This window comes from Amycolatopsis viridis, from assembly GCF_011758765.1.
Lineage (GTDB): Bacteria > Actinomycetota > Actinomycetes > Mycobacteriales > Pseudonocardiaceae > Amycolatopsis_E > Amycolatopsis_E viridis.
Genome location: NZ_JAANOU010000001.1, coordinates 4,152,966 through 4,207,963 on the forward strand (window position 1 = coordinate 4,152,966; position 54,998 = coordinate 4,207,963).

The following is a 54,998-nucleotide window of genomic DNA, read 5'->3' on the forward strand; positions in this document are numbered from 1 at the left end:
CGGCGCAGCGCGGCGGAGTGCAGCACGCGGGCGCGGTCCCGCGCGAAGGCGCTCCGGCCGTCCGGCCGCGACCCGGGAAGCGCCGCCCGCTTCGGCGCCTCGCCGAGCCACCGTTGTCGATCGTGCTCGCTGTACACCCCGCAACTCTACGGGCGGGAACCGACAGTTCCGGTGCACGCACGCCCGGATCGCACGAGATGCCCGCTCGTGCGGGTACGGCGGCGGCGAAGCGGGCGCGCCGTGGCACGCCGGGAACGAGAGCAAACGGGTGCCCACCTGCGCCGAGAGCGCCTACATCGGCGGCGGCCACGCCCCGGCCCCGGTGCCCGTTGCGGCCCCCGCCTGGCCCGGCGCCGTCTACTCCTACGGCGACTGCGCCGAGGCGCTGAAGACCTTCCAGCTGCGCAGCCGCCGGGCGAGGGTCAGCCGAGCCCGGTGCCGCCGATGTTGTCGGCCGGCGTCTTGGTCAGCCGGTAGAACAACAACGCGCCCGTCTCGCGGTAGATGTAGGCGAACTGGGTCTGCCGGGTCATCACGATGGGACCGCTGTGGGTCGGCGACGTCCAGGTGCTCAGGCCCGCGTCGTCGGCCATCGTGCGCGCCCGCAGCGAGTGCCACGGGTCGCTCACCAGCACCGCCGTCCGCAACCCCCGCGACGTGAGGGCGGCCGCCACCGCGCGCAGGCTGCCGAGCGTGTCGCTGCCCTCGCCGACCGCCAGCGTCGCCGTGCGCGGCACACCGTTCTCGATCAGCCAGTTCGCCCCGGCCGACGCCTCGGTGTAGGCGTCGCCCGCCTTGTTGCCCCCCGCGGTGACGATCCGGTCGGCCACCCCGGCCTTGAACAACTGGATCGCGTGCCTGAGCCGGGCCTGGAAGATCGGCGACGGCTTGCCGTTGTACTGCGCCGCGCCGAGGACCACGATCGCGTCGGCGCGGCTGCGATCGTCGTCCCGCGCTACCTGCCACACCCGGAACGCCGTCCCGCCCATCACCATGGACAGCACCAGCACCGTGCCGAGCACGGCCCGGCGCACCCACCTCACGCGATCACCCATCCCGGTCATCCTCCCAGACGGGCCTCACAGCCAGCCGCGCTCCTCCGCCAACCGGATCGCCTCGGCCCGGGTGCGGGCACCCGTCTTGCCGATCGCGGCCGACAGGTGGTTGCGCACGGTCCCCTCGGACAGCTGGAGCCGCCGCGCCACGTCGGACACCGTGCCGCCGTCGCTGGCCGCGCGCAGCACCTCGTGCTCACGGGGCGTCAGCGGGCTCGCGCCCGTCGCCAGCGACTCGGCCGCCAGCGCCGGATCGACCACCCGCAGTCCGCTGTGGACCCGCCGCACGGCGTCGACCAGCTGTTCCGGTGGCGAGTCCTTCACCACGAACCCGGCGGCACCCGCCGCCATCGCCCGCGCCAGGTACCCGGGCCTGCCGAAGGTCGTGCACACGATGATCCGGCACGACGGCAGCGCCGCGTGCAGCTCGGCCGCCGCGGTCAGACCGTCCTTGCCGGGCATCTGCACGTCGAGCAGCGCCACGTCCGGCGCACTCCGCGTGGCCGCGCCCAGTACCTCGTCCCCCGACCCGACCTGGCCGACCACCTCGATGTCCGGCTCCAGTCCGAGCACGGTCGCCAGTGCCCCCCGCACCATCGCCTGGTCGTCGGCCAGGAACACCCGGATCACGGCACCTCCACCTGCTCGCGCACGGACACTTCGGCCCGCAACCCGAACCCCTCCCCGGGCCGCGCCCGGACCTGCAACGTCCCACCGAGCTCGGCCAGCCGCTCCCGCAGCCCGCGCAACCCGTTGCCCGCCCGGCCCGGTTCTGTCCCCCGGCCGTTGTCGGAGATCTCCATCCAGTTGCGCCCGAGCCGCACCTTGACCCGGGTCGCCCCGGAGTGCCGCAGCACGTTCGTCACCGCCTCCCGCAGCACGTACCCGAAGGCGCTCTGCAGCTCGGGCCGCACGTTGTCGACCGCGCTCGGCAGGTCCGCGTCGATCTCCGCGGCCCGCAGCGCCGCCCGCGCCCCCGCCAGCTCCGCCGACAGCGACACCTCGCGGTACTCCGACACCGTGGCCCGCACGTCGGTCAGCGCGCTGCGCGCCAGGCCCTCCACCTCGCGGATCTCGGCGATCGCCCGGTCCGGGTCCGCGGCGGTCTCGATCAGGCGCCGCGCCAGCCCGGCCTTGACAGTGATGGTGGTGAGGCTGTGGCCGAGGATGTCGTGCAGGTCCCGCGCCAGCCGCTCACGTTCGGCGCTCACCGCGAGCGCGGCGATCTCCTCGTTCGCCCGGCGGAGCCGCCGCACCGTCTGGGCGAGCCGGCCCATGAAGAACATCGCGGTGGTGATGCCGACGACCGTGCCGATGTCCGAGGTGTTCCCGTGCACGTCGTTGTGGACGAGCAGCAGCACACCGCACCCGGCCGTCGCGATGCCGTCGAGCACCAGCACCCAGCCGGGCGGCAGGCTCATCGCGATCGCGATCGTGGCGTAGAGGAGCATGTAGATGGAGGTGCCCTGCAGCAGTACCGCCCAGCCGAGCACCAGCATCACCACCGCGAACGGCAGGCGGACCCGCATCCGTCGGTGCGAGAGCAGGAAGAACGGGAAGGTCACGTAGCACAGGCCGTAGGCGACGAGCAGCACCACGAGCAGCGGGTCCGGGTGCCGGCCGACCGGCACCGCGGTGACGAGGTAGAAGATCGCCCCGAAGAACGGCCAGCGCAGCACGAACGCCGGGCGGGGCCGCCCGGCCGCGTGCTCGTCCCACCACTGCGCCCTGTCGTCGGCGTCGGCCACCGTGCTGCTCCCCATCACACCCGTGCGGAGTCCTTACGGTAACGGCGGATCACCACGGACCCGACCGCGACTGTCCACACCGCGAGCCACAGCACGTCCTGCCCCAGGCCGGCGCTCAGGTCGGCGGTCACCGCACCACGCCCGACCTGCGCCATCCAGAAGCTGGGCAGCACGTGCGACACCTGCAGCAGCCAGTGCGGCATCGCGTCGATGGGGATGAAGATGCCCCCGAGCAGGGCCATCGGCAGCATCACCAGCTGCGTCATCGGCTGCACCGAGTCGGCCGTGGCGACCTGGCCGATGAGCAACCCGATCAGGGCGAACGGGACGGCGGCGAGCCACACCCCCAGCGTGACCCGCAGCCAGCTCCCCGCGCCGAGGGACACGCCCTCGGCGACCGCGCCGACCAGCGGCACGAGGACCACCGGTGCCAGCGCGAGCGTCAGTCCCGTCGCGGCTTTCGCGGTGAGGTAACCGGCGCCGGAGAGCGGGGTCAGGCGCAGCTGGCGCTGCCAGCCGGCTTTCCGGTCCATCGCCACCCGCGCCCCGACGAACAACGCCGACGCCATCGCCCCGAACGACGTCATGCTGACCATGAGCGCGGCGACCGCGCCGTTGTCCCCCTTGGCGAAAATCCCCACGTACAGCAGGAACAGCAGCACCGGGAAGGCCACGGTGAAGATCAGGAACCGCGGCGAGCGCAGCACCCGGCGGATCTCCAGCACCACGTACTTCAGGCTCATCGGTCGTGCTCCTCGTCGGCGGTGAGGGTCAGGAAGGCACCTTCCAGCCCGATTGCGGTGATTTCGATGTCGTGCGCGTCCGGGAACCGGGACAGCAGCGCGCGCAGCGTCGCGTCGGAGTCCGAACTGGACACCGCGATCCGGCCGCCGCGCACCTCGTACTCGGTGACGCCGGGCAGCTCGGCGACGGCCGCGACGGTGGCGCCCGGGACCGCGGCGCGCAGGGTGCGGCCGCTGGCCAGCGCCCGGACCTGGGCGACGGAGCCGTCCGCGACGATCCGCCCGGCGCGCATCAGCACGACCCGGTCGGCGAACTCCTCGGCCTCCTCCAGGTAGTGCGTCGCGAACAGCACGGTGCGGCCGGTGTTGGTGAAGGCGTGCATCGACTTCCAGAACTCGCGGCGGCTGCCGACGTCCATCGCGGCCGTGGGCTCGTCGAGCACGAGCAGGTCCGGGTCGCTCACCAGGGCGATCGCGAACCGCACCCGCTGCTTCTGGCCGCCGGAGAGCTTGGTGCCCCGCCGGTTCGCCAGGTCCTCGATGCCTGCGCGCCGCAGGGCCGCGGTGACCGGCATCGGGTTGCGGTGCAGCGAGGCGACCATGCCGACCATCTCCCCGACGGTCGCGTCGTCCAGCAGCGCCGCGCCCTGGAGCATCGCACCGATCGCACCCCGCGCCACAGCCTCGGCCGGCGTCGCACCGAAGATCGATACCTCACCGGAATCGGGCCTGGTCAGACCGAGCATCATGTCCACCGTGGTGGACTTGCCCGCACCGTTGGGGCCGAGCAGCGCGACCACCTCGCCGGGCGCGATCGCGAGGTCGACGCCGTCGACAGCGCGCACGTCGCCGTAGTGTTTGCGCAACCCGGTCAGCCGCACCGCGGCCCGGGTCATCGTCTCTGTTCCCGCCATGCCTTCAGCGTGCCGCCGCGGGCGCCACCGGCCACAGGCCGAGCGTCACGACCTGACCATGACAAGTGTCAGGGTCAGCTGTCCCGAATATGAGATAGTCTCGCTGATATGAGAGCCATCGAGGAGCGCCTGGCGGCCCGCCTCGCGCAGCTGCGGGCGGACCGGGGCTGGTCGCTGGACGACCTCGCGGACCGGTCCGGCGTGAGCCGGTCGACGCTGTCGCGAGTGGAACGCGGCGAGATCAGCCCCACCGCGTCACTGCTGGGCAAGCTGTGCACCGCCTACGAACGGCCGATGTCCCGGCTGCTGACCGAGGTCGAAGCGGAGGGGCCGCAGCTGGTCCGCGCGCCGGAGCAGACCGTGTGGACGGACGACGACAGCGGGTTCACCCGGCGGTCGGTGTCGCCACCGCACCCGGCATTCCGGGCGGAGGTCGTCGAGGGCACGCTCCGGCCGGGCGCCGACATCCGCTACGACGCACCGTCGGTGCCCGGGCTCGAGCAGCACGTGTGGGTGCTGGCGGGCAGCGTCGAGGTGACGGCCGACGGCGCGACCCACCCGCTCGGGCAGGGCGACTGCCTGCGGTTCCGGCTGTGGGGACCGACGCGGTTCCGCTGCCCGGGGCCGGCGGCGGCGCGGTACCTGCTGGTCCTGGTGATGCCGTGATCACGCGACTGTCCGCGGCCGGGTTCACGGCCGCGGTGCCCGCCCTGGGCGAGGTGCTCGCCGACTGCACGAATGGCGGCGCGTCCGTGGGCTTCCTGGCGCCGCTCGGCACGGCCGAGTCCACCGCCTGGTGGGCGGAGCTGGCCGGCGACGTCGCCGAGGGCCGGGTGCTGGTGTGGGCGGCCTGGGACGGCCCCCGGCTGGTCGGAACGGTCCAGCTCCGGCCCGCGCGGCTGCCCAACGCACCGCACCGGGCCGAACTGGCGAAACTCCTGGTCCACCGGGACGCGCGGGGCCGCGGGCTGGGTCGTGCGCTGCTCGCGGAGGCCGAACGTGCGGCTCGCGCGGCGGGCATCACGCTGCTGGTGCTCGACACCGAAACCGGCAGCCCGGCCGAACGCCTGTACCGGTCGGCGGGCTGGACCGAGGCCGGAACCGTGCCGGGTTACGCCGCCGATCCGGGCGGCACGCTGAAGCCGACGACGTTCTTCTACAAGAACGCCGTGGTCACAGCGGGGTGACCAGGGCGCCTCGAGTGTCGGATCAGCAGCCGGGCAGGCGGGCGGCGAGGTAGGACTCCACCTTGTCGATCGCGACGCGCTCCTGCTGCATGCTGTCGCGCTCCCGCACCGTCACGGCCTGGTCTTCGAGCGTGTCGAAGTCGACCGTGACGCAGAACGGGGTGCCGACCTCTTCCTGGCGGCGGTAGCGCTTGCCGATCGAGCCGGCGTCGTCGAAGTCGACGTTCCAGTTGCGGCGCAGCTGGGCCGCGAGGTCCTTCGCCTTCGGCGTCAGGTCGGCGTTGCGCGACAGCGGCAGCACCGCGGCCTTGAACGGTGCCAGCCGCGGGTCGAGCTTGAGCACGACGCGCTTGTCCACCCCGCCCTTGGCGTTGGGCACCTCGTCCTCGGTGTAGGCGTCCAGCAGGAACGCCATCATCGGGCGCCCGACACCGGCTGCCGGCTCGATGACGAACGGCCGGTAGCGCTGCTTCGTGGTCTGGTCGAAGTAGGCCAGGTCCACCCCGGAGTGGTTGGAGTGCGTGGTGAGGTCGAAGTCGGTGCGGTTCGCGATGCCCTCGAGCTCACCCCACTCCTGGCCGGCGGAGAAACCGAAGCGGTACTCGATGTCGACGGTGCGCTTCGAGTAGTGCGACAGCTTCTCCTTCGGGTGCTCGTAGTGCCGCAGGTTCTCGCGGTCGATGCCGAGGTCGGTGTACCAGTCGGTGCGCAGGTCGATCCAGTACTGGTGCCAGCGCTCGTCCTCACCCGGCTCGACGAAGAACTCCATCTCCATCTGCTCGAACTCGCGGGTGCGGAAGATGAAGTTGCCCGGGGTGATCTCGTTGCGGAACGACTTGCCGATCTGGCCGATGCCGAACGGCGGCTTCTTCCGCGACGTGGTGAGCACGTTGAGGAAGTTCACGAAGATGCCCTGCGCGGTCTCCGGGCGCAGGTAGTGCAGCCCTTCCTCGGTCTCCACCGGGCCGAGGTGCGTTTTGAGCATCATGTTGAACTCGCGCGGCGCCGTGTACTGCCCCCGCGTGCCGCAGTTCGGGCAGGGGACGTCGGACAGGTCGTCCTCCGAGGTCTCCTTGCCGGTGCGCGCGCTGTACTCCTCGGCCAGCTGGTCGGACCGGAAGCGGCGGTGGCAGGAGGTGCACTCGACCAGCGGGTCGTTGAAGGCGTTGACGTGACCGGAGGCCACCCACACCTGACGCGGCAGGATCACGGAGGAGTCGAGGCCGACGACGTCGTCGCGGCTCTGCACCATCGTGCGCCACCACTGGCGCTTGATGTTCTCCTTGAGCTCGACGCCGAGCGGTCCGTAGTCCCACGCCGACCGGGTTCCGCCGTAGATCTCCCCGCTCGGGAAGACGAAGCCACGACGCTTGCACAGGCTGACGACGGTCTCAATGTTGGCGGGCACTCCACGCTCTCCATCAGATGCGGGGACGGTTAACAGTTGTTGACAAGCGTATCCGGCGGTGCTGCCGGCGCCCGGCGCGGGGCTTGACACGGTCCGGGTGAGGCGATAACGGCAACCACTACCGGAAGAACACTAGGATGGGGGGACACCGACCGACCCGAGGCTGGAGATGGCTATGCCGATGGTTCGCCCGGACGCCGCGTTGCCCGGATTGCCCGACGAGGCCGAGCAGGTGCACGCCGCCGACGAGCTGAACCCGCGCACGCCGCCCCAGCCGGCCGCGACGCTGTCCGAGGCCGGTGAGCTGCTGCGGGCCTTGTCGGCGCCGGTGCGCATCGCGATCGTGCTCCAGCTGCGCGACGCCGACCGGTGCGTGCACGAACTGGTGGATGCGCTGGACGTGGCGCAGCCGTTGATCAGCCAGCACCTGCGGGTGCTCAAGGCGGCCGGGGTGGTGCGGGGTGAGCGCCGGGGCCGCGAAGTGGTGTACCGGCTCGTGGACGATCATCTTGCGCACATCGTGATGGACGCGGTGGCCCACGTCCAGGAGGGTTCATGACGAGTAGCGAGGTCCGCCGGGCGCCGGTGCCCGGTCGCCGGTCCACCAAGCAGCGGGCGGCCGTGGTCGACCTGCTGGCCGAGGTCGACGACTTCCGGTCCGCGCAGGAGCTGCACGACGAGCTGCGCAAGCGCGGTGACGGCATCGGGCTGACCACCGTGTACCGGACGCTGCAATCGCTGTCCGAGGCCGGCGAGATCGACGTGTTGCGCACGGAGTCCGGCGAGGCGGTTTACCGCCGCTGCTCGACGCATCACCATCACCACCTCGTGTGCCGGCACTGCGGGTTCACCGTCGAGGTCGAGGGCCCGGCGGTGGAGCGCTGGGCCGAGAAGGTGGCGACCGGAAACGGGTTCTCCGAGATCCGCCACACCGTGGAGATCGTCGGCACCTGCGCCGACTGCACGCAGCGCCTGGCGAACCGGCTGTCCTGACACCTCCCGTCGCGGGCGGCGTGGGGTTGAGCAGCGACCCACGGCCGGGCTTGTGCCTTTCGGTGTGCGCGCCGAAGGCGAGCGGGTACCCGTCCTGGCTTCCGCGGCGGGACCGGTCGGTGTGCTGGTGACGCCCTCGCCCGGGGAACGGCACCTAGTACTCGTACGGATCGTGGGGCGCGGGGATCGGCCGCAGTGAGCCGACCGTGAGGTCGGGCGTGTAGCCGTTCCCGGCGACGGCAGTGCCGGGCACGACCTGGCCGGTGACCTCGAGCCAGCTGTCGTCGCGGAAGCGGGCCGCGGCGGGACCGGTGAGGCGGACGGTCACCGGTGCGGCGTCGGCCGCGCAGCAGCGGATCACCATCCGGGCCAGCAGTACACCGTCCTTGCCGTGCACGACGAAGCCGGTCAGCTCGACCGTGCGGCCGGTGAGTGAGCCGCGCGCGTCCCAGCCCGCGCGGGTGACGAACTCGGTCAGAGTCAGTGGCACCACGTCCCCGCCCGGCAGCGGCGGGAAGGCGGCCGCGTCCTGCGTGGCGGCGCGGGGCGTGGCCGGGGCCCGCAGGACCGAGTCGGAGCCGAGCGCGGGCGGGGCGACGAGGAACACCGCGAGCACGGGCACGGCCAGCAGCCACGCGGAGCGCCCCGCGTGGTGATGACCGTGCGCGGCCGGGACGGCCGCGCGGGTCTGGCGCGCGGCGAGCACGTCCCGCACGATCGCCACCACACCGAGCAGCAGGATCACCGCTCCCCCCGCGATCACCCACGGGTGCTGCGCCGGCTTGACGTAGCGCAGGTAGTCGCCGTTGATCCCGATCTTGAGCAGCGCCCCGCCCAGGAGCACCAGCAGGACGTTCTGCGTTTCGCGCCGCATCGAGCTCCCCTACCGTTGCCCTGGCACGACGACGAGCCAGTCGGTGGCCGTGACCACGAACGCGACGGCTCCGGCCAGCGCGAGCAACGCGGCGACCGCGCCGAACGTCGCGCCGGCCCGGGCCGGCCCCACCGCGGCGTGCCGGCCGAGGACGCCGAACAGCACGGCCAGCACCGCCATCACCAGGATCAGCACCCACAGCGCGCCGAGCACCAGCGTCAGCACCACGGCCACCGGTGACGGCAGCGCGTCCCCGGCCCGCGGGCGCACGAACGCCCAGGTCACCCACGCCGACACGGCCATCACGACCGCGACGGCACCCAGCGCTGCCGACGACACGGCCAGCCCAGCCCGCGGCTGCTGCACGCTCATCCCGCACCGCCGAGGACGAGGATCCCGCTGATCACCGCACACGCGGTGGCGACGACGAACGTCACCGGCGCGAACCGCAGCGCGAACGACCGGCCGAAGGTGCCGGCCTGGAGGGCGAACAGCTTGACGTCGATGGCCGGGCCGACCACCAGGAACACGAGCCGCGGCAGGAGCGGGAGGCCGGTGAGGGAGGCGGCCACGAACGCGTCGGCCTCGCTGCACAGGGCCAGCACGACCGCCAGCACGGCCATGACCGCGACACCGAGCACGACCTGGTGACCGAGGACCTCGAACCAGGCGGCCGGCACAAGCACGTTCATCACGGCGGCGATGAGCGCGCCGAGCACCAGGAACCCGGCCGACTCGACCAGGTCGGCGCGCGCGGTCTCGGTGAAGGTGCGCCACCGGCCGTCGCCCTCGGGCAGCCGCTCCAGCGCGCGCCGCACGATCCAGTCGAGCTTGCCCCACCTCGCCCAGAGCAGGCCCATCACCACAGCGGTGGCGAAGGAGCCGAGGAACCGGGCGAGCACCATCTCGGGCCGCCCCGGGAACGCGACCGCGGTGGCGACCAGCACCACCGGGTTCACCGCCGGCGCCGCCAGCAGGAAGGTCAGCGCCGCGGCCGGCGCCACCCCCTGCCCGATCAGCCGCCGCGCCACCGGCACCGACGCGCATTCGCAGCCCGGCAGGGCGACCCCGGCGAGCCCCGCGACGCCCACCGCGCCCACCCGGTTGCGCGGGATCACGCGACGCAGCGCCCGCGCCGGGACGAACGCCGCGATCGCACCGCTGATCAGCACGCCGAGCACCAGGAACGGCAGGGCCTGCACGCACACCGCGACGAACACCGTGGAGCCGGTGCGCAGGGCCGGCACGCCGAGCACGTCACGCAACCAGCCCTGCCCGAGCACGGCGACGATCAGCAGCGCGCAGAGCACCTCGAGGGAGGTGATCCGCCCACGCCGCCGCGTGCTCCCGGGCTCGGTCCGGTCCAGTACTTCGCTCACCGGGCCGATACTGCCAGGCAGGACCGACCGGAGTCGCGGAACGGGCCCACGAGTGGACCCCTCGTGCACTTTCCGGCACGAAATGACCATCTCGTGCGCCGGCCAGCGGCACGACGGAGGCAAACTCGCGCGGACCCGCAGCAAGCCGGGGCGGGCCAGCGCCCTACGTCAGCTCCGACCGCAGTTGCGACGCCGTCGACACCACGAGCATCAACAGGGTCCCCAGCGCGGAGATCTCCAGCCCCTGCGCCGGGAACGCGTAGCGCAGCGTCAGGTCCAGCCCGCGCTCCGCGTGCTGCACCCCGAGCGTCCCGAACAGGCCCTGTCCCGCCCGCTCGGCCGCCTTCGCCGCGAAGGCCGGGTCGTCGGGCAGGTCCCACCCCACCACGCAGGTCAGGCTGAGCACCGTCAGCCCCTCCGCGAGCTGCGTCGACTGCACCACGCACGGCACGCCGTTGTGCGAGAACGTGAGCGCACCGTCGTCGTCCACGTGGACCTCGAGGTAGGTCTCCAGCGCCGACCGGGCCCGGTTCAGCAGCTCCGCCGTGTCGGCCGCCTCGGTGTTCACGATGCCCCCTTCGCCGCGTCCACCGCGGCACCGAACCGGCGATCCCGGCGCGCGTACTCCTCGCACGCCGCCCACAGCTGACGCCGGTCGAAGTCCGGGAACAGCGTGTCCTGGAAGACGAACTCCGCGTAGGCCGACTGCCAGAGCAGGAAGTTCGACGTGCGCAGCTCCCCGGACGGGCGCAGGAACAGGTCCACGTCCGGCATCTCCGGCTGGTACAGGTACTTCGCGAGCATCCGCTCGTCCACCTTGTCCGGGTTGATCTTGCCCTCGGCGGCCAGCTGCGCCACGCGGCGGGCGGCGTCGGCGATCTCCGCGCGACCGCCGTAGTTCACGCACATCGTCATGTTCAGCAGCGTGTTGTGCCGGGTCTTCTCCTCCGCGGCCTGCAGCTCCTTGATCACGCTGCGCCACAGCCGCGGCGCGCGCCCGGCCCACCGGATCCGCACACCGATCGAGCCCAGGTAGTCGACCTGCCGCCGGATGGTGTCGCGGTTGAACCCCATCAGGAACCGCACCTCGTCCGGGCTGCGCTTCCAGTTCTCGGTGGAGAACGCGTACACCGAGAGCCACTTGACGCCCAGCTCGACCGCGCCGCTCGCAACGTCGATCATCACGGCCTCACCGCGCTTGTGCCCCTCGATCCGCGGCAGGCCGCGCTGGTTCGCCCAGCGGCCGTTGCCGTCCATCACCAGGGCGACGTGCTTCGGCACCAGTTCGGCGGGGATCACCGGCGGGCGCGCGCCGGAGGGGTGCGGGTCCGGTGCCCGCAGTTCCACCGCCGCCGACCGCGCCGCACGTGCCTTGAGCCGCACCAGATCCTCCCACTGCTTCGGGTTGCGGCTTCCGACCCTACTTGCCCGCCTGGAGCTCCCTGGCACGCCTCTCGACGAGCGGCAGCGACTTCAGCTGCCGCTCGAGGTGCCACTGCAGGTGGGCTGCGACGATCCCGCTCGCGTCCCGGCGGATCGGTGGTACCGAGGCCTCCGCCACGTCCCAGTCACCGTGCAGCAGCGACTCCAGCAGCACCAGTACCTCGGGCGCGGGATGCACCGAACCGGGCGCCCGGCAGTCGCCGCACAGCGAACCACCGGCCTGCACGTTGAACGCCGCGTGCGGACCGGGCAGGCCGCACCGCGCGCACTCGGTGATCGCCGGCGCCCAGCCGGCGAACGCCATCGCCCGTAGCAGGAACGCGTCCAGCACCAGGGAGGCGTCCCGCTGACCGTCGGCCAGCGCCCGCAGCGCCCCGACCACCAGCAGGTACAGCCGCATGGCCGGCTCGCCCTCCTCGGCGGTGAGCCGGTCGGCGGTCTCGGCGATCGCGCTGGCCGCGGTGTACCGCTGGTAGTCACCCACCAGGGGCAGCGCGAACGCGTCGACCGTCTGGACCTGGGTGATCACGTCCAGCGAGCGTCCGGTGTAGAACTGCACGTCGACGTGCCCGAACGGCTCCAGCCGCGCCCCGAACCGCGACGTCGTGCGGCGCACGCCCTTCGCGACGGCCCGGACCTTGCCGTACCGCCGCGTCAGGAACGTGATGATGCGGTCCGCCTCACCCAGCTTGTGGACCCGCAGCACCACGCCGGTGTCGCGATAAAGACTCACGTCCCCATCGTCTCACGCGTACGCGGACAGGTCCGTGAACGGCGCGAACGGCAGGTTGCGGACCAGCCACCAGATGATCGCGAGCCCGGCGAGGGCCAGCGTGAGCCGGGTCCCCCCGGCGCCCGCGGGCCACCACCGGCGCGCCCGGCCGGCCTCCCAGCGCACCGCCGCGACCAGGGTCACCGCCGTGAGCGGCAGCAGCACCACCAGCGCGAACGCGTTGTCCGACAGTGCGGCGGGCACATCGCCGTGCAGGAGCGCGCCCAGCATCCGGCTACCGCCGCAGAACGGGCAGTCCAGGCCGGTCAGCGCGTGGAACCAGCACGGGATGCGGAGCGTGCCGGTAGCCAGTGCCGCGCCCGCGCCGAGCACGCCGGCGGCCACGGCGGGCGTCACCCGCACGCTCCGCCAGGATCGCTCAGCCGGCGTCGTCACGGGTTCAGTACAGCGCCTTCGTGGAAATCGCGTAAGTCTTCGCGGCCTTGTCGTGCCAGCCCTGCCGTGCCTGCTCGTCGAAGAACGGCGAGAGGACGACCAGCAGCTCGACCAGGCCGCCGATGCACGGGATCAGGCCGGGCAGCACCATCGTGGCCAGGCGGGTGAACGCGGGGCCGCCACCGATCCCGGCTCCCGGCTGACCCGCCGACTGCTCGGTGACCAGCCGGACACCCGCGACGTCCTTGCCGACCGTCGCGCCCCGGGTGGCGAGCATCGTGCCTTCGTAGACCAGCATCGAGATCGACGCGAGCGGCATGATCAGGAAGAGCAGCCACCACGAGTCCGGATCGCCCGCGACCACCGCGACCTGCAGGATCACGAACAGGATCCCCAGCGGCACGCCGATGATGAGCCCGTCCACGATCCGGGCCAGGAACCGGCTGCCCATCGTGGCCAGCACCAGCGGCGGGGTGTGCGCGAACTGGATCTGCGAGCCGGGCACCACGATGTGCGCCTGTCCCGGCATGGGCGGGCGGAAGCCCGGGCCACCGCCGTACCCCGGCTGCCCCGGGTAGCCCTGCGGCACCCCGTACCCCGGGCTCTGCGGGTACCCGGGCTGGCCGTACGGCTGCTGCGCGGGGAACCCGCCGGACGGCTGCCCGTGAGGTTGGCCGTACTGCCCCGGCTGTCCGTACGGGACCTGACCGTAGGGCTGCTGACCCGGCTGCTGGCCGTAGGGATTGGTCACTGAACTCCCCCTCCGATGGATCATCGTCGGGCGGCAGCGTATCCGGTGGTCCCGGCAGGGGCGCGCGGAGCCTAGAAACCGAGACGGCGCAACTGCTTCGGGTCGCGCTGCCAGTCCTTGGCGACCTTCACGTGCAGGCTCAGGTACACCTTGGTGCCCAGCAGCTTCTGGATCTGCTGCCGCGCCTGCGCGCCGACGGCCTTCATCCGCTCACCCTGGTGCCCCAGGATGATCCCCTTCTGGCTGGGCCGCTCCACGTAGACCGTCGCGTAGATGTCCAGCAGATCGCGCTTGTCCTCGCGGGGCAGCATCTCCTCGACCGTGACCGCGATCGAGTGCGGCAGCTCGTCGCGCACGCCCTCCAGCGCCGCCTCCCGGATCAGCTCTGCCACCAGCGTCTGCTCGGGCTCGTCGGTCAGGTCACCGTCCGGGTAGAGCTGCGGTCCCTCCGGCAGCCGCGCGACCAGCAGGTCTTCCAGCTGCTTGACCTGGAAACCGTCCACGGCGGAGACCGGGATCAGCTCCTCGAAGTCCAGCACGTCCTGCAGCGCCACCAACTGCTCGGCGATCTGCTCCGGCTTGGCCAGGTCGGTCTTGGTCACGATGCCGATCACCGGGGTGCGCTGCGCGACCTTGCGCAGCTCGCTGGCGATGTAGCGGTCGCCGGGGCCGACCTTCTCGTTCGCCGGCACGCAGAACCCGACGACGTCCACTTCGGACCACGTCTCGCGCACCACGTCGTTGAGCCGCTGCCCGAGCAGCGTGCGCGGCTTGTGCACGCCGGGGGTGTCCACGATGACCAGCTGCGCGTCGTCGCGGTGCACGATGCCGCGGATGGCGTGCCGGGTGGTCTGCGGCTTGCTCGAGGTGATCGCGACCTTGGTGCCGACCAGCGAGTTGGTCAGGGTGGACTTGCCGGCGTTGGGACGGCCGACGAAGCAGGCGAAACCGGACCGGTGGCTCACAGGACTTCCTGGACCGTGCCGGACGGGTCGGCCCGCAGGATCGGCGCCGTCTCCGCCAGGTCCCGCACGGCCTGCACGGACGCCTCGGGGACGAACGGTTCGGCGGTGACGACCGCGGCCGCCTCCAGCCCCTCCGCACCACTGGAGACCGCGGCGGCGATGGCCGCCTGCAACGCGGTGATCTGGAACGAGGGCAGGTCGACCGTGGTGGCCGCGTAGGTGCGGCCGTCGGTGTCGCGCACCGCGGCGCCCTCGGCCGCCTGGGTGCGCGCCCGTGCGGTTCGGGCGAGGATGACAATCTTCTCGTCCTCCGGGTCCAGCTCAGGCATGGTCCACACTCCTGTCGGCCTCGTCGTGGTCACCGTTTCCGGTACGCACCCTACGTCCGGCCAGCTCGTCGCTCTCCGCCTGCACCACCACGGTCGTGATGCGCATCCGGCCGCGGCGGTCCTTGCCGCCCTCGGCGTGCAGCCGCAGGCCGTCCACCTCGGCCTCCGCACCGGGCAGCGGCACGCGGCCGAGCCGCTGCGCGAGCAGGCCGCCGACCGTCTCCACGTCGTGGCCGGTCAGGTCCAGGCCGAACAGCTCGCCCAGGTCACCGACGCCCAGCCGGGCGGACACCCGCACCGTGCGCTCGTCCACGTGCTCGACCGGCGGCCGTTCCTCCAGATCGGACTCGTCGGTGATCTCGCCGACGATCTCCTCGAGGATGTCCTCGATGGTCAGCAGGCCCGCGGTGCCGCCGTACTCGTCGACGGCGATCGCCAGGTGGTTGTGCGACACCTGCATCTCGCGCAGCAGGTCGTCCAGCCGCTTGGAGTCCGGCACGAAGCTCGCCGGGTACATCAGCTCCGACACCGGCCGGGCCTCGCCGCCGTCGAGCTGCGCGCGCACCAGGTCCTTGATGTTCACCACGCCGACGACGTCGTCCACGGACTCGCCGATCGCCGGCAGCCGGGTGTAGCCGGTGCGCAGCGACAGGGCCAGCGCCTGGCGGACGCTCTTGGTCTGCTCGATCCAGATGATCTCGGTGCGCGGCACCATCACCTCCCGCGCGACCGTGTCGCCCAGCTCGAACACCGAGTGGATCATCTCCCGCTCGCCGGGCTCCACCACCCCGCGCTCCTCGGCCAGGTCGACCAGCTCGCGCAGTTCGATTTCGGTGGTGAACGGGCCTTCCCGGAAGCCCTGGCCGGGGGTGATCGCGTTACCGATGATGATCAGCAGCCGGGACAGCGGCCCCAGGACCGACCCGAGCACGCGGACCGGCCAGGCCACGACCGTGCCCACCCGGTACGGGTGCTGCCGGCCGATGGTGCGCGGGCCGACACCGATGAGGACGTAGCTGACCAGCAGCATCACCAGCGCCGCCACCAGCAGCGCGAGCCCCTCGGGGCGGATCCAGCGCAGGAAAACGACCGTGACCAGCACCGTCGCGGTCAGCTCACACCCCAGCCGCAGCAGCACCAGCAGGTTGATGTGCCGCCGCCGCTCGTCGATCACCGCGGCCAGCTGGCGCGCGCCCGGCCGGCCCAGCCGGACCAGCCCGTCGGCGCGGGCCTTGGACACGCTGCTGACCGCCGCGTCGGCGGCCGCGAGCACACCGCCCAGCAGGACGAGCGCCACGGCGATCACCAGCAGAGCGGCCGAACTCGCCATCTCCGGCGGCCTCAGCTCTCGGCGTCGGCCGGGCCGTCCAGGCCCGCGGCACCCAGCAGCCGGTCGTCGGCCGTGCGCTGCGCGTCCTGCCGCTTCGCCTCGGCGACCGCGGCCTTGAAGTCGGCGAGGATCCGCTTCTGCAGGCCGAACATCTCGCGCTCCTCGGCGGGTTCGGCGTGGTCGTAGCCGAGCAGGTGCAGCACGCCGTGCACGGTCAGCAGGTGCAGTTCGTCGAGCAGCGAGTGACCGGCCGTGCGGGCCTGGTCCCGGGCGAACGCCGGGCACAGCACGATGTCGCCGAGCAGCGCCGGCGACGGGTCGCCCGCGTCGGGGCGGCGGGCGGCGTCCAGCTCGTCCATCGGGAAGGCCATGACGTCGGTGGGACCGGGCAGGTCCATCCACCGTTCGTGCAGGTCCGACATGACATCCAGGGTCACCAGCACCACCGACAGCTCGGCGAGCGGGCTGACCTCCATGCGGTCCAGTGCGAAGCGGGCGGCGGAGACGATCGACGTCTCGTCCACCGCGACACCGGACTCGTTCGCGATTTCGATGGTCATGCTCAGTGACGGCCCCGCCAGCCCGAACTGACACCGCCCGGGCCTCGTTCCGCGTCCTGCTCGGCCTGCCACCGCTCGTAGGCGTCCACGATGTCCCCGACTAGCCGGTGGCGGACCACGTCGGAGCTGGTCAGCGTGGCGAAGTGCAAATCTTCCACGCCTTCCAGGATCTCACGCACCACCCGCAAGCCGGACTTCTGCCCGCTCGGCAGGTCCACCTGCGTGATGTCCCCGGTCACCACGATCTTCGAGCCGAAGCCGAGCCGGGTGAGGAACATCTTCATCTGCTCGGGTGTGGTGTTCTGGGCCTCGTCGAGGATGATGAACGCGTCGTTGAGGGTGCGGCCGCGCATGTAGGCCAGCGGCGCGATCTCGATCGTGCCCGCCTGGATCAGGCGCGGGATCGAGTCCGGGTCGACCATGTCGTGCAGCGCGTCGTAGAGCGGCCGCAGATACGGGTCGATCTTCTCGGACAACGTGCCCGGCAGGAACCCCAGCCGCTCCCCCGCCTCGACCGCGGGGCGGGTGAGGATGATCCGGGTGATCTGCTTGGCCTGCAGCGCCTGCACGGCCTTCGCCATCGCCAGGTACGTCTTGCCGGTGCCGGCCGGGCCGACACCGAAGACGATCGTGTGCTTGTCGATGGCGTCGACGTAGCGCTTCTGGTTCAGCGTCTTGGGTCGGATGGTGCGGCCGCGCCGGGACAGGATGTCCATGCTCAGCACCTCGGCCGGCGACTCCGCGCCGCCCGCCGAGAGCATGCCGACGGTGCGGCGCACGGTGTCCGGTCCGACCTGCTGGCCGCGCCCGGCCAGGGCGACCAGTTCGGCGAACACGCGCTCGCCGAACGCGACGTCCGCGGGCTCCCCGGTGAGGGTGACCTCGTTGCCCCGGACGTGCACGTCTGCCGCCAGCAGTTCCTCGGCGACCCGCAGGTTCTCGTCGCGGGATCCGAGCAGCGTCAGCACGGCGCCGTCCGGGATGGGGAACCTCGACTGCGCGCTGCGCGTGGTTCGTGCGGTTCCGGTGGTCTCAGCGACGCCCCCGGTGTCGGGGACGTCCGATCGGGCGGCTCCACCCTGTGCGGTTCCGGCCAAGTGTCCTCGGGCCTGCCTTCTGCGTTTCCGCTGCTCGCTTCCTGCCTACCCCGTCGATGCTAGCGGGCCGGGCACCGCAGGCGCAGGCGGTTACTTCGCGAGTCGCCCGAAGAACCCCAGCTGTTCCCCGCCCAGGACGTGCGCGTGCACGTGGAAGACGGTCTGGCCGGCGTCACTGTCCGTGTTGAAGACCACGCGGTAGCCGGACTCCGCGATGCCCTCCAGTTCCGCCACCTTGGCGGCCGTGGTCAGCATGTCGGCGAGCAGTTGCGGATCGGCCGCAGCCAGCTCGGCGACATTGCGGTGGCGCTTCTTCGGAACCACGAGAACGTGCACGCGAGCCTGCGGGTGGATATCGCGAAACGCGAAAGTCGTTTCAGTTTCGTACACCTTCTCGCTCGGAATCTCACCCGCGATGATCCGCTCGAACAACGTCTCGGCATCAGTCATGCGGCGAACCCTATCGCGCGGCGGGATACCCGGCGCCACAACGGAACCAATGATTCGCGGGGAGACGCCGCGGGGCGGTGGAGCCTGGGGGTCGCTCCACCGCCTCCGCGGCTCCGCCGGACCGAGGGGGAGGTGTCCGGCGGGGCTTCGGGGCACCCGGGGACGACCCCAGGTGGTGTGGTGGTCAGGGTAATGGCTGGGCCGCCGCGCGCGCCACAGCCGACACGCAATTTTTTCCAGTTTCGAAGACGATCGGTATGCGAATGGTCCGGTCGGCTGCTTGCGATTCCGTTTCGGATGTGCTTCCGCCGACCGGTTCCGGCCGGTGCGGCGACGACAGCGCGTGACGGAACCACCGGCGGCGGCCGGGTCCCGTCCCGGAATCGTCAACTCGATGCCCGCGACGGCCAACACGCCGCCCGTGACGGCGAACACGGCGACCGGAGCAGCGAACACGCCGGGCGGGCGGGGGGTCAGGTCCAGCGGGATGTCAGTGCGCCCAGCGCGCCCAGCGCGACCGCCGCCGCGGTCGAGGTGCGCAGCACCGTGGTGCCCAGCCGGACTCCCGTGGCGCCCGCGTCGGACAGGGCGCTCAGCTCGCCGTCGGTGATACCGCCCTCCGGGCCCACCACCAGCAGCAGGTCACCAGACGCCGGCAGCCGCAGATCGGTCAGCCGGGAACCCGCACTGCCCTCCAGCACGAGCGCACACGCCGCCCGGGTGGCGAGATCTGCGAGCTGCTTCGTGGTCACCGGTTCCCGCACCGGCGGCACCCACGCGCGGCGGGCCTGCTTGGCCGCCGCCCGCACGGTGCTCTGCCACCGGGCCAGCGCCTTCGCCCCGCGCGGACCCTCCTCCCAGCGCACCACACTGCGCTCGGCCCGCCACGGCACGATCTCGTCGGCGCCGGCCTCCGTCGCCAGTTCGACCGCCAGCTCGCCGCGGTCGCCCTTGGCCAGCGCCTGCGCCACTACGACGCGCAGCGCGGGCGCCTCCTCGGTCCAGCGGCGCGCCACCGTCAGCTCCAGCACCGGATCCCGGCCAGGCCGGACCTGCGTGATCACACACTCCGCGGCCGAGCCGCGCCCGTCCGAGACGACCAGCCGCTCCCCCGCGCGCATGCGCCGCACGGTCGCCGCGTGCCGGGCCTCCTCGCCGTCCAGCACCAGACCATCCGCATCGGGCAGCGCCTCGACGAGGAAAACCGGCGGGGTGGTGGCCGGCATTACTTGTGGCTCTTGGCACGCAGCTTCGAGAACAGCCCGCCCTGGTGCCGTCCGTTCGCCGTCACACCGGACTCCTCGCCGCGCAGCTGAGCCAGCTGCTGCAGCAGCTCCCGCTGGGCCTCGTCCAGCTTCGTGGGCACCGTGACGTCCACGTGGACGTGCAGGTCACCCCGCCCGTCGACGCGCCCGGACGACCGCAGCCGCGGCATGCCCATCCCGGCCAGCACCAGTTCGGTGCCCGCCTGCGTGCCCGGGTCGACGGTCAGCTCGTACTCGCCGTCGACCAGCGTCTCCAGCGGCACCGTGGCGCCGAGCGCGGCCGCCGTCATCGGGATGCGCAGGTTGCAGTGCAGGTCGTGGCCCTCGCGGACGAACACCTCGTGCGGTTCCTCGTCGACCTCGATGTAGAGGTCGCCGGCCGGGCCGCCGCCGGGACCGACCTCACCCTGCGCGGACAGCCGGATCCGCATCCCGTCGCCGACGCCGGACGGGATCTTGGCCGTCACGGCACGCCGGGCACGCACGCGGCCGTCGCCACCGCACTGCCGGCACGGGTCGGTGATGACCTCGCCGAAGCCACGGCACACCGGGCACGGCCGGGACGTGACGACCTGACCGAGGAACGACCGCTGCACCGACTGGATCTCGCCCTGCCCACCGCAGGTGTCGCAGGTCTTGACCGTGCCGCCGGGCGCGGTGCCGTTGCCGTGGCACTGGTCGCACAGCACCGCGGTGTCGACCGTGATCTCCTTGTCGACCCCGGTCGCGCACTCCTCCAGGCTCAGGCTGATGCGGATCAGCGCGTCCGAGCCCGGCTGGACGCGGCTGCGCGGGCCGCGCCCGCGGCCACCGCCGGTGGCCGCCCCGAAGAAGGCGTCCATGATGTCGCCGAGACCACCGAAGCCGCCGAACGGGTCGCCGGCACCGGCACCGCGGGCGCCGTTGTCCAGCGGGTCGCCGCCGAGGTCCACGATCTTGCGCTTCTGCGGGTCCGACAGAACCTCGTAGGCCGTGGTGACCTCGCTGAACTTGTGCTGGGCGTCCTCGGACGGGTTGACGTCGGGGTGCAGCTCGCGGGCGAGCTTGCGGTAGGCGCGCTTGATCTCCTGATCACTCGCGTTCTTGGGCACCCCGAGGATGCCGTAGTAGTCCCTGGCCACCTTCTGAACCGTCCTCCTAGACAAGCATCGTCCTGGCTAGCCGCCGGCCAGGATCTGCCCCACGTAGTTGGCCACCGCGCGCACCGCGGCGATCGTGCCGGGGTAGTCCATCCGGGTCGGGCCGACCACCCCCATGCCGCCCAGCAGCATGTCGTTGCGGCCGTAGCCGATCGACACCACCGAGGTGCTGCGCATCTGCTCGTCCTCATTCTCTTCACCGATGCGAACGGTGACCGCACCGGGGTTGCGCGCCGCGGCGAGCAGCTTGAGCACCACGACCTGCTCCTCGAGCGCCTCCAGCACCTGGCGCAGCGATCCGGGGAAGTCCGCGACGCTGCGCGTGAGGTTGGCGGTGCCGCCCAGGACCAGGCGTTCCTCGGGGTGTTCGACCAGGTGCTCGACCAGCATCGTGCAGATCCGCACGAGCGCGTCGCGCAGCTCGCCGGGCGCCTGGTCGGGCAGCTCGGTGACCCGGGAGGCGGCGTCGGTGAGGCGGCGGCCGGCCAGCGCGGCGTTGAGCATGTCGCGGATGCGGGCGACGTTCTCCTCGGTCATCACGTCGCCGAGGTCGACGGTGCGCTGGTCGACCCGGCCGGCATCGGTGATGATCACCAGCATCAGGCGCGCCGGTGTGAGCGGAACCACTTCCAGGTGCCGCAGCGTCGAGTTCGACATCGTCGGGTACTGGATGACCGCGACCTGGCGGGTCAGCTGGGCGAGCAGCCGCACCGAGCGGCGCAGCACGTCGTCCAGGTCGAGCGCCCCGTCGAGGAAACTGGTGATGGCCCGCCGCTCGGCCGCGCTCAGCGGTTTGACCTCGGACAACTTGTCGACGAAGAGCCGGTACCCCTTGTCCGTCGGGATGCGGCCGGCGCTGGTGTGCGGCTGGGTGATGTACCCCTCCTCCTCCAGCACGGCCATGTCGTTGCGCACCGTCGCGCTGGACACGCCGAGACTGTGCCGGTCCACGAGGGCCTTGGAGCCGACGGGTTCGTGGGTCGACACGTAGTCCGCGACGATGGCGCGCAGGACCTCGAAGCGACGCTCCTCCGAGCTGGGCACGCCTCACCTCCGAACTCCTCCGGGTATCTCACCCCGAGTTTACGGAAAGCCAACGTGCGGCGCCCTGGCCTGTGACCGGGCCGTCGGCGGTGACGGCCCGGTCACGAGCAGGGGGTTCAGGAGTTGCGCGGGAAGCCCAGGTTGACCCCGCCCTGGGAGGGGTCGGGCCACCGCGAGGTGACGACCTTGGTCCGGGTGAAGAAGTGGAAGCCCTCCGGACCGTAGGCGTGGCTGTCGCCGAACAGCGAGTCCTTCCAGCCGCCGAACGAGTAGTACCCGACGGGCACCGGGATGGGCACGTTGAGCCCGACCATCCCGACCTCGACCTCGTTCTGGAACCGCCGGGCCGCCCGGCCGTCGTTGGTGAACAGGGCCGTGCCGTTGCCGTACGGGCTCGCGTTCACCAGCGCGAGCGCGTCGTCGTAGCTGCCCGCCCGGACCACGGACAGCACCGGGCCGAAGATCTCGTCGGTGTAGATCGACATGTCGGCGCGGACGTGGTCGAACAGCGTCGGTCCGAGCCAGAACCCGCCGCCGTCCACCTCCAGCGACCGGCCGTCCACCACCAGCGACGCCCCGGCGGACACGCCGTCCTCCACATAGGACCGCACCCGATCGCGGTGGGCGGCGGTGACCAGCGGGCCCATCTCGGAGTCCGGGGAGCGCCCGTCGCCGACCCGGAGGCCGCCCATCCGGGCGGCGATCTTGTCCACCAGCTCGTCGCCGATGGGGTCGACGGCGACCACCACGGACACCGCCATGCACCGCTCCCCCGCCGACCCGAACCCGGCGGACACCGCGGCGTCGGCGGCCAGGTCGAGGTCTGCGTCGGGCAGCACGACCATGTGGTTCTTCGCCCCGCCGAGCGCCTGCACGCGCTTGCCGTGCGCGGTGCCCGTCTCGTACACGTACCGCGCGATGGGCGTGGACCCGACGAACGAGATCGCCTTGACCACCGGGTGCGCGAGCAACCCGTCGACCGCGACCTTGTCCCCGTGCAGCACGTTCAGCGCGCCGTCGGGCAGCCCGGCCTCGGCGAACAGCTCGGCGATGAACAGCGACGCCGACGGGTCCTTCTCGCTCGGCTTGAGCACGACCGTGTTGCCGCAGGCGAGCGCGTTGGGCACGAACCACAGCGGCACCATGGCCGGGAAGTTGAACGGCGAGATCACGCCGACCACACCCAGCGGCTGGGCGATCGAGTACACGTCCACGTTGGTGGAGGCGTTCTCGGAGAACCCGCCCTTGAGCATCTGCGGCGCGCCGCAGGCGTACTCGACGTTCTCGATGGCGCGCGCGATCTCGCCAGCCGCGTCGGAGAGCACCTTGCCGTGCTCGGCGGTGATGATCGCGGCCAGCTCGTCCTTGCGCTGGGCCAGCAGGTCGCGGAAGCGGAACAGCACCCGCGACCGCGCCGCGAGGGAGGTGTCCCGCCAGCCGGGGAAGGCGCGTGCGGCCGCCGCAACGGCCTCGTCCACCTGCCCGTCACCGGCGAAGTCCACGTGGGCGCGGACTTCGCCGGTGGCGGGGTCGAACACCTCCCCGGTCCGCTCCGGCACCCCGGCCCACGTCTTGCCGTCGATCCAGTGGCTGATCCGCTGTGTCATGCCCGGGCCTCCTGTGCCGCGGCGACCGATGCGCGCAGGATCTCCAGCGCCTCACCGGTCTCGTCGTCCGTGAGAGTCAACGGCGGCGCGAGCCGGATGACGTTGCCGTGCAGCCCGCCCTTGCCGACGAGCAGGCCGCGGGCGCGCGTCTCCTCCAGCACCCGCCGCGCGGCGTCCGGGCTGGGCTCTCCGCCCGGCCCGACCAGTTCGACACCGATCATCAGGCCCTTGCCGCGCACGTCGCCGACAACGTCGTGGTGCTCGGCGATGTCGCGCAGCCCGGTCAGCAGCCGGGCGCCCTGCTTCGCCGCGTTGCCCTGCAGGTCGTGGCTGAGCAGGTAGTCCAGCGTCGCCTTGGCGCCCGCGGTGGACACCGGGTTGCCGCCGAAGGTCGAGATCGAGTTGGCCGTGATCGAGTCCATCAGATCACCGCGCGCCACGACACCGCCGATGGCCAGGCCGTTGCCCAGGCCCTTGGCGAACGTCATCGCGTCCGGCGTCACGCCGTGCGCCTGGATGCCCCAGAAGTGCTCGCCGGTACGGCCCCAGCCGGTCTGCACCTCGTCCGAGATCAGCAGGATCCCGTACTCCTCGAGGACCTCCTGGAACGCGGCGAACAACCCGTCCGGCGGCACGTTGAACCCGCCCACCCCCTGGATCGGCTCGGCGATCAGCGCGGCGACGTCCCCGGAGGTGGTCGTCTCCAGGACGTCGCGGAGGTCGTCGGTGCACGCCTTGACGTAGTCCGCGTCCGACAGGCCCCGGAACGCGTCCCGGTAGCGGTAGCCGCCGTGGACGTAGCTGACCTTGACCGGGGACAGCGAGCTGGCCGACCAGCCGCGGTTGCCGGTGATGCCGACGGTGGCGAACGCCCGGCCGTGGTAGCTGTTGCGCAGCGCGAGCACCTGGTTGGACCGGCGGTACTGGGTCGCGAGCATCAGCGCGGTCTCGTTGGCCTCGGTGCCCGAGTTGGTGAAGAACACCTTGGCGCCGGGGATCCCGGACAGCTCGGCGATCTGCTCGGCCAGCTCGACCTGCTTGCGGATCAGGTACAACGTCGAGGTGTGCAGCACCCCGGAGTCGACCTGGGCGCGGATCGCGTCGGAGATCTCGGCGATGTCGTAGCCGATGGCGTTGGTGAGGATGCCGGCGAAGAAGTCCAGGTAGGTGGTGCCGGCGGAATCGGTGACCCGTCTCCCCTGCGCCCGCACGATCTCGATCGGTTCGTCGTAGTAGAGGGCCAGCCAGTTCGGCAGGACCGCCCGGTGCCGGGCCAGCAGCTCCGATTCGCTCATGCCCGCCAGTCTCGGTGCCCGTCTCCCCCGCCCACCACACACAACATGTACCCAATGGCCGGATCGGCCGTACAGTCTGCTTTCTGCGGGAGGTGGTGGCGCTTGTACCCGACGGTCGCGGACGTCCTGGCCCTGCCGGTGCTGCGGCACGGCCGGCCGAAGGTGGTCGCCGGCGGGAGCGGGCTGGATGCCCGGGTGCGGTGGGTGCACGTCGCCGAGCTCGCCGACATCGGGCACCTGCTCAAGGGCGGCGAACTGGTCCTGACCACCGGGATCGCACTACCGGACGACGCCGAGCAGCTGTCGAAGTACGTGGACGGGCTCGCCGCGGCCGGGATCGCCGGGCTGGTGGTGGAGCTGGTCCGGCACTGGAACGACGTGCTGCCGCAGGCGCTGGTGGACGCCGCGGCGCGGCACGAACTGCCGCTGATCACCCTGTCCCGGGAGACGCGCTACGTCGCGGTCACCGAGGCGGTGAACGGCCTGATCGTGGACGCCCAGGTCGCCGAGCTCCGGGCGGCCGAGCACGTGCACCAGGTGTTCACCCGGCTCACCGTCGCCGGTGCGGAACCGGCGGAGGTGCTGCGCGAGGTCGCGCGCATGACCGAGCAGCCGGTCGTGCTGGAGACCCTGGCGCACGAGGTGCTCGCCTACGACGCCGCCGGCACCGACCCGGCCGAACTGCTCACCGGCTGGCCGGCCCGCTCCCGCACCGTGCACCTCGGCGAGCGCACCGGCTACCACGCCGAGGCCGGCTGGCTGGTCACGGTGGTCGGGGCGCGCGGGCACGACTGGGGGCGCCTGGTGATCGTGTGCGACGAGCCGCCGCCGGACCGGCACGTCGTGGTCGCCGAGCGGGCCGCGTCGGCGCTGGCGGTGCACCGCCTGGTGGCCCGGGAGGCCGACAGCCTGGAGCGGCAGGCCCACCGCGCGGTGCTCGCCGAGCTGCTGACCTCACCCGCGCCGTCGCGGGAACTGCTGGCCAGGGCCGCCGCCCTGGGCGGGGCGTTGTCCGGGCGGCTGATCGGCGTCGCCGTGCGGCCGCGGATGACCGCGTCGCCGCGGCAGGCCGCCTCCACGCCGGTCGTGCTGCGCGACCTGGCGGACACCGTCTCCCTGGCCACCCGCCGGGCCAAGGTGTCCGCGCTGGTGGCGGTCGTCGACGACGTGAGCGTGCGGGCGCTGCTGTCGCTGTCGCGGCAGGCGAACGTGGACGCCGTGCTGCACCGCTTGTCCGCCGAGCTGCGGGCGCGGCCCACGTCGGTGCCGGTCGTGCTGGCGGCCGGCACGGTCGTGGAGAGCGCGGCCGAGGCACGCCGCAGCCTGGTCGAGGCCGCACACGTCGCCGCGGCGGCGCTGCGGTCGGGCGCGGACCGGGAGGTGCACCACCTGCGGGACGTGCGCCTGCGCGGGCTGCTGCACCTGCTCGCCGACGACGAACGGATCCGGGCCTTCGCCGAGCGCGAACTGGGCCCGTTGTTGTCCCGCGACGCGGCGTCGGGCACCCGCCTGCTCCAGGCCCTGCGGCACTACTGCGAGCACGGGGGCAACAAATCGGCGGCCGCCGCGGCGGCGCACACCTCGCGCACCGCCTACTACCAGCAGCTGGCCCGCATCGAAGGAGTCCTCGGGGTGCCCCTGGAGGATCCTGAATCGATGCTGTCGCTCTACGTCGCGCTGCTGGCCCACGATCTCGCCGAGGATCACCCGGACCGGTAGCACAGCTCCGGTGCCGCCCGGCCGATATCCCCGGTATGCCCCTGTCCGCTCTGGTCCCGGTGGCGGTGTCGGTCCTGGCACTGGCCGCGCCGCCGGCGCACCCGCCCGCCGCCGGCTTGGTGCTTTCCCTCACCGACGCCGCGGGCCGGGTCAGTACCGTCCACCTCGAGTGCCACCCGGACGGCGGGGACCACCCGGACCGGGCCAGGGCGTGCGCCGCCCTGACCACTGTGGACGGCGACTTCGACCGCATCCCGGACGCGGGGACCGTGTGCCCGATGATCTACAGCCCGGTTTCCGCCCGTGCCGCCGGCCACTGGCGCGGCAAGCCGGTGCTCTACGCCCGCACCTACGACAACAAGTGCGCGGCGGGCGCCCGATCCGGTGGGGTCTTCCAATTCTGATACCGTGTTTCCACGATATTGACCCGCGGTCACCGGCGGATTGCCCGGGTCCCTGATGCACCGGCCCGCGCCGGGCGCAATCGACACACTGCGTTTCGACGCGGGCAACGGTGAACACTCTGACAGTGCCTCTGCCGCACCCGGGGCGCGCACGATTCCGCAATGGAACCCACCTCGCAGATCACGCGGCCCGACGGCCGGGTGGATCTCCGCGACACCGCGCCGATCCGGGGCAGCCGGTTCTTCAACGACGAACTGGCTCCGGTGCCGGTGGAAAAGCGCACCTGGAGCACCTACAACTATTTCGCCCTGTGGATGGGAATGGCGCACAACATTCCCAGCTACGCGCTGGCCGCGTCGTTGATCGCGCTGGGGATGAACTGGATCCAGGCGCTGATCACGATCACCCTGGGCAACCTGATCGTGCTGGTACCGATGCTGCTCAACAGCCACGCCGGCACCAAGTACGGAATCCCGTTCCCGGTGTTCGCCCGGGCGTTCTACGGCATCCGGGGCGCCAACCTGGCGGCACTGCTGCGGGCGTTCATCGCATGTGGGTGGTTCGGCATCCAGACCTGGGTCGGCGGCGAGGCGATCTACATCCTGGTGGGCAAGCTGGCCGGCGGCGGCTGGCGGCACGCTGCCGAGGTGGGCGGCCAGCCGTGGACGCTGTGGCTGTCGTTCGGCGTGTTCTGGGTGGTCCAGATGCTGATCATCTGGCGCGGGATGGAGGCGGTGCGGCGGTTCGAGAACTGGACCGCGCCGCTGGTGTCGGCCGGGTTCCTGATCCTGCTCGCCTACGTGCTGATCAAGGCGGGCGGGCTGGGCCCGATCCTCGCCGAGCCGGCGAAACTGGGCTGGGGCAGCGGGTTCTGGAAGATCTTCGCGCCATCGCTGATGGCGATGATCGCGTTCTGGTCGACGCTGTCGCTGAACATGCCGGACTTCACCCGGTTCGGCGGCAGCCAGCGCAAACAGGCCCGCGGCCAGCTGCTCGGCCTGCCGACGACGATGACGTTCATCGCGATCGTGGCGATCCTGACCACCTCGGGCGGGCAGGTGCTCTACGGCGAGGCGATCTGGGACCCGGCGAGGCTCGCCGACCGGTTCTCCAGCCCGGCGCTGGTCGTGGTGGCGCTGGTCGCACTGGTGCTCGCGACCATTTCGGCGAACCTGGCGGCGAACGTGGTGAGCCCGTCCTACGACTTCTCCAACGCCTTCCCCAAGCGCATCACCTTCGCCATCGGCGGGCTGCTCACCGGCGTGATCGGCGTGGTGATCATGCCGTGGAAGCTGTACTCCGACCCGAGCATCTACATCTTCGCCTGGCTCGGCTTCTACGGCGGCATCCTCGGCGCGGTCGCCGGGGTGCTGGCGGCGGGCTACTGGGCGATCAAGCGCACCAGGCTGGACCTGGCCGCGCTCTACACCGAACGCGGGCGGTACTGGTTCCGCGCGGGCTGGAACTGGCGGGCGCTGGTGGCCAGCGTCGCCGGCGGGCTGCTGGCGGTCGGCGGTGCCTACACCGCACCGGGTTCGCAGGGCCCGTTCCCCGCCGACGGGCTGATCCCCGTGCTCAAGCCCCTCTACGACTACAGCTGGGTGGCCGGCCTGGCCGGTGCTTTCGTCGTCTACACCGCGCTGTCGTGGGCGCAGCGTCAACCGAAGGAGGAAATCCGTGAGCAATCTGGTCCGAGCCGCGTTGGTACAGCAGCGGTGGACGGGTGACAAGGACTCGATGACCGCGGCCGCCGTCGAGGCGATCGCGTCGGCGGCCTCGCAGGGCGCGCAGGTGGTGTGCCTGCAGGAGCTGTTCTACGGCCCGTACTTCTGCCAGGTGCAGGACGCCGACTACTACTCCTACACCGAGGGCATCCCGGACGGCCCGACGACGAAGCTGCTGCAGGAGGTCGCCGAGCGGCACGGCATCGTGATCGTCGCGCCGATGTACGAGGAGGAGCAGGCCGGTGTCTACTACAACACCGCCGCGGTGATCGACGCCGACGGCCGGTACCTGGGCAAGTACCGGAAGAACCACATCCCGCAGGTCAAGGGGTTCTGGGAGAAGTTCTACTTCCGGCCCGGCAACACCGGCTACCCGGTGTTCGACACCGCGGTGGGCCGCATCGGTGTCTACATCTGCTACGACCGGCACTTCCCGGAGGGCTGGCGCGCGCTCGGCCTGGCCGGGGCGAAGATCGTGTTCAACCCGTCGGCGACCAGCCGTGGCCTGTCGCAGTACCTGTGGCGGCTGGAGCAGCCGGCGGCGGCCGTGGCGAACGAGTACTACGTCGGCGCGATCAACCGCGTCGGGGTGGAGCCGTTGGGCGACAACGACTTCTACGGCCAGAGCTACTTCGCCGACCCGCGGGGCGAACTGGTCGGGGACGCGGCCGCGGACGACAAGGACGAGGTCGTCGTGCGCGACCTGGACATGGACAAGCTGAGCGCGGTGCGCGACCTCTGGCAGTTCTACCGCGACCGCCGGCCGGACTCCTACGACCCGATCGTGGCACCGTAAGGGGGATCGATGCGCACGCTGATCCAGGGCGGCACCGTGCTGTCCACCACCGGGGCGAGCCGCGCGGACGTGCTCGTCGAGGGCGAGACGATCGCCGCGGTCGCCGCGCCCGGGCTGTTCGGCACCGCCGACGAGGTGATCGACGCGACCGGGAAGTACGTGCTGCCCGGCGGGATCGACGCCCACACGCACATGGAGATGCCGTTCGGCGGCACGTTCTCCAACGACACGTTCGAGACCGGGACGGTCGCCGCGGCGTGGGGCGGCACCACCACGATCATCGATTTCGCGGTGCAGCCCAAGGGGTCGACGCTGCAACCGACGCTGGACAAGTGGCACGAGAAGGCCGACGGCAACTGCGCCGTGGACTACGGGTTCCACATGATCCTGTCCGACGTCAACGACACGACCCTGAAGGAGATGCAGGCCTGCATCGACGCCGGGGTGTCCAGCTTCAAGATGTTCATGGCCTATCCCGGCGTGTTCTACTCCACCGACGGCGAGATCCTGCGCGCGATGCAGCAGGCGAGGCAGACCGGCGCCACGATCATGATGCACGCGGAGAACGGCATCGCGATCGACCAGCTGGTGGCGCAGGCGCTGGCCGCGGGCAAGGGCGATCCGGTGCAGCACGGGCTGACCCGGCCGCCGGAGCTGGAGGGCGAGGCGACCTCGCGGGCGATCCGGCTCGCGCAGGTAACCGGTGCGCCGCTGTACATCGTGCACCTGTCGGCGTCGCAGGCGCTGGCGGCGGTCGCCCAGGCGCGCGACAGCGGGCAGAACGTGTTCGCCGAGACGTGCCCGCAGTACCTGTACCTGTCCATCGAGGACCTGGCGAAGCCGGGCTTCGAGGGCGCGAAGTACGTCGCGTCCCCGCCGTTGCGGGAGAAGTGGCACCAGGGCGACCTGTGGCGCGGGCTGCGCACCAACGATCTGTCGGTGGTGTCGACCGACCACTGCCCGTTCTGCTTCAAGGACCAGAAGGAGCTCGGGCGCGGGGACTTCAGCAAGATTCCCAACGGCATGCCGGGTGTCGAGCACCGGATGGACCTGTTGCACCAGGGCGTGGTGGCGGGCGAGATCTCGCTCGGCCGCTGGGTCGAGGCGTGCGCCACGACGCCGGCGCGCATGTTCGGGCTGTACCCCCGCAAGGGTGTGATCGCCCCGGGTTCGGACGCCGACATCGTGGTCTACGACCCGGCGGCGAAGCAGACCCTCTCGGCGCGGACGCACCACATGAACGTGGACTACTCGGCGTACGAGGGGTTCGAAATCACCGGCAAGGTGGAGACGGTGCTCTCGCGCGGCAGGGTGGTCGTGTCGCCGTCCGGGTTCAGCGGCAGCGCCGGGCACGGGAAGTTCCTGTCGCGCGATCTGTGCCAGTACCTGAACTAGGGAGCGCGTGATGGACTTCGGTGTGGTGCTGCAGACCGACCCGCCCGCGCGGGAGGTGGTCCGGCTGATGAAGGCCGCGGAGGACTGCGGCTTCGGCTACGGCTGGACCTTCGACTCGGTCGTGCTGTGGCAGGAGCCGTTCGTCATCTACTCGCAGATCCTGGCCGCCACCTCGGCGATGACGGTCGGGCCGATGGTCACCAGTCCCGGCACGCGGGACTGGTCGGTGCTCGCGTCGCTGTTCGCCACGCTCAACGACATGTTCGGCAACCGCACGGTGTGCGGGATCGGGCGCGGCGACTCGGCGCACCGGGTGATCGGCAAACGTCCGTCCACTTTGGCCACCGTGCGCCACGCGATGCACGTGGTCAAGGAACTGGCCGAGGGCCGGGAGGTCGTGCTCGGCGACGCACCGGTGCGCATCCCGTGGGTGCGGGGCGGGCGGCTGGAGATGTGGATGGCGGGCTACGGGCCGAAGGCACTGCAGCTGGCCGGTGAGCACGCCGACGGGTTCATCCTGCAGTGTGCCGACCCGGCGATCGCCGAGTGGACCATCGGGTCGGTGCGGGAGGCGGCGCGGGCGGCCGGGCGGGACCCCGCGGGCATCACGATCTGCGTCGCCGCACCCGCCTACGTCGGCGACGACCTGCCGCACCAGCGCGACCAGCTGCGGTGGTTCGGCGGGATGGTCGGCAACCACGTCGCCGACCTGGTGGCGCGCTACGGCGAGTCCGGACCGGTGCCGCACGAGCTGACCGACTACATCCGCGAGCGGCAGGGCTACGACTACGCGCACCACGGCAAGGCGGGCAACCCGTCGACGGAGTTCGTCCCGGACGAGATCGTCGACCGGTTCTGCCTGACCGGGCCGGCCGGGGCGCACGTCGCCCGGTTGCAGGAACTGGCCGCGCTGGGGGTCGACCAGTTCGCCGTGTACCTGATGCACGACCAGCGGGAACGGACCCTGCACGCCTACGGCGCGGACATCATCGGCGAGCTCACCCGCTGACCGGGCGCCGCGGCCGCGGCGCCCGGTCAGTCCACGACCGCCTGGGCATTGGCGTCGGTGGTCAGCGCCCGGCCCGATGAGACCTCACGGAGGTCATTCCGGCTGCAGCGCCGGCTCCTTGTCCGCCGGCACGGCCCGAGCCGGTGGTCGGCGACCGGGCAGCAGGAAGGCCAGTACCAGCGCCAGCACGGTGAACGCGATCGCCCACCAGAAGGGTGCACCGAACGCCGTGGCCATGCTGTGCGCGACATCGCCGCCCGGTGCGACCTCGCCGAGGTTCGGGGTGCCCGCGGGCAGCCGGCCGGAGACCTGGTTCTGCAGGACGATGGCGAGCACGGCGGTGCCGAGCGACGCCCCGATCCGCTGGAACACGTTGAACGCGCCGGTAGCGCCCGGCGCCCTTTCCTTGCCCACGCTCGCGAACGCGACCGTCATGGTCGGCATCATCGCGGCACCGAGTCCCATCCCGCGCACGACCAGGGCCGCGCTGATCAGGACCTGGTTCGGTTCGGCGGTGATCAGCGCGAACGGAACACTGCCGGCGATCACCAGCAGCCCGCCGAGGAGGGTCAGGTTGCGGGTGCCCAGCACCGCGGTGAGCCGGTTCAGCAGCGTGATCGCCACGAGGTATCCGATGCTCTGCGGCAGCAGCGCCAACGCCGACTCCAGCACGCTCGTCCCCCGGACGAGCTGGAAGTACAGCGGCAACGGGATCAGCACGCCGTACATCGCCATGCTCAGCAGAAAGTTGGCCACCGTGCCGGCCCGGAACGCGGGCACCCCGAACAACCGCAGGTCCAGCAACGAGCCGTCCCTGTTGCGCATCGCACGCAACACGAAAGCCGCCAACAGCAGGACGCCGATCGCCAGGGTGGTCACGGCCACGCCGCGGACACCGGTCCCGGAGCCCACCTCGGTCAGACCGTAGATCAACGCGCTCAGGCCGGGGATCAGCAGCACCAGGCCGAGCAGGTCGAGCTCGGCGGTCGCGGACGGCGCGACGATGTTCTGGACCTTGACCACCACCAGCAGGATCGTCACCACGCAGAACGGGATGTTGATGAAGAAGATCCAGCGCCAGCTCAGGTGATCGACCAGGACCCCGCCCAGTGACGGGCCGATGAGCGGGGCGAACAGGGCCGGCATGGTGACCACCGACATCAGCTTGCCGAGCCGTTTCGGCCCGGCTGCCTGGGCGAGCAGCGCCTGCCCGACCGGCACGGCGAGCCCGCCACCGATGCCCTGGATCACCCGGAACACGATCAGGCTGGACACCGACCACGCCAGCCCGCACAGCAGGGACCCGATCAGGAAAGCTACCTGGGAGAACAGGATGGTCTGCTTCGCGCCGAACCGCGCCGTGGCCCAGGCGCTGAGCGGGAGCGTCGCCGTGATCGCCAGCAGGTAGCCGGTCACGGTCCACTGCACGGTCGCGATGCCGGCGTCGAACACCGTCGCCAGCGGGCCGATCGCGACATTGATGATGGTCGCGTCGAGCAGGCTGGCGAACCCGCCGAACGCCATGATCGCGCCCAGCCACCACAGCTCCGGCGTCATCCGCTCGTCCTGCTCTGCCCTCACGGCTCGTGGTCCCTTCGTCCGACAACGCGACAGCAGTATGATTACACGACATCCGTCGTTTGAGCAACACTTGTCGTTTACTCGTGGAGGAGCGGAAGGTGCCGGACCCGCGAGACAGCAGGACCCGACCGGGTTTTTGCGACACGTGTCGCCTAACCGACGTAGAATCCAGAACGTGAACAAGGCGGACCGGGTGGACCCACGGGTGGCGCGGACCCGGGTGCTGTTGCAGACGGCCGCGCTCGAACTCGCGGCAGAGCGCGACCTGGACAAGATCACCATCGCGCACGTCGCGGAACGGGCGACCATCAACCGGGCAACGGTGTACCAGCACTACCGGGACCGCGACGAGCTGTTTCTCGAGGCGATGGAAGGGGAATTGACCGCCCTGACCGCCGTCGTCGCGCGCTGCCCGCTCACGACGATGCCGGACGAGATGCCGCAGGCGATGGTCGGCGTCTTCCAGCACGTGGAGGCGAACCTCGTGCTGTACCAGCGAATGCTCGGCCCCTGCGGCTCCGCCCGCTTCATCGACCGGCTGCACCGCCTCGTCGCCGAGGCGGCGGTGCAGCAGCTGACTGAAACCGGGACCCGCACGCCGGACAACCCCGAGGTACAGATGCAGGCCGACTGCTCCGCAGGCGCGTTCATCGGCCTGCTGAGGCACTGGCTACTCGGCCCGGAGGTGCAGCCGGCCGAGCGCGCCGCCGCCACCGCGTGGCGAGCGCTGGTCCGGTCGGATCGTCGTTGACGGTGGCGTCCCGATCCCCAACGGGTGACGGTCGGACATCCTGACGCCGGGACACGATTGCACCGTCTCGTCCGACCGCGGCCCGTTCATCCACTTGCGACAGAATTCCCGGTGCACCGGGCGGTCCAGGACCCGACTGCCGGGCAGGGGTGTGCGCAGCTCCGTGGCTTGCTCGGTGCTGCCGTCCGCGGCCCGGCCACAACCGCCGTCTCCGGCTCACCTGTCGATCGGGACGGCCGGCGGCGGAGCACCGTGACTGCTCGCCGTGGCGGTCCCGGTCACTTCGGGGTGGTGCCGGCGGCTGCCCCGGGACCGATTTTCCTTCCGCCCCATGCGTGATTCTGGTGCGCGATACTGGGATTGAACCAGTGACCTCTACCGTGTCAAGGTAGCGCTCTCCCGCTGAGCTAATCGCGCGTGGAGCGGACGACGGGATTCGAACCCGCGACCCTCACCTTGGCAAGGTGATGCGCTACCAGCTGCGCTACGTCCGCGTGCGGGCCGGAACCCGCCGGACAAGACAATAGCCGATGCCCGGGACGGCCCGCGCAACCACCCGGTGTGATCGGCCGGTCAGCGCGGGCGCACCGCGATGTGGCGCGGGATTGCACGATCGAAGGAACTGTCCTCCGGGCGAGCCGCCGCCACCCCGGCAATGCGGTAGGGATGAGACACACCGGCGAAATCGTCGGAATACGACGAAAGGCGTGGAGTGCTCATGGGCAGAACCGTCAGGACCTTCTTCGCCATGGCTTCGGTCGCGGCGGCCGTCGCGGCCGGCGCCACCACCGCGCACGCCGACCCCGCGTCGGCGATGCCGTCGGGAGCGGCCCCGAACTGCGTGGACGTCGACCTGACGGACGGCCGCCTCGATGACTACGTGTGGGTTACCAACTATTGCCCGTACCGGTTGCGGCTCAAGGTCGTCCTCGCATTCGCGACCGACAAGCCGTGCGACAGCTACGAGCCGAACACCGGCAGGCTCTACTACTGGTCCTACCCGGGCCGCTTCGACGGCGTTGTGACCTGTTAGCCGCCGACCGTCCGGGGGGACCGCACCCGGTGCCGGGCCACCCCTACGCCTCGGACCGCAGGCGGGGCCCCGCGGCGTCCTCGGCCGCCCGTTCCGCCGCCTTCTCCGCACGCCACTCCTCGTCGGTCCGGCCGCGGCGCCAGTAGCCCGAGATCGACAGCAGGTCCTTGCGCACCCCGCGCTCGTTGAGCAGGTACCGGCGCAGCTCCCGTACGAACCCGGCCTCGCCGTGGACGAACGCCTGCACCGTGCCCGCGGGAAAGTCCAGGGCGCGCACCGCGGCCACCAGGTCGTCACCGGCGCAGCGGTGCAGCCACCGGATCTGCGCGTCACCCTTGGTGGCCAGCGGCTGCTCCTCGGCCGCATCGGCCACCTCGACGAACACCCGGACCGGAACGCCGGCCGGCATCATCTCCAGCGCGACCGCGATCGCCGGCAGGGCGCTCTCGTCGCCGACCAGCAGGTGCCAGTCCGCCTCGTCGCCCGGCGCGTATGCCCCGCCCGGACCGGTCAGCAGCAACTCGTCGCCGGGCCGCGCGGCCGCGGCCCACGGTCCGCCCAGCCCCTGGTCGCCGTGGTGCACGAAGTCGAGCGCCAGCTCACCGGCACCGGGGTCGAAGTAACGCACGGTGTAGGTCCGCATCACCGGCCACTGCTCGCGCGGCATTTCGGCGCGGACGGCCTCGAGGTCGAACGGTTCCGGGTACGCCACGCCCGGCCGCGGGAACAGCACCTTGACGTACGCGTCGGCGAACTCGTTGGGCTGGAAGCCGGCCAGTCCCGGCCCCCCGGCGACGATGCGGATCATGTGCGGTGTCAGCCACTGGGTGCGCAGCACCTGCAGCCGGACCGCCGGCCGGGACTTGCCTGCCATACCGCGCTCCTCACTCGTCTTGGGGATCTGGGTAGTTAGGCTACCCTAATCCGGACGAGGGAAACCCGGGCGCCCGCTAACGCGCGGCGGCGGAGGCGGCGATCGCGTCCACCACCGCCTGGCTGCCGCTTTCCGTCTGCACGGTGAGCTCCGTGTCCTGGTCCAGCTGGCGGCGCGCCGATTTGACCGGCACTGCAGGCAGCGACGTGAACGTCGTCGCCGGAGTGCCCACCGTTTCAGCTGCCATCACGAAGTAGCACCGGCCGTCCCGGGTCGACGACTGATCGGGAACCTCCGCCGGGCACAACGTCAGTGAGTCCATGCGAATGCTTCCGGACCGGTTCCGGACGGTCAGCCCCGCTGGTGCGCGGAGGGCACGCAGCGGCGACGGCACGGGCGACGGCACCAGCCGGACGGAGTCGGCTATCGCCTGCCTCTCCTCGGGCAGTACCGCCCTCGTGCTCGACACGCGGATCACGCGGCCGGACTCGGGCGCCCGCAGCACCTCACCCGAGCCATCATCCCCCACCGGCAGACGGCTGGGCGGCAGGGGCGGTGCCTCCTGAGTGCCCGGTTCCGTGGTCATCACCGTGACGGACAGCTGCTCCAGCCGCGGTCCAGCGCGCCACTCGTAATACGCGGTCGCCCAGGTACCAAAAACAGACCAATTGGCCAACGTGAACCCCGGTGGCACGTCGCCGACGGTGAACGGCAGCGCCGGCGCCGGGATCGGCACGTCGGCCGCCCCGGCCGCGGCCTCGATCGACTCCGGCTGACCGCCGGGACGCAGCACGGTCATCCCGGTCCCGACGCCGGCGATCACCACCGCCACCGCGGCCACCACACCGGCGACGCGCCGCCGTGCGCGGCGCCGCCGGATCCGGCCGCGTGCCCCGGCCAGCATCGCGTCGGGGTCGGGCGCGAGCGCTTCCCGCGTCCGCAGCGCTTCCCGCAGTCTCTGGGGTTCGGACATGATCAGGCCACCTCCATCTCGGCGCCGAGGCGAACCCGCAGCACGGACAGGCCGCGGGAGATGTGACTGCGCACGGTGCCCACCGCGCAGCCGAGGACCGAGGCGATCTCGTGATCGTCCCGGTCCTCGTAGAACCGCAGCACGATGGCGGCCTGCTGGGCACGGCTCAGTCCGGCCAGCAGCTCCTTCAACTGCGCACCGTCGGCGATCCGCCCGGCCGGGTCGGCGGTGTGCGGTTCCCGAAACCAGGTTGGGTCCGCCACCGGCCGCACGGCCCGCTGGTACCAGCGGCGCCGCCACGACAGGTGCCCGTTGACGACCATCTTCCGCAGGTACAGGTCCGGGCGATCGGCCCCGGCGACCCGGGTCCACCGGCTGTGGGCCCGCACCAGCGCCTCCTGTACCAGGTCCTGGGCCAGCTCCCGGTCGCCGGTCAGGACCGCCGCGAACCGCACCAGCCCCGGCAGCTGCTCGCGGGCGAAGTCGTCGAAGTGCACGCTCAGCAGATGCCGACACCCCGGCCGCTGGTTGCAGCCGGCCGCACATTCCGGTCGAGATGAGACCTAGATCACTCCATCCGGCCCGGCCGGGCGGTCCACAACGGGCTCGGTTACGCGGGACTGCTGAAACGCAGCACATCGCCGTCGTCGGCGACGCACGTGAAGCCGGCCGCTTCGAGCACCCGCACCGACGCCGGGTTGCTCCGCTCGACCTGCGCGGACACGCTGCGCACTTGCGGCGAGCTGAGCGCGAACCGGGTCAGGGCGACGGTGGCCTCGGCGGCGTAGCGGCGGCCGCGGCGGCTCGGCACGATGCCGTAGCCGATCTCCACGACCCCGTCCTCGGGCGGCCAGAACAGGCCGATCGAGCCGACCACTTCACCGGTGGCCCGCTCGACCACCAGGTGGTGCCCGAGTTCGGCGAGCCAGTCCGGTCGCTCGGCGAGCAACCCGGCGATCACGACGTCGCCCTCGGCGGGGAAATCGGTCGCCCAGTCCTGGTGGCGCTCACCGGCACGGACGGTGGCAGCCTCCGCCTCGGTCCACGGACGCAGCAGAAGACGATCAGTACGGAAAGACAAGAGAAACTCCTGGTGAGAGAAAACGGGCAGGCGAAAGACGGCCGTTGACAGCCATATTCCTCGACCTCCCGAAATCACCAGGTTCGTCCGGCAAAGTAGCAGGACCGCACCGGCCGCGCCAGCGAAATGATCAGGCCGCCAGCCGGCGCACCAGGCCGTCGGCCAGCAGGCGCCCGCGGAAGGTCAGCACACACCGTCCGTTCTCCGCGAACGCGGCGGCGTCCAGCAGACCTTCTGCCACGGCCGCCTCGGCCTCGCGCACCCCGGGCGCGTCCAGCGCCGACACCGGCAACCCCTCGGCGAGCCGCAGCTCCAGCATGATCCGCTCGAACGCCCGTTCCCCGGCGGTCAGCACCTCACGGTCGGCCTCGGGCGCCTCACCGTTCGCCAGCACGGACGCGTACCGCGCCGGGTGCTTCACGTTCCACCAGCGCACGCCGCCGACGTGGCTGTGCGCGCCCGGCCCCGCGCCCCACCAGTCGCCGCCCCGCCAGTAGCCCAGGTTGTGCCGGCAGGCGGCAGCCTCCGACGCCGCCCAGTTCGACACCTCGTACCAGGTCAGCCCGGCTCCGGACAGCACGGAGTCGATCAGCTCGTAGTCCGCCGCGAGCACGTCCTCGTCCGGCGCGGGCAGCTCGCCCCGCCGGACCCGCCGGGCCAGCGCGGTGCCGTCCTCCACGATCAGCGAGTACGCCGACACGTGGTCGACCCCGGCCTCGAGCACCGCGTCGAGCGAGGCACGCAGGTCCGAAGGCCGCTCCCCCGGCGTCCCGTAGATCAGGTCGAGGTTCACGTGCTCAAACCCGGCCGCCCCGGCCTCCTTCGCCGCGGCGACCGCCCGGCCGGGCGTGTGCGTGCGGTCGAGGACCCGCAGCACGTGCGGCGCGGCCGACTGCATGCCCAGCGAGACGCGGGTGTACCCGGCCGCGCGGATCGCCGCGAAGAACTCCGGCGAGGTCGACTCCGGGTTCGACTCGGTCGTCACCTCGGCGCCCGGTGCCAGGCCGAACGCGTCCCGCACCGCGTCGAGCACGGCCACCAGCCCGTGCGCGCCCAGCAGCGATGGGGTGCCGCCGCCGACGAACACCGTCTCGGCGGCCGGGGCACTGCCCAGTGCCCGCGCACCCAGGGCCAGCTCGCGGCGCAGTCCCTCCAGCCACGACCCGGGCGAGGCGCTCGTGCCCAGCTCGCCCGCGGTGTAGGTGTTGAAGTCGCAGTACCCGCAGCGGGTCGCGCAGAAGGGCACGTGCACGTACACGCCGAAGGGCCGCGTCCCCAGGCCGGCCAGCGCGTGCTCCGGCAGCGTGAACGCCACCGGCGCGGAAGTCTCACTCACGTCGTCCAGTGTCCCTGATCCAGTGCGCTGCCCGGCTTGGCGGAGATTTTTTCAGCGTGACGCGTATCCCAGCATGCGGTGCGGGCTGGACCACATCCTGAGCAGCGTGGCACGCTGAGGCGGTGACTTATGCCGGAGTGCTCCTCGTGGTGCGTCGCCACGTCGACTTCCGGCGTGTCGCGAGCGCCCTGTGCCGCGAGACGAACTGACGCCGCCACCCGCCACCCCAGCTAGGACGAGCGGGCGCCGTCACGCCGCGGACTGCGACTCCCCACCACGGGTTCGACCAGGGCTTTTCCGTGCGCACGGCGCCTTCGCGAGAGCCCCGGAAGGACTCGAACATGGCTTCGCCGACGCGCGACAACCCGGCCGCCGCCCGGACCCCGCGAGCCCGGCAGCGGCGTGGTGAGGGCCAGTGGGCCCTCGGCTACCGCGAACCGCTGAACCCGAACGAGCGCTCCAAGAAGGACGACCATCCGCTCAACGTTCGATCGCGGATCGAAAACATCTACGCCAACGGCGGCTTCGGCTCGATCGACCCGGGCGACCTGCGTGGCCGCTTCCGCTGGTACGGCCTCTACACCCAGCGCAAGCCCGGGATCGACGGTGGCCGCACCGCGACGCTGGAGCCGGAGGAGCTGGACGACGAGTACTTCATGCTCCGCGTCCGCATCGACGGCGGTGCCCTGACCACCGAGCAGCTCGCGGTGATCGGCGAGATCTCGCAGACCTACGCCCGGGACACGGCCGACATCACCGACCGGCAGAACATCCAGTACCACTGGATCCGGATCGAGGACATGCCCACGATCTGGGAGAAGCTCGAGGGCGTCGGCCTCACCACGATGACCGCCTGCGGCGACAGCCCGCGCGTCATGCTCGGCTCCCCGGTGGCCGGGATCGCCGAGGACGAGATCATCGACGGCACCCCGGCACTGGACGAGATCAAGCGCCGCTACCTGGGCAAACCCGAATACGCGAACCTGCCGCGCAAGTTCAAGACCGCGGTGTCCGGCCAGCCCGACGTGGCCCACGAGATCCACGACGTCGCGTTCGTCGGCGTGCACCACCCCGAGCACGGCCCCGGCTTCGACGTGTGGGTCGGCGGCGGCCTGTCCACCAACCCGATGATCGGCCAGCGGCTCGGCGCGTGGGTACCGCTCGACGAGGTGCCCGAGGTGTGGGAAGGCGTCATCGGCATCTTCCGCGACTACGGCTACCGCCGCCTGCGGTCCCGCGCCCGGTTGAAGTTCCTGGTCAAGGACTGGGGTGCGGAGAAGTTCCGCGAGGTTCTCGAATCCGAGTACCTCAAGCGGAAGATGATCGACGGCCCGGCGCCCGAGGTGCCCGCCGTGCAACGCGACCACGTCGGCGTGCACAAGCAGAAGGACGGCAAGTTCTACGTCGGCGCCGCCCCCATCGCCGGCCGGGTGTCCGGCTCGACCCTGATCAACGTCGCGAAGGCGGCCGAGCGCGCCGGGTCGAACCGGGTGCGGCTGACGCCGCTGCAGAAACTGCTCGTCCTCGACGTCGCCGCCGAGGACGTCGCGGGCCTGCGGTCCGAGCTCGCCGAGCTGGGCCTGCCGACCGACGCGAGCCCGTGGCGGCGCGGCGTGATGGCCTGCACCGGCATCGAGTTCTGCAAGCTCGCGATCGTGGAGACCAAGGTCCGCGCCAAGGAGCTGGTGGCCGCGCTCGAGGAGCGCCTGGCCGGCATCCAGGACCAGGTGGACAACCCGGTCAGCGTGCACATCAACGGCTGCCCGAACTCGTGCGCGCGGATCCAGACCGCGGACATCGGCCTCAAGGGCCAGATCGTGACCGACGACGACGGCAACCAGGTCGAGGGCTTCCAGGTGCACCTGGGCGGCGGGCTCGGGCTGGACGCCGGGTTCGGCCGGAAGCTGCGCGGCCACAAGGTGACCGGCGACGAGCTGATCGACTACGTCGAGCGGGTCGTGCGCAACTACCTGAGCCAGCGCGACGAGGGCGAGCGCTTCCCGCAGTGGGTGGCCCGTGCCGACGAGGCCGATCTGCGATGACGGCACCGTCCGAACGGGCGACGCCGTTCCACTGCCCCTACTGCGGCGACGAGGACCTCCGCCCCGACGAGGGCGGGGCGTGGCTGTGCGGCGCGTGCCGCCGCGTCTTCACCGTCAAGTTCATCGGGCTGCGCTTTCCGGAAGGAGCGAGCAAGTGACCACCGCGACGAGGACCGAGGAACTGAAGGCACTGGCGGAGAAGGCGTCCGCCGAGCTGGCCGACGCGACCGCGCTGGAGGCCCTGCGCTGGACCGCGGACACCTTCGGCGACGACTTCATCGTCGCCTCCAACATGCAGGACGCGGTGCTCATCGACCTCGCCACCCAGGTGAAGTCCGATGTGGACATCCTGTTCCTGGAGACCGGCTACCACTTCGCCGAGACGATCGGCACCCGGGACGCGGTGGCGACCGTCTACCCGGACGTGCGGATCGTCAACGCCGCCGCCGAGCAGACCGTGGCGCAGCAGGACGCCGAGCACGGCCCGAGGCTGCACGAGCGCGACCCGAACCTGTGCTGCCACCTGCGCAAGGTGGTGCCGCTGCGGAAGACCCTGGCGAACTACTCGGCGTGGGTCACCGGGGTGCGCCGGGTGGACGCGCCGACCCGGGCGAACACCCCGATCGTGACCTGGGACGAGCGCAACGGCCTGGTCAAGGTGAACCCGATCGCGCCCTGGACCGACGAAGAGTTCAACGCCTACATCGCCGAGCACGGCATCCTGCAGAACCCGCTGGTGGGCGAGGGATACCTGTCGATCGGGTGCGCACCGTGCACGGCGAAGGTGGCCCCGGGGGCCGATCCCCGCAGCGGCCGGTGGGCCGGCAAGTCCAAGACCGAGTGCGGCCTGCACGCGTAGGGAGAGGGAATTGACGACCACGGCGCACGTGAACTCGGCGGCGGTGCCCGACCTGGACAACCTGGCCGCGCTGGAATCCGAAGCCATCCACATCTTCCGTGAAGTGGCGGGTGAGTTCGACCGGCCGGTGATCCTGTTCTCCGGCGGCAAGGACTCGACGTTGTTGCTGCACCTGGCGATCAAGGCGTTCTGGCCGGCGCCGGTGCCGTTCCCGCTGCTGCACGTCGACACCGGGCACAACTTCGACGAGGTCATCGCGTTCCGCGACCACGTCGTGGAAAAGCACGGCCTGCGACTGATCGTCGCGAAGGTCCAGGACTGGATCGACGACGGGCGCCTGGCGGAACGGCCCGACGGCACCCGGAACCCGTTGCAGACGCAGCCGTTGCTGGACACCATCGCGGAGCACAGGTTCGACGCGGTGTTCGGCGGCGGGCGCCGCGACGAGGAGCGGGCGCGGGCCAAGGAACGGATCTTCAGCCTGCGCAACGCGTTCGGGCAGTGGGACCCGCGCCGCCAGCGTCCCGAATTGTGGAACCTCTACAACGGCAGGCACCGTCCGGGGGAACATGTGCGGGTGTTCCCGCTCTCCAACTGGACCGAAGCCGATGTGTGGAACTACATCGCGCGTGAACAGGTGGAGCTGCCCTCGATCTACTACGCGCACCGGCGCAAGGTCTTCAAGCGCGACGGCATGTGGCTGACCGAAGGGCCGTGGGGCGGTCCGCGCGATGGCGAGGAGGTGACGGAGCTGACGGTGCGCTACCGCACGGTCGGTGACGGCTCCTGCACCGGCGCCGTGGAATCCACAGCGTCGACGGTCGAGGAAGTGATCGCCGAGGTGCTGGCGAGCCGGCTCACCGAGCGCGGCGCCACCCGGGCCGACGACCGCCTGTCGGAGGCTGCCATGGAGGACCGCAAGCGGGAGGGTTACTTCTGATGAGCTCGTTGCTGCGCCTGGCCACGGCCGGGAGCGTGGACGACGGCAAGTCCACTCTGGTCGGCCGTCTGCTCTACGACACCAAGTCGGTCCTGGCCGACCAGCTGGACGCGGTCACCCGCGCCAGCGTCGACCGTGGTCTGTCCACTCCGGACCTCTCGCTGCTCGTCGACGGCCTGCGCTCGGAACGCGAGCAGGGCATCACGATCGACGTCGCCTACCGCTACTTCGCCACCCCGAAGCGCTCGTTCGTGCTCGCCGACACGCCCGGGCACGTGCAGTACACCCGCAACACGGTCACCGGGGCCTCCACGGCGCAGCTGGCGGTGCTGCTGGTCGACGCGCGCAAGGGCGTGATCGAGCAGACCCGCCGCCACGCCGCGGTGCTCGCGTTGCTCGGCGTGCCGCGCCTGGTACTGGCGGTGAACAAGATCGACCTGGTCGACTACGACGAGGAGACCTTCCGGGTCATCGCGAAGGAGTTCACCGACCACGCGACGTCACTGGGTTACGCCGACGGATCGGTGCTGACGATCCCGGTGTCCGCCCTGGCGGGGGACAACGTGGTCGAGCGCTCGGCGCGGACCCCGTGGTACTCCGGCCCGACGCTGCTGGAACACCTGGAGACCGTGCCGGTCGCGCCGGACCCGCACGACGCGCCGTTCCGCTTCCCGGTGCAGTACGTGATCCGGCCGCGCACGCCGGAGCACCCGGACTACCGCGGCTACGCCGGTCAGGTCGCGGCGGGCACCGTGCGGCCCGGGGACGAGGTGGTTGTGCTGCCGGCGGGCCTGCGCACGACGGTCCAGCGGATCGACACAGCGGACGGTGAGCTGGCCGAGGCCGGCGCCGGCCGGTCGGTGACGCTGGTGCTGGCCGACGACCTGGACATCGCGCGTGGTGACGTGATCGCGGTGGCGGGTTCGGCCCCGGTGCCCACCGACGAGCTGGACGCGACGCTCGCCTGGCTGTCGGAGAAGCCGCTGCGCCCGGGCGCGCGCGTGCTGGTCAAGCACGGTGCGCGCACGGTGCAGGCGTTCGTGGAGGAGTTGTCCTCCCGCTTCGACGAGCAGAAGTTGTCCACTCTGGAGTCGCCGGAGACGTTGCAGCTCAACGAGATCGGCCGCGCCAGGGTCCGCCTCGCGGAGCCGCTGCCGGTCGACGAGTACGAGGTGAGCCGGCGCACCGGCGCCTTCCTGGTGATCGACCCGGCCGACGGCACCACGCTGGCGGCCGGGATGGTCGGTGCGCCGCTTCCCGTGCTGCGCAGCGACCGGGACGTGGTTTCCCCCGGCCCGTAACTCCCCATCCCCCAACCGAAAGGTCCGCCCGTGAAAACCATGCGACGCAGCATTCGTGTCGTGGCTCTGGCAGCAGCAGCGTTGTCCGCGTTGGCCGTGGTCACCGGATGTTCGCGGGCGGACCGTTCGGAGGGGACCGCGGCCGCGGCCGATCAGGGCCCGGCCGGTGAGGTCCGGCTGGGGTACTTCCCCAACGTCACCCACGCCTCCGCGCTGATCGGGCTGGACCAGAACCTGTTCGCCCAGCACCTCGGGAACACCAAGCTGGTGCCGACCAAGTTCAACGCCGGCCCGGAAGAGGTGAACGCGCTGCTCGGCGGCTCGCTGGACATCGGCTTCATCGGCTCCGGCCCGGCGATCAACGCCTACGCGCAGTCCGGCGGCGAGGCGGTGCGGCTCGTCGCGGGCGCCACCTCCGGCGGCGCGCAGCTGGTGGTGAAACCGGAGATCGGCACCCCGCAGGACCTGCAGGGCAAGACCGTGGCGTCGCCGCAGCTGGGCAACACGCAGGACGTCTCGCTCAAGAAGTGGATCGCCGACCAGAAACTGACCGGCGTGAACGTGCAGAACATCGACAACGCGCTGACGCTGGACCAGTTCAAGTCCGGAGCCATCCAGGGCGCGTGGCTGCCCGAGCCGTGGGCGTCCCGCCTGGTGCTCGAGGCCGGCGCGAAGGTACTGGTCGACGAGAAGAGCCTGTGGCCGGGCGGGCAGTTCCCCACCACCGTGCTGATCGTGCGCACCCAGTTCCTGCAGCAGCACCCCGCCACCGTCACCGCGATCCTGCAGGGCCTGCTGGACGCGAACACGCTGGCAGGGACCGATCCGGCGAAGGCGAAGGCCGCGGTGAACACCCAGTTGCAGCAGCTCACCGGCAAGTCCCTCACCGCACCGGTGCTCGACCGCGCCTGGCAGGGCATCCAGCTCACCACCGACCCGCTGGCGGCGCAGTTCCCGCAGCTGTCCCAGGACCAGGTGACCGCCGGGGTGAAGAACAAGGCGCCGGAACTCGGCGGGTTCGCCGACCTGACCCTGCTCAACACCGTGCTCGCCCAGGCCGGCAAGCCGCCCGTCAGCGCTGCCGGCCTGGACAAGAAGTAGGAGGTTGCTCATGACCGCCACGCTGGGGCGTCCGCCGGTGGAACCCGCCACCGGGCACGCCGTGCGGCTGTCCGGGGTGCACAAGAGCTTCGGGCAGGGACGCGACGCGGTGACCGCGCTCGCCGGCGTCGACCTCGACGTGGCGCCGGGTGAGTTCGTCTGCCTGCTCGGCGCGTCCGGTTGCGGCAAGACCACCCTGCTGAACCTGATCGCGAACCTCGACCGGCCGACCGCCGGTGAGATCGAGCTGACCACGTCCCGGCCTGCGGTCATGTTCCAGGAGGCGGCGCTCATGCCGTGGCTGACCGCCGCGGCGAACGTCGAGCTGCCGCTGAAGCTGGCCGGGGTGGGTCGCGCCGAGCGCCGGACCCGCACCGGCGAGCTGCTGGAACTGGTGCGGTTGTCCGGCGTCGGCGGCAAGCGCCCGCACGAGCTGTCCGGCGGCATGCGGCAGCGGGTGGCGCTGGCGCGCGCGCTGGCCTCGGCCACCCACACCGACGACGGTGAGCAGCGCCCGTCGCTGCTGCTGATGGACGAACCGTTCTCCGCGCTCGACGCCATCACCCGGGACGTGCTGCAGGCCGAGCTGGTGCGCATCTGGGAGGCGACCGGCACCGCGGTGGTGTTCGTGACGCACGACGTGCGCGAGGCGGTCCGGCTGGGTCAGCGGGTCGTGCTGCTGTCGTCGCGGCCGGGCAAGGTCGTGCAGCAGTGGCGGGTCGACGGGCTGACCGGGCAGGACGAGGTCACCGCCGTGGACGTGATCAACCGGCGCCTGCGTGAGGTGATCAGCAGCCATGCCGCCGCTTGAGGGTCCGGCCGCGGAACCGGACGCCGCGGCGGTCGAAGCCGGCCTCGACGCGCTGGACACGCCGGCCCGTCCGGTGGAGAAGGCGGGTGGCTGGCGCCGGTTCGCCCGGTCGGTGCTGCCGCCGGTGGCGTTCCTGGTGCTGGTGATCGTGGTCTGGCAGGCGTTGTGGGCCGCCGCGTTCTGGCCGGAGTACCAGCTGCCCGCACCGCTCGCGGTGTGGGACGAGTTGTGGTCGCAGTTCACCAGCGCACGGGCGTTCGGGTTCGTGTGGACCTCGGTGCACCGGGCGGTGCTCGGGTTCCTCATCGCGATCGTGATCGCCACCCCGCTCGGGCTGCTGGTCGCGAAGGTGCGGCTGGTGCGCGCCGGAATCGGCCCGTTCCTGTCCGGCCTGCAGAGCCTGCCGTCGGTGGCGTGGGTTCCGGCCGCGGTGCTGTGGTTCGGGGTCGAGCCGGCCGCCATGTACGTCGTGCTGCTGCTGGGCAGCGTGCCCTCGATCGCGAACGGCCTGGTGGCCGGCATCGACCAGATCCCGCCGATCCTGCCGCGGGTGGGCAAGGTGCTCGGCGCGGGACGGCTGGCGTCGGCGCGGCACATCCTGCTGCCCGCGGCCCTGCCGGGCTACCTGGCCGGGCTGAAGCAGGGGTGGGCGTTCTCGTGGCGGTCGCTGATGGCGGCGGAGATCATCGCGACGTCCCCGCTGCTGGGCAAGGGCCTGGGCGCCTACCTCGACGACGGCCGGTTCCTCAACGACATGTCGACAGTGATCGCGGCGATCGTGCTGATCCTGCTCGTCGGTGTCGGCATCGAGCTGCTGGTCTTCCGGCCGCTGGAGCGGTCCGTGCTGCGGGCCCGCGGACTGAACGGGTCGTTGTGATCCCGCTCGTCGCCGTCGCGCACGGCAGCCGGGATCCACGGTCGGCGGCGACCGTGCGGGCGCTGGTGCGCCGGATCGCGGCGCCCGGGCTCGACGTGCGGGTGTCGTTCCTGGACCTGTCCGCGCCGCTGGTGACCGACGTGCTGCGGGACCTCGTGCGTGCGGGGCACCGGGAAGCCGTGGTGGTGCCGTTGCTGCTGGGCAGCGCCTTCCACGCGCGGGTCGACCTGCCCGCGCTGGTGGCCGAGGTGCCCGAGCTGCGCGTGACGATCGCCGACGTGCTGGGCGCGGACCTGGAGGGGGTCGCGTTCGACCGGCTCGCCGCGGTGGCGGACGTGTCCGATCCGGGGCTGGGTGTGGTGCTGGCGGCGGTCGGATCGTCCCGGCCGGCTGCGAACGAGGCGGTCGCCGCGCTGGCTCGCCGGTGGCAGTCGCGGCACGGTTTCCGCGCGGTGGCGGCGTTCGCCAGCGCCGCGAAGCCGGACGTCCCGGCGGCGATCGCGAAGTTGCGCGCCCGCGGTGCGCGTCGGATCGCCGTCGCGTCCTGGTTCCTCGCGCCCGGGTTGCTGCCCGACCGGATCGCGGAGCAGGCCCGGGCGGCCGACCCGTCCGTCGTGCTCGCCGGCCCGCTGGCGGACGATCCGCGCGTGGCAGAGCTGGTGCTCGCGCGGTACACCACCGCCTTGGCCGCTGCGCGACGGTCGGCCTGAGCCGTACGGTGGGAGGCGTGAAGATCCGGATCGGGGTGGGCCTGGGCGCGGAGACGCCGCCCGCGGAGCTCCCGGGACTCGTGGACCGTCTGGAGGCCGCCGGGGTGGACTCGGTGTGGTTCTCCGAGCAGGTGTACTCCGACGCGGTCGACCCGTTCATCGGGATGGCGCATGCGCTTGCGCGGACGTCACGGCTGAAGGCGGGCACGTCGGTGGCGGTCCTGCCCGGGCGCCACCCGGTGCTGGTGGCCAAGCAGATCGCCGCGCTGGCGGCGCTGGCGCCGAAGCGGGTGCTGCCGGTGTTCGGCCTGCGCCCGGCGCGACGCGGCGAGTGGGACCTGTTCGACGTTCCGGCCGGTTCGCGCGCCGCCGTGTTCGACGAATCGCTGCGGTTGCTGCGCACGGTGCTGTCCGGTGGCGGGGACTTCGCCGGTGAGTTCTGGAAGCTGGAGGGGATTTCCGTCGGCCCGCTGCCGTCCCGGCCCGTGGACATCTGGCTCGGCGGCACCGCGCCCGCGGCGTTCCGCCGGATCGGCCGGTACGCCGACGGATGGCTGGGCAGTTTCCTCTCCCCCGCCGAAGCACGGCGGGGCCGCGCGGAGATCGAGGCCGCCGCGGCCGCGGCGGGCCGCGAGATCGAACCGGACCACTACGGGATGAGCCTGTTGCTCAGCGAGGACGGCATCCCACCCGAGCTGGCCGCCGCGGCGCGGCAGCGCCGGCCGGACACCGACCCGGCCGACGTGATCGCCACGAGCTGGCCCGCGCTCCACCGTCTCCTCGACGCCCACGTCGAAGCCGGCCTGACGAAGTTCGTGATCTACCACCGGGGCGGGTCGTTCGCGGAATTCCTGGACCGCTTCGCCGAGGAACTGCTGCCCCGGCAGAACTGACGCCTACCGAACCTTCGGCAGCAGCGGCTCGAGCCGCTCCGCCAGCGCCTTGGCGTCCACGCACGCCTGCGGATCGTCCGGACCGGTGGCGAGTGTCATCAGCACGAGGGCGCGCGCATGCTCACCCACTTCGACCGCGATCGCGCACCCGCCGGTGGGGATGTCGGCCTGCATGGCGCGACGTCCGTTGATCGTCAGGTCCACGACACCCTTGTTCCTCGCCGCGAACTCGTCTAGCCCTTGCACCGGATCCAAAGCCAGTGCGTTCCCCTTGACACCCGGCTTCGTTGCATCGCACTCGTTGCGCCGGGTCTTGTTCTCCCCCGGTTGGTACCCCTGCCCCGCGTTGAGCTGATCCAGCACTCGACACGCGTTGAGACCGGCGAACACATCAGGGCGCTGCTGCGAACTCGTTTCGGGCGCCGGTGAGGCTGTTCCCGCCACCGTGGCGGTACACGCAGCCGCAGCGAAGACGATGGCAGTAAGAGCAACAGCCTCGCGGACTCTACTGTTGATGGTCACCTGAATTCCCGGCCCCCTTGACTGCTTAGCTGTATCACTGCACCTTGGGCAGCAGCGGCTCAAGCTTCTCGGCAAGGGCGTGAGCGTCTAAGCACGCCTGCGGATCACGGGGGCCGGTAATCAGGGTAGCCAGTACCAGCGCACGAGCGTGCTCACCCACCTCTACTGCGATCGCGCACCCACCGGTGGGGATGTCGGCCCGCAGCGCGTCGCGCCCGTTGACCGAGGTGCTCCTCACGGCCGTGTTCGCCTGGGCGAACTCACTCAGGCCCTGCATGGGATCCAGCGCCACACCGAGGGTTCCGAAGTCGTGCTTGGTCGCACCGCACTGGTTGCGGTGGCTCTTGTTCTCCCCGGGATCGAACCCTTGCCCCGCGACAAGCTGATCGAGTATCTGACACGCATTCAGACCGGCGAACACATCGGAATCAACCACACCTGAAGTTGGTGCCGGCGATGCCGTGCCCGGCACCGTGGTGGTACAGGCCGCACCGGCCAACACCAGGCACGCGCAACTTATGATGGGCGCAATCCGCAACTTGATTCTCAACGAAATTCCTGGTCCTTGAAGATGGTGAGAGCTCGGGTGGAAGCCTCTTCGGAGGCGTCGTACTTGCTGATCGCGATCTTGATAGCCTGTCTGAGGCTGGCGAGCATCTCCTGAGTCGCATAGAACACGCGGACGAGAGAGCGATCATCCGAGTCCATAGCCACGAGGAAATGTACCGCTGCTCTCTTTGCATATTCATCGGTACCGAACTTCGGCACCTGCTGGAGCAGATAGATCCTCTGACTCAGAGCGGACATTCGCTCCTGCATCTGCGTCACGGCGCGCAGCAGGTGTGATCCCCGTCTCCTCGTCCACCGCCCAGTGGCCCGCCTTCGCGTCCGCCAGCATCCGCTTCGCGTCCGCGTTCATCGTGTTCAGGTTGTCCTCACCACCGAACACGGCCGCGATCCGACCGGCGGCCGTCCCACTGTCCTCGGTCACAGCCCACCCCCTCCGGCCTGCACCGTATCGCGACCCTGACCCACTGTCACCAACTCGCCCCGGTGCGCAGCCGATCACCGCGCCACCCGCGGTGGGCCGGCCGACATGGTCACCACGAGCTGACCCGCTCACCAGCCTCGCCTCGACACTGCCTGACGAAGCTTGTGATCCCCCGGAGCCGGGATCGTCGTTCAAGGCTCATGGACGGCTTCGCCCAGGAACCACTGCCCGGCAGAACCGACACCTACCTGCACCTACGGCAGCAGCGGCTCGAGCCGCTCCGCCAGCGCCTTGGCGTCCACGCACGCCTGCGGATCGTCCGGACCGGTGGCGAGTGTCATCAGCACGAGGGCGCGCGCATGCTCACCCACCTCGACCGCAACCGCACAGCCGCCCAGCGGCATGTCAGCCTGCATGGCGGGACGTCCGTTGATCGAGGTCTGCACAGCCGCCGCGTTCCGTTGCGCGAACTCATTGAGTCCCTGAACAGGATCAAGGGCCAGACTGTCGGTAGCGGCACCCGGTTTCGTCGCCGTGCATTCGTTCCGCCTGGTCTTGTTCTCCCCTGGAGCGTAACCCTGACCGGCGTTGAGCCGGTCCAAAACCTGACAAGCATTCAAGGTCGCGAACAAGTTCGCGGTCGGAGTAGCACTCGCACCAGACGCTGGCAATGGCGTCCCCGCCACTGTGGCAGTGCAAGCGGCCGTGGCGAACACGATGGCATTGACAGCGACAGCCTGACGAACTCGGCTGTTGATGGTCACCTAAATCCTGATCCTCATACCTATGGACAAAGACGCGAACACCGCCGACAACCGACTTACTGCGGCTTCGGCAGCAGTGGCTCGAGCTTCTCGGCAAGAGCATGCGCGTCCACGCACGCCTGCGGGTCGCGGGGACCTGTCGCGAGCGCCACCTGGACCATGGCGCGAGCGTGCTCGCCCACCTCGACCACGATCGCACACCCGCCCAAGCGGATCGGTGCCTGCAATGCGTCACGCCCGTTCACAGAAGTTCTCACAACACTGTCGTTCGTCTCGGTGAACTCGCGAAGCCCCTGCACTGGATCCAGCGCGAGACCGTAGGTCGAGACTCCAGGTTTCGTGGCACCGCACTCGTTGCGTCGGCTCTTGTTCTCCCCGGGACTAAACCCTTCGCCCTGGACGAGCTGATCCAGAACCACACACGCATTGAGGCCGGCGAACACGTCAGCGTTCGCGGTGCCGGCCGAGGCCGGTGCCGGTGATGCCGTGCCAGCCACCGTGCTGGTGCACGCAGTTGCGGCCAAGGCCAGACACGCAATGCCTGTGGTGACGCGAGCGAGGCAAACCATGAGGGTCACCTTGAATCCTGGTTCTTGAACGTGTTGAGAGCCTGCGTCGCCGCCTCTTCTGAGGCGTCGTACTTGCTGATGGCGATCTCGATGGCCTGACGAAGGCTAGCGAGCATGTCCTGGGCCGCGTAGAAGACTCGAACCAGAGATTGATCATCCGAGTCCATCGCGGCAAGGAAATGCGCGGCCGCCTTCCGGGCATACTCGTCATTGCCGAACTTGGGCGCCTCCCGCAACCGACCTATCCGCAGGTTGACCTCCCTTAGGCGGTCCTGCATCTGCGTGACCGCGCGCCGCAGGTGTGATCCCGTCTCCTCGTCCACCGCCCAGTGGCCCGCCTTCGCGTCCGCGAGCATCCGCTTCGCGTCCGCGTTCATCGTGTTCAGGTTGTCCTCACCGCCGAACACGGCCGCGATCCGACCGGCGGCCGTCCCACTGTCCTCGGTCACAGTCCACCCCCTCCGGCCTGCACCGTATCGCGAGCCTGACCCAGTGTCACCAACTCATCCCGGTGCGCAGCCGCTCACCACGCACCACCCGGGGCGGGCCGGCCCAACTATGGTGAGGCCGTGACTGATGAACTGGTGCATTACTCGGTGCGGAGTGGTGTCGCGACGATCACCCTGGACTCGCCGCACAACCGGAACGCCCTGTCCGCTCAGCTGCGCCGCGAGTTGTCCGGCGCGCTCGCCCAGGCCAAGGACGACGACGCCGTCCGCGTGATCGTGCTCACCCACACCGGCACGGTGTTCTGCGCCGGCATGGATCTGAAGGAGGCACGCGGCGCCGGGGCCGGGGACCAGGGCGTCAACGAGTTTCCGCGGATCCTCGAGCAGATCTGGACCAGCCCCAAACCGGTCGTCGCGAAGCTGTCGGGGGTCGCGCGGGCCGGTGGGGTGGGCATGATCGCCGCCGCGGACATCGTGGTCGCCACCACCGCGGTCACCTTCGCGTTCTCCGAGGTCCGCATCGGCGTCGTGCCGGCGGTGATCTCGCTGACCGTGCTGCCGCGCGTCCACCCGCGCGCCGCTCAGGAGCTGTTCCTCACCGGCGAGGTGTTCGACGCCGAGCGGGCCGCCGAGATCGGGCTGATCACCAAGGCCGTCGACGCGGACCGGCTGGACGCCGAAACCGAGCGCTACGTCAAGTCCCTCGCGCTCGGCGGCCCGGCCGCGCTGGCCGCGACGAAGGAACTGCTGGCGAGCCCGCGCCCGGCCACCCCGGCGGACGGGTTCCCGGAGATGCTCGAGCTGTCCGCGCGGTTCTTCGCGAGTGAGGAGGGCCAGGAGGGCATCCGCGCGTTCGCCGAGAAGCGCAAGCCGAACTGGGTCCCGCAGGACTAGCCGTCGGTGAGGGCGACCGTGAGCCGGCGGCTGTCGGCGCGGTCGCCGCCCGGCGCGAGGGCCCGCTCGGCGTCCGAGAGCACGCTGCGGATCGCCAGGTACGCCTTCGGGTCGGCCTGCTTCAGCAGGTCCGACCCCTCCCACACGAGCACGTGTTCGCCGTAGGGCAGCCACGACAGGTCGGTGAGGCAGTCGTAGAGCGCGTCCAGGTTGCGGCCGAACCAGTCCGGAAAGGACAGGGCGGACGCGATCGCGTCGAGCGCGGACATCTTGTCGGTGGGCCGGCTGCCGATGAGGTGCGAGTAGGCACCGCGTGCGCGGGCCTGCTCGACGATCTTCTGCGAAGACGTCTGGGACATGGGAGTTCTCATTACTTCGACGGGTCGACCTGGACGAAGGAAGCGTAGTGATCGCCGGTGTAGTACAGCTCCGCCGGCGATCCGGTGATCAGCCGGCGGGCCCCGCGGTCCGGGCTTCCGGGCGTGGGGACGGTGTACTCGTGGTAGTAACCGCTCGCCTTGACGGGGAGCCGCTTCTCCCGGTTGTCGAACACCGTTCCGTCGCTGCGGTACGGGAACGGACCGCCCGCCTGGATGAGGCGCCAGGTCTGGGCAGCTTCCGGGGGCAGGCTGGACAGCGCCGTCAGTCCGGGCGCCGGGTCCGTCGACGTGGTGGTCTCGCGCACGATCCACCCACCGAACACGAGCACGATGAGCCCGACCAGCGCGACGGTGATCCGCCTCCTGCTTGACACCAGCGACACCTTAGGACCGGCTCGAAACGTCCTCGCCGCGGCCCGGTCGCAACCACGCGGCCACCCGGTCGACGATCCGGTCGATCAGCCACGCCGCACCGACGCACAGGGGCGCCAGCACCACGATGACCAGCAGGAACTGCAACGGGAACCATCGCTGTGCGAGCCACAGTTCCGCGTTGTCCCACCAGGTGGCCAGGCCGTCGAACACCTGACCAGGGTACGCCAGCGGCCGCGGGGCGGTACGTTGCAGGCATGTTCGCCGTCTACGCCCGAGAACCGAACCCCGAAAACCCGCTCGACGCGCTCACCGCCGGCGAGCGGCCGGACCCGGAGGTGCCATCCGGCTGGGTGAAGGTCGCCGTCAAGGCCGCCAGTCTGAACATGCACGACATTTGGACCCTGCGCGGGGTCGGGATCAAGCCGGACCAGTTCCCGATGATCCTCGGCTGCGACGGGGCCGGTGTGCTGGAGGACGGCACGGAGGTCGTGCTGCACTCGGTGATCAACGCCCCGGGCTGGCAGGGTGACGACACCCTCGACCCGAAGCGCACCCTGCTCACCGAGAAGTACCAGGGCACGTTCGCCGACTACGTGGTCGTGCCGGCCCGCAACGCGGTGCCGAAGCCGGCTGGACTGTCCTTCGCCGAGGCCGCGACGATGGGCACCGCGTGGCTGACCGCGTACCGGATGCTGTTCGTCAAGTCCGGGCTGCGCCCCGGGCAGACGATGCTGGTGCAGGGCGCCTCCGGTGGCGTCTCCACCGCGCTGGTCCAGCTCGGCCGCGCCGCGGGCCTGCGGGTCTGGGTGACCGGCCGGTCGGAGGAGAAGCGCGCGCTGGCCGAGCATCTGGGCGCGCACCAGACGTTCGAGACCGGCGCGCGGCTGCCGGAGCGGGTGGACGGCGTGTTCGAGACCGTCGGGAAGGCGACCTGGGCGCACTCGCTCAAGTCGCTCAAGCCCGGCGGTGTGCTCGTGGTCTCCGGCTCGACCAGCGGTCCGGACCCGAGCGCGGACCTGCAGCGGGTGTTCTTCCTGCAGCTGCGCGTGGTGGGCTCCACCATGGGCACCCGCGACGAGCTGGAGGACATGCTGCGTTA

At 71.1% G+C, this 54,998-nt stretch carries 66 protein-coding genes and 2 tRNA genes (2 of these 68 cut by a window edge); 25 read left to right on the top strand and 43 right to left on the bottom strand.

Annotated elements, in window-relative coordinates; all coding sequences use genetic code 11:
- The 6 genes from FHX46_RS20455 to FHX46_RS20480 all read right to left on the bottom strand — a co-directional run.
- A protein-coding gene (locus tag FHX46_RS20455) for a deoxyguanosinetriphosphate triphosphohydrolase (protein ID WP_167117487.1) crosses the window boundary here: on the bottom strand, positions 1–137 show its beginning. It extends 1,114 nt beyond the left edge of the window; the window shows 137 of its 1,251 coding nt (coding positions 1–137); its start codon is at positions 135–137; the stop codon falls past the left edge of the window.
- Positions 138–422: 285 nt separating this feature from the next.
- Entirely contained in the window at positions 423–1,055 is a 633-nt protein-coding gene (locus tag FHX46_RS20460) for a YdcF family protein (RefSeq protein WP_167117489.1), read from the bottom strand.
- A gap of 24 nt (positions 1,056–1,079) precedes the next feature.
- A complete protein-coding gene (locus tag FHX46_RS20465; protein WP_167117492.1) occupies positions 1,080–1,685 on the bottom strand; it encodes a response regulator transcription factor in 606 nt (201 codons plus the stop codon).
- Positions 1,682–2,818 (bottom strand): sensor histidine kinase, encoded by a 1,137-nt coding sequence (locus FHX46_RS20470; RefSeq protein WP_167117495.1) that lies wholly within the window; start codon positions 2,816–2,818, stop codon positions 1,682–1,684. The genes FHX46_RS20465 and FHX46_RS20470 overlap by 4 nt, the downstream gene beginning before the upstream one ends.
- Positions 2,818–3,546, bottom strand: coding sequence for an ABC transporter permease (locus FHX46_RS20475; RefSeq protein WP_167117498.1), 729 nt, complete (start codon positions 3,544–3,546; stop codon positions 2,818–2,820). Before FHX46_RS20475 ends, FHX46_RS20470 begins: the two co-directional genes overlap by 1 nt.
- Positions 3,543–4,460 (bottom strand): ABC transporter ATP-binding protein, encoded by a 918-nt coding sequence (locus tag FHX46_RS20480; RefSeq protein WP_167117501.1) that lies wholly within the window; start codon positions 4,458–4,460, stop codon positions 3,543–3,545. The genes FHX46_RS20475 and FHX46_RS20480 overlap by 4 nt, the downstream gene beginning before the upstream one ends.
- Positions 4,461–4,568: 108 nt before the next feature.
- Here FHX46_RS20480 and FHX46_RS20485 point away from each other — a divergent pair, with 108 nt between their 5' ends.
- Both FHX46_RS20485 and FHX46_RS20490 read left to right on the top strand, forming a co-directional pair.
- Positions 4,569–5,126: a helix-turn-helix domain-containing protein gene (locus FHX46_RS20485; protein WP_167117504.1), complete on the top strand. Its 558-nt coding sequence runs from the start codon at positions 4,569–4,571 to the stop codon at positions 5,124–5,126.
- Positions 5,123–5,647, top strand: a complete 525-nt coding sequence (locus FHX46_RS20490; RefSeq protein WP_167117507.1) for a GNAT family N-acetyltransferase — start codon at positions 5,123–5,125, stop codon at positions 5,645–5,647. Before FHX46_RS20485 ends, FHX46_RS20490 begins: the two co-directional genes overlap by 4 nt.
- Positions 5,648–5,669: 22 nt before the next feature.
- Here FHX46_RS20490 and FHX46_RS20495 read toward each other — a convergent pair whose 3' ends face one another.
- A complete protein-coding gene (locus FHX46_RS20495; protein WP_167117510.1) occupies positions 5,670–7,055 on the bottom strand; it encodes a glycine--tRNA ligase in 1,386 nt (461 codons plus the stop codon).
- A 175-nt stretch (positions 7,056–7,230) separates the two neighbouring features.
- On the opposite strand from FHX46_RS20495, the gene FHX46_RS20500 reads away from it, so the two are divergent.
- Positions 7,231–7,614 carry an ArsR/SmtB family transcription factor gene (locus FHX46_RS20500; RefSeq protein ID WP_167117513.1) on the top strand — a complete coding sequence of 128 codons (384 nt, stop codon included), beginning with the start codon at positions 7,231–7,233 and terminating at the stop codon, positions 7,612–7,614.
- Positions 7,611–8,048 (top strand): Fur family transcriptional regulator, encoded by a 438-nt coding sequence (locus FHX46_RS20505; protein WP_167117516.1) that lies wholly within the window; start codon positions 7,611–7,613, stop codon positions 8,046–8,048. Before FHX46_RS20500 ends, FHX46_RS20505 begins: the two co-directional genes overlap by 4 nt.
- A 154-nt stretch (positions 8,049–8,202) precedes the next feature.
- On the opposite strand, the gene FHX46_RS20510 is transcribed toward FHX46_RS20505, so the two are convergent.
- The 19 genes from FHX46_RS20510 to FHX46_RS20600 all read right to left on the bottom strand — a co-directional run bounded on the left by FHX46_RS20510 (position 8,203) and on the right by FHX46_RS20600 (position 24,744).
- A complete protein-coding gene (locus FHX46_RS20510; RefSeq protein WP_167117519.1) occupies positions 8,203–8,922 on the bottom strand; it encodes a TIGR03943 family putative permease subunit in 720 nt (239 codons plus the stop codon).
- 9 nt (positions 8,923–8,931) lie between these two features.
- On the bottom strand, positions 8,932–9,294 hold the full coding sequence (locus FHX46_RS20515; RefSeq protein ID WP_167117521.1) for a hypothetical protein: 363 nt from the start codon (positions 9,292–9,294) through the stop codon (positions 8,932–8,934).
- Positions 9,291–10,301: a permease gene (locus FHX46_RS20520; RefSeq protein WP_167117524.1), complete on the bottom strand. Its 1,011-nt coding sequence runs from the start codon at positions 10,299–10,301 to the stop codon at positions 9,291–9,293. The genes FHX46_RS20515 and FHX46_RS20520 overlap by 4 nt, the downstream gene beginning before the upstream one ends.
- Before the next feature lie 163 nt (positions 10,302–10,464).
- Positions 10,465–10,869 (bottom strand): hypothetical protein, encoded by a 405-nt coding sequence (locus tag FHX46_RS20525; protein WP_167117527.1) that lies wholly within the window; start codon positions 10,867–10,869, stop codon positions 10,465–10,467.
- Positions 10,866–11,684, bottom strand: coding sequence for an isoprenyl transferase (locus FHX46_RS20530; RefSeq protein ID WP_167117530.1), 819 nt, complete (start codon positions 11,682–11,684; stop codon positions 10,866–10,868). The genes FHX46_RS20525 and FHX46_RS20530 overlap by 4 nt, the downstream gene beginning before the upstream one ends.
- 37 nt (positions 11,685–11,721) lie before the next feature.
- Entirely contained in the window at positions 11,722–12,477 is a 756-nt protein-coding gene (gene recO, locus FHX46_RS20535) for a DNA repair protein RecO (protein WP_167117533.1), read from the bottom strand.
- 12 nt (positions 12,478–12,489) lie between these two features.
- Positions 12,490–12,873, bottom strand: coding sequence for a DUF2752 domain-containing protein (locus FHX46_RS20540; protein ID WP_313886204.1), 384 nt, complete (start codon positions 12,871–12,873; stop codon positions 12,490–12,492).
- 43 nt (positions 12,874–12,916) lie between these two features.
- A complete protein-coding gene (locus FHX46_RS29065) occupies positions 12,917–13,663 on the bottom strand; it encodes an RDD family protein (protein WP_167117539.1) in 747 nt (248 codons plus the stop codon).
- 71 nt (positions 13,664–13,734) lie between these two features.
- Positions 13,735–14,628, bottom strand: coding sequence for a GTPase Era (era, locus tag FHX46_RS20550; protein ID WP_167117543.1), 894 nt, complete (start codon positions 14,626–14,628; stop codon positions 13,735–13,737).
- The gene (locus FHX46_RS20555; protein ID WP_167117546.1) at positions 14,625–14,957 is read right to left on the bottom strand and encodes a cytidine deaminase; all 333 of its coding nucleotides are present in this window, start codon (positions 14,955–14,957) and stop codon (positions 14,625–14,627) included. The genes era and FHX46_RS20555 overlap by 4 nt, the downstream gene beginning before the upstream one ends.
- Positions 14,950–16,287, bottom strand: coding sequence for a hemolysin family protein (locus FHX46_RS20560; protein ID WP_167117549.1), 1,338 nt, complete (start codon positions 16,285–16,287; stop codon positions 14,950–14,952). The genes FHX46_RS20555 and FHX46_RS20560 overlap by 8 nt, the downstream gene beginning before the upstream one ends.
- Positions 16,288–16,298: 11 nt before the next feature.
- On the bottom strand, positions 16,299–16,847 hold the full coding sequence (gene ybeY, locus FHX46_RS20565; RefSeq protein WP_167117552.1) for an rRNA maturation RNase YbeY: 549 nt from the start codon (positions 16,845–16,847) through the stop codon (positions 16,299–16,301).
- 2 nt (positions 16,848–16,849) lie between these two features.
- Positions 16,850–17,944 (bottom strand): PhoH family protein, encoded by a 1,095-nt coding sequence (locus FHX46_RS20570; protein WP_167117555.1) that lies wholly within the window; start codon positions 17,942–17,944, stop codon positions 16,850–16,852.
- A 90-nt stretch (positions 17,945–18,034) separates the two neighbouring features.
- Complete coding sequence (locus FHX46_RS20575) at positions 18,035–18,394, bottom strand: histidine triad nucleotide-binding protein (RefSeq protein ID WP_167117558.1); 360 nt, start codon at positions 18,392–18,394, stop codon at positions 18,035–18,037.
- A 473-nt stretch (positions 18,395–18,867) separates the two neighbouring features.
- Positions 18,868–19,620 (bottom strand): 16S rRNA (uracil(1498)-N(3))-methyltransferase, encoded by a 753-nt coding sequence (locus tag FHX46_RS20580; RefSeq protein ID WP_167117561.1) that lies wholly within the window; start codon positions 19,618–19,620, stop codon positions 18,868–18,870.
- The gene (dnaJ, locus tag FHX46_RS20585; RefSeq protein WP_167117564.1) at positions 19,620–20,780 is read right to left on the bottom strand and encodes a molecular chaperone DnaJ; all 1,161 of its coding nucleotides are present in this window, start codon (positions 20,778–20,780) and stop codon (positions 19,620–19,622) included. Before dnaJ ends, FHX46_RS20580 begins: the two co-directional genes overlap by 1 nt.
- Positions 20,781–20,816: 36 nt before the next feature.
- Positions 20,817–21,842, bottom strand: a complete 1,026-nt coding sequence (hrcA, locus tag FHX46_RS20590) for a heat-inducible transcriptional repressor HrcA (RefSeq protein WP_167117567.1) — start codon at positions 21,840–21,842, stop codon at positions 20,817–20,819.
- Positions 21,843–21,958: 116 nt separating this feature from the next.
- Entirely contained in the window at positions 21,959–23,449 is a 1,491-nt protein-coding gene (locus tag FHX46_RS20595; RefSeq protein WP_167117570.1) for a CoA-acylating methylmalonate-semialdehyde dehydrogenase, read from the bottom strand.
- Positions 23,446–24,744, bottom strand: a complete 1,299-nt coding sequence (locus tag FHX46_RS20600; protein ID WP_167117573.1) for an aspartate aminotransferase family protein — start codon at positions 24,742–24,744, stop codon at positions 23,446–23,448. Before FHX46_RS20600 ends, FHX46_RS20595 begins: the two co-directional genes overlap by 4 nt.
- A gap of 102 nt (positions 24,745–24,846) precedes the next feature.
- Between FHX46_RS20600 and FHX46_RS20605 the strand changes: the two genes are divergently transcribed.
- The 6 genes from FHX46_RS20605 (at position 24,847) to FHX46_RS20630 (ending at position 31,792) form a co-directional block, all read left to right on the top strand.
- Entirely contained in the window at positions 24,847–26,463 is a 1,617-nt protein-coding gene (locus FHX46_RS20605) for a PucR family transcriptional regulator (RefSeq protein WP_167117576.1), read from the top strand.
- Between the two features lie 35 nt (positions 26,464–26,498).
- Positions 26,499–26,867 carry an SSI family serine proteinase inhibitor gene (locus tag FHX46_RS20610; protein WP_167117579.1) on the top strand — a complete coding sequence of 123 codons (369 nt, stop codon included), beginning with the start codon at positions 26,499–26,501 and terminating at the stop codon, positions 26,865–26,867.
- Between the two features lie 162 nt (positions 26,868–27,029).
- Positions 27,030–28,595, top strand: a complete 1,566-nt coding sequence (locus FHX46_RS20615) for an NCS1 family nucleobase:cation symporter-1 (RefSeq protein ID WP_167117582.1) — start codon at positions 27,030–27,032, stop codon at positions 28,593–28,595.
- A complete protein-coding gene (locus FHX46_RS20620; RefSeq protein WP_167117585.1) occupies positions 28,546–29,388 on the top strand; it encodes a nitrilase-related carbon-nitrogen hydrolase in 843 nt (280 codons plus the stop codon). The genes FHX46_RS20615 and FHX46_RS20620 overlap by 50 nt, the downstream gene beginning before the upstream one ends.
- Before the next feature lie 9 nt (positions 29,389–29,397).
- A complete protein-coding gene (hydA, locus tag FHX46_RS20625) occupies positions 29,398–30,783 on the top strand; it encodes a dihydropyrimidinase (RefSeq protein WP_167117588.1) in 1,386 nt (461 codons plus the stop codon).
- Positions 30,784–30,793: 10 nt separating this feature from the next.
- A complete protein-coding gene (locus FHX46_RS20630; RefSeq protein ID WP_167117590.1) occupies positions 30,794–31,792 on the top strand; it encodes a TIGR03842 family LLM class F420-dependent oxidoreductase in 999 nt (332 codons plus the stop codon).
- A 93-nt stretch (positions 31,793–31,885) separates the two neighbouring features.
- Here FHX46_RS20630 and FHX46_RS20635 read toward each other — a convergent pair whose 3' ends face one another.
- Complete coding sequence (locus FHX46_RS20635) at positions 31,886–33,373, bottom strand: MDR family MFS transporter (RefSeq protein WP_313886205.1); 1,488 nt, start codon at positions 33,371–33,373, stop codon at positions 31,886–31,888.
- 175 nt (positions 33,374–33,548) lie between these two features.
- On the opposite strand from FHX46_RS20635, the gene FHX46_RS20640 reads away from it, so the two are divergent.
- On the top strand, positions 33,549–34,124 hold the full coding sequence (locus FHX46_RS20640) for a TetR/AcrR family transcriptional regulator (protein WP_313886206.1): 576 nt from the start codon (positions 33,549–33,551) through the stop codon (positions 34,122–34,124).
- Positions 34,125–34,466: 342 nt separating this feature from the next.
- On the opposite strand, the gene FHX46_RS20645 is transcribed toward FHX46_RS20640, so the two are convergent.
- Positions 34,467–34,541 (bottom strand) — tRNA-Val (locus FHX46_RS20645).
- 1 nt (position 34,542) lies between these two features.
- Positions 34,543–34,618, bottom strand: a tRNA-Gly gene (locus FHX46_RS20650).
- A 224-nt stretch (positions 34,619–34,842) separates the two neighbouring features.
- Between FHX46_RS20650 and FHX46_RS20655 the strand changes: the two genes are divergently transcribed.
- Positions 34,843–35,157 (top strand): hypothetical protein, encoded by a 315-nt coding sequence (locus FHX46_RS20655; protein ID WP_167117596.1) that lies wholly within the window; start codon positions 34,843–34,845, stop codon positions 35,155–35,157.
- Positions 35,158–35,200: 43 nt separating this feature from the next.
- Here the strand turns inward: FHX46_RS20655 and FHX46_RS20660 are convergent, their stop codons facing one another.
- The 5 genes from FHX46_RS20660 to hemW form a co-directional block, all read right to left on the bottom strand.
- Complete coding sequence (locus FHX46_RS20660; protein ID WP_167117599.1) at positions 35,201–36,031, bottom strand: siderophore-interacting protein; 831 nt, start codon at positions 36,029–36,031, stop codon at positions 35,201–35,203.
- A gap of 76 nt (positions 36,032–36,107) precedes the next feature.
- Complete coding sequence (locus FHX46_RS20665) at positions 36,108–37,004, bottom strand: hypothetical protein (RefSeq protein WP_167109612.1); 897 nt, start codon at positions 37,002–37,004, stop codon at positions 36,108–36,110.
- Positions 37,005–37,006: 2 nt separating this feature from the next.
- Complete coding sequence (locus tag FHX46_RS20670) at positions 37,007–37,501, bottom strand: SigE family RNA polymerase sigma factor (protein WP_167117602.1); 495 nt, start codon at positions 37,499–37,501, stop codon at positions 37,007–37,009.
- A 113-nt stretch (positions 37,502–37,614) separates the two neighbouring features.
- Positions 37,615–38,085: a GNAT family N-acetyltransferase gene (locus FHX46_RS20675; protein WP_243871319.1), complete on the bottom strand. Its 471-nt coding sequence runs from the start codon at positions 38,083–38,085 to the stop codon at positions 37,615–37,617.
- Positions 38,086–38,215: 130 nt separating this feature from the next.
- Positions 38,216–39,400, bottom strand: a complete 1,185-nt coding sequence (gene hemW / locus FHX46_RS20680; RefSeq protein ID WP_167121594.1) for a radical SAM family heme chaperone HemW — start codon at positions 39,398–39,400, stop codon at positions 38,216–38,218.
- A 158-nt stretch (positions 39,401–39,558) separates the two neighbouring features.
- Between hemW and FHX46_RS29160 the strand changes: the two genes are divergently transcribed.
- The 11 genes from FHX46_RS29160 to FHX46_RS20730 all read left to right on the top strand — a co-directional run bounded on the left by FHX46_RS29160 (position 39,559) and on the right by FHX46_RS20730 (position 48,955).
- Positions 39,559–39,630, top strand: a complete 72-nt coding sequence (locus tag FHX46_RS29160) for a putative leader peptide (protein ID WP_354708697.1) — start codon at positions 39,559–39,561, stop codon at positions 39,628–39,630.
- A 132-nt stretch (positions 39,631–39,762) separates the two neighbouring features.
- Positions 39,763–41,463 carry a nitrite/sulfite reductase gene (locus FHX46_RS20685; protein ID WP_167117605.1) on the top strand — a complete coding sequence of 567 codons (1,701 nt, stop codon included), beginning with the start codon at positions 39,763–39,765 and terminating at the stop codon, positions 41,461–41,463.
- Positions 41,460–41,621 (top strand): Insertion element protein, encoded by a 162-nt coding sequence (locus FHX46_RS20690; RefSeq protein ID WP_167117608.1) that lies wholly within the window; start codon positions 41,460–41,462, stop codon positions 41,619–41,621. The genes FHX46_RS20685 and FHX46_RS20690 overlap by 4 nt, the downstream gene beginning before the upstream one ends.
- Positions 41,618–42,322: a phosphoadenylyl-sulfate reductase gene (locus FHX46_RS20695; protein WP_167117611.1), complete on the top strand. Its 705-nt coding sequence runs from the start codon at positions 41,618–41,620 to the stop codon at positions 42,320–42,322. Before FHX46_RS20690 ends, FHX46_RS20695 begins: the two co-directional genes overlap by 4 nt.
- Positions 42,323–42,332: 10 nt before the next feature.
- Positions 42,333–43,262, top strand: coding sequence for a sulfate adenylyltransferase subunit CysD (gene cysD / locus FHX46_RS20700; protein WP_208400222.1), 930 nt, complete (start codon positions 42,333–42,335; stop codon positions 43,260–43,262).
- A complete protein-coding gene (locus FHX46_RS20705; RefSeq protein WP_167117614.1) occupies positions 43,262–44,563 on the top strand; it encodes a sulfate adenylyltransferase subunit 1 in 1,302 nt (433 codons plus the stop codon). The genes cysD and FHX46_RS20705 overlap by 1 nt, the downstream gene beginning before the upstream one ends.
- 39 nt (positions 44,564–44,602) lie before the next feature.
- Complete coding sequence (locus FHX46_RS20710) at positions 44,603–45,664, top strand: ABC transporter substrate-binding protein (RefSeq protein ID WP_208400223.1); 1,062 nt, start codon at positions 44,603–44,605, stop codon at positions 45,662–45,664.
- Positions 45,665–45,674: 10 nt separating this feature from the next.
- Positions 45,675–46,475 carry an ABC transporter ATP-binding protein gene (locus FHX46_RS20715; protein WP_167117616.1) on the top strand — a complete coding sequence of 267 codons (801 nt, stop codon included), beginning with the start codon at positions 45,675–45,677 and terminating at the stop codon, positions 46,473–46,475.
- Positions 46,462–47,352, top strand: a complete 891-nt coding sequence (locus FHX46_RS20720; RefSeq protein ID WP_167117619.1) for an ABC transporter permease — start codon at positions 46,462–46,464, stop codon at positions 47,350–47,352. The genes FHX46_RS20715 and FHX46_RS20720 overlap by 14 nt, the downstream gene beginning before the upstream one ends.
- Positions 47,349–48,062, top strand: a complete 714-nt coding sequence (locus tag FHX46_RS20725) for a sirohydrochlorin chelatase (RefSeq protein ID WP_167117622.1) — start codon at positions 47,349–47,351, stop codon at positions 48,060–48,062. Before FHX46_RS20720 ends, FHX46_RS20725 begins: the two co-directional genes overlap by 4 nt.
- 17 nt (positions 48,063–48,079) lie before the next feature.
- Positions 48,080–48,955: a TIGR03854 family LLM class F420-dependent oxidoreductase gene (locus FHX46_RS20730; RefSeq protein ID WP_167117625.1), complete on the top strand. Its 876-nt coding sequence runs from the start codon at positions 48,080–48,082 to the stop codon at positions 48,953–48,955.
- Positions 48,956–48,958: 3 nt separating this feature from the next.
- On the opposite strand, the gene FHX46_RS20735 is transcribed toward FHX46_RS20730, so the two are convergent.
- From FHX46_RS20735 to FHX46_RS20760, 6 genes are all read right to left on the bottom strand, one after another.
- Positions 48,959–49,477: a DUF3558 family protein gene (locus tag FHX46_RS20735; protein WP_167117629.1), complete on the bottom strand. Its 519-nt coding sequence runs from the start codon at positions 49,475–49,477 to the stop codon at positions 48,959–48,961.
- Positions 49,478–49,511: 34 nt separating this feature from the next.
- A complete protein-coding gene (locus tag FHX46_RS20740; RefSeq protein ID WP_167117631.1) occupies positions 49,512–50,027 on the bottom strand; it encodes a DUF3558 domain-containing protein in 516 nt (171 codons plus the stop codon).
- Entirely contained in the window at positions 50,024–50,305 is a 282-nt protein-coding gene (locus tag FHX46_RS20745) for a hypothetical protein (RefSeq protein ID WP_243871320.1), read from the bottom strand. The genes FHX46_RS20740 and FHX46_RS20745 overlap by 4 nt, the downstream gene beginning before the upstream one ends.
- A 417-nt stretch (positions 50,306–50,722) precedes the next feature.
- Complete coding sequence (locus FHX46_RS20750; RefSeq protein ID WP_167117634.1) at positions 50,723–51,232, bottom strand: DUF3558 domain-containing protein; 510 nt, start codon at positions 51,230–51,232, stop codon at positions 50,723–50,725.
- A 56-nt stretch (positions 51,233–51,288) separates the two neighbouring features.
- Entirely contained in the window at positions 51,289–51,801 is a 513-nt protein-coding gene (locus tag FHX46_RS20755) for a DUF3558 domain-containing protein (RefSeq protein ID WP_208401527.1), read from the bottom strand.
- Positions 51,802–51,806: 5 nt separating this feature from the next.
- The gene (locus FHX46_RS20760) at positions 51,807–52,250 is read right to left on the bottom strand and encodes a hypothetical protein (RefSeq protein ID WP_167117640.1); all 444 of its coding nucleotides are present in this window, start codon (positions 52,248–52,250) and stop codon (positions 51,807–51,809) included.
- 120 nt (positions 52,251–52,370) lie between these two features.
- On the opposite strand from FHX46_RS20760, the gene FHX46_RS20765 reads away from it, so the two are divergent.
- Complete coding sequence (locus FHX46_RS20765; RefSeq protein ID WP_167117643.1) at positions 52,371–53,144, top strand: enoyl-CoA hydratase-related protein; 774 nt, start codon at positions 52,371–52,373, stop codon at positions 53,142–53,144.
- Here the strand turns inward: FHX46_RS20765 and FHX46_RS20770 are convergent.
- The 3 genes from FHX46_RS20770 to FHX46_RS20780 are packed head-to-tail and all read right to left on the bottom strand — an operon-like array spanning position 53,141 to position 54,109.
- Positions 53,141–53,503 (bottom strand): barstar family protein, encoded by a 363-nt coding sequence (locus FHX46_RS20770; RefSeq protein WP_167117646.1) that lies wholly within the window; start codon positions 53,501–53,503, stop codon positions 53,141–53,143. The genes FHX46_RS20765 and FHX46_RS20770 overlap by 4 nt on opposite strands.
- An 11-nt stretch (positions 53,504–53,514) precedes the next feature.
- On the bottom strand, positions 53,515–53,898 hold the full coding sequence (locus FHX46_RS20775; RefSeq protein ID WP_313886207.1) for a ribonuclease domain-containing protein: 384 nt from the start codon (positions 53,896–53,898) through the stop codon (positions 53,515–53,517).
- A gap of 10 nt (positions 53,899–53,908) precedes the next feature.
- Positions 53,909–54,109, bottom strand: a complete 201-nt coding sequence (locus FHX46_RS20780) for a hypothetical protein (RefSeq protein ID WP_167098009.1) — start codon at positions 54,107–54,109, stop codon at positions 53,909–53,911.
- Positions 54,110–54,153: 44 nt separating this feature from the next.
- On the opposite strand from FHX46_RS20780, the gene FHX46_RS20785 reads away from it, so the two are divergent.
- Positions 54,154–54,998, top strand: partial view of a quinone oxidoreductase family protein gene (locus tag FHX46_RS20785; protein WP_167117649.1) — the 5' portion only. The gene runs 130 nt beyond the window's last position; the window shows 845 of its 975 coding nt (coding positions 1–845); its start codon is at positions 54,154–54,156; its stop codon lies beyond the right edge, outside the window.

Excerpts from the sequence above, each read along its gene's own strand:
- FHX46_RS20510 (WP_167117519.1), bottom strand. The coding sequence starts at position 8,922 with ATGCGGCGCGAAACGCAGAACGTCCTGCTGGTGCTCCTGGGCGGGGCG.
- FHX46_RS20470 (WP_167117495.1), bottom strand. The coding sequence starts at position 2,818 with ATGGGGAGCAGCACGGTGGCCGACGCCGACGACAGGGCGCAGTGGTGG.
- FHX46_RS20655 (WP_167117596.1), top strand. The coding sequence starts at position 34,843 with ATGGGCAGAACCGTCAGGACCTTCTTCGCCATGGCTTCGGTCGCGGCG.
- FHX46_RS20685 (WP_167117605.1), top strand. The coding sequence starts at position 39,763 with ATGGCTTCGCCGACGCGCGACAACCCGGCCGCCGCCCGGACCCCGCGA.
- FHX46_RS20615 (WP_167117582.1), top strand. The coding sequence starts at position 27,030 with ATGGAACCCACCTCGCAGATCACGCGGCCCGACGGCCGGGTGGATCTC.
- FHX46_RS20660 (WP_167117599.1), bottom strand. The coding sequence starts at position 36,031 with ATGGCAGGCAAGTCCCGGCCGGCGGTCCGGCTGCAGGTGCTGCGCACC.
- FHX46_RS20580 (WP_167117561.1), bottom strand. The coding sequence starts at position 19,620 with ATGCCGGCCACCACCCCGCCGGTTTTCCTCGTCGAGGCGCTGCCCGAT.
- FHX46_RS20515 (WP_167117521.1), bottom strand. The coding sequence starts at position 9,294 with ATGAGCGTGCAGCAGCCGCGGGCTGGGCTGGCCGTGTCGTCGGCAGCG.
- FHX46_RS20555 (WP_167117546.1), bottom strand. The coding sequence starts at position 14,957 with ATGCCTGAGCTGGACCCGGAGGACGAGAAGATTGTCATCCTCGCCCGA.
- FHX46_RS20770 (WP_167117646.1), bottom strand. The coding sequence starts at position 53,503 with ATGTCCCAGACGTCTTCGCAGAAGATCGTCGAGCAGGCCCGCGCACGC.
- FHX46_RS20665 (WP_167109612.1), bottom strand. The coding sequence starts at position 37,004 with ATGTCCGAACCCCAGAGACTGCGGGAAGCGCTGCGGACGCGGGAAGCG.
- FHX46_RS20505 (WP_167117516.1), top strand. The coding sequence starts at position 7,611 with ATGACGAGTAGCGAGGTCCGCCGGGCGCCGGTGCCCGGTCGCCGGTCC.
- FHX46_RS20475 (WP_167117498.1), bottom strand. The coding sequence starts at position 3,546 with ATGAGCCTGAAGTACGTGGTGCTGGAGATCCGCCGGGTGCTGCGCTCG.
- FHX46_RS20600 (WP_167117573.1), bottom strand. The coding sequence starts at position 24,744 with ATGAGCGAATCGGAGCTGCTGGCCCGGCACCGGGCGGTCCTGCCGAAC.
- FHX46_RS20560 (WP_167117549.1), bottom strand. The coding sequence starts at position 16,287 with ATGGCGAGTTCGGCCGCTCTGCTGGTGATCGCCGTGGCGCTCGTCCTG.
- FHX46_RS20575 (WP_167117558.1), bottom strand. The coding sequence starts at position 18,394 with ATGACTGATGCCGAGACGTTGTTCGAGCGGATCATCGCGGGTGAGATT.
- ybeY (WP_167117552.1), bottom strand. The coding sequence starts at position 16,847 with ATGACCATCGAAATCGCGAACGAGTCCGGTGTCGCGGTGGACGAGACG.
- FHX46_RS20595 (WP_167117570.1), bottom strand. The coding sequence starts at position 23,449 with ATGACACAGCGGATCAGCCACTGGATCGACGGCAAGACGTGGGCCGGG.
- FHX46_RS20710 (WP_208400223.1), top strand. The coding sequence starts at position 44,603 with ATGCGACGCAGCATTCGTGTCGTGGCTCTGGCAGCAGCAGCGTTGTCC.
- FHX46_RS20610 (WP_167117579.1), top strand. The coding sequence starts at position 26,499 with ATGCCCCTGTCCGCTCTGGTCCCGGTGGCGGTGTCGGTCCTGGCACTG.
- FHX46_RS20500 (WP_167117513.1), top strand. The coding sequence starts at position 7,231 with ATGCCGATGGTTCGCCCGGACGCCGCGTTGCCCGGATTGCCCGACGAG.
- FHX46_RS20630 (WP_167117590.1), top strand. The coding sequence starts at position 30,794 with ATGGACTTCGGTGTGGTGCTGCAGACCGACCCGCCCGCGCGGGAGGTG.
- FHX46_RS20720 (WP_167117619.1), top strand. The coding sequence starts at position 46,462 with ATGCCGCCGCTTGAGGGTCCGGCCGCGGAACCGGACGCCGCGGCGGTC.
- hydA (WP_167117588.1), top strand. The coding sequence starts at position 29,398 with ATGCGCACGCTGATCCAGGGCGGCACCGTGCTGTCCACCACCGGGGCG.
- FHX46_RS20705 (WP_167117614.1), top strand. The coding sequence starts at position 43,262 with ATGAGCTCGTTGCTGCGCCTGGCCACGGCCGGGAGCGTGGACGACGGC.
- FHX46_RS20715 (WP_167117616.1), top strand. The coding sequence starts at position 45,675 with ATGACCGCCACGCTGGGGCGTCCGCCGGTGGAACCCGCCACCGGGCAC.
- FHX46_RS20690 (WP_167117608.1), top strand. The coding sequence starts at position 41,460 with ATGACGGCACCGTCCGAACGGGCGACGCCGTTCCACTGCCCCTACTGC.
- FHX46_RS20480 (WP_167117501.1), bottom strand. The coding sequence starts at position 4,460 with ATGGCGGGAACAGAGACGATGACCCGGGCCGCGGTGCGGCTGACCGGG.
- FHX46_RS20460 (WP_167117489.1), bottom strand. The coding sequence starts at position 1,055 with ATGGGTGATCGCGTGAGGTGGGTGCGCCGGGCCGTGCTCGGCACGGTG.
- FHX46_RS20755 (WP_208401527.1), bottom strand. The coding sequence starts at position 51,801 with ATGGTTTGCCTCGCTCGCGTCACCACAGGCATTGCGTGTCTGGCCTTG.
- FHX46_RS20485 (WP_167117504.1), top strand. The coding sequence starts at position 4,569 with ATGAGAGCCATCGAGGAGCGCCTGGCGGCCCGCCTCGCGCAGCTGCGG.